52 protein-coding genes, 1 tRNA gene and 1 pseudogene (1 of these 54 running past the window's edge) are annotated in these 57,671 nt (G+C 52.8%); 27 read left to right on the top strand and 27 right to left on the bottom strand.

Annotated elements, in window-relative coordinates:
* The 5 genes from ACHUEV_RS04960 to ACHUEV_RS04980 all read left to right on the top strand — a co-directional run.
* On the top strand, window positions 1–1,444 hold the 3' portion of the coding sequence (locus tag ACHUEV_RS04960) for a sugar ABC transporter ATP-binding protein (protein WP_394177951.1). Its footprint begins 71 nt before the window's first position; the window shows 1,444 of its 1,515 coding nt (coding positions 72–1,515); its start codon lies beyond the left edge, outside the window; it ends in the stop codon at window positions 1,442–1,444.
* Window positions 1,444–2,478: an ABC transporter permease gene (locus ACHUEV_RS04965; RefSeq protein ID WP_394177952.1), complete on the top strand. Its 1,035-nt coding sequence runs from the start codon at window positions 1,444–1,446 to the stop codon at window positions 2,476–2,478. Before ACHUEV_RS04960 ends, ACHUEV_RS04965 begins: the two co-directional genes overlap by 1 nt.
* Window positions 2,475–3,467, top strand: coding sequence for a galactofuranose ABC transporter, permease protein YjfF (gene yjfF, locus ACHUEV_RS04970; protein ID WP_394177953.1), 993 nt, complete (start codon window positions 2,475–2,477; stop codon window positions 3,465–3,467). Before ACHUEV_RS04965 ends, yjfF begins: the two co-directional genes overlap by 4 nt.
* On the top strand, window positions 3,464–4,186 hold the full coding sequence (locus ACHUEV_RS04975) for a FadR/GntR family transcriptional regulator (RefSeq protein ID WP_394177954.1): 723 nt from the start codon (window positions 3,464–3,466) through the stop codon (window positions 4,184–4,186). The genes yjfF and ACHUEV_RS04975 overlap by 4 nt, the downstream gene beginning before the upstream one ends.
* A gap of 342 nt (window positions 4,187–4,528) precedes the next feature.
* Entirely contained in the window at window positions 4,529–5,230 is a 702-nt protein-coding gene (locus ACHUEV_RS04980; protein WP_394177955.1) for a hypothetical protein, read from the top strand.
* Between the two features lie 3 nt (window positions 5,231–5,233).
* Here ACHUEV_RS04980 and ACHUEV_RS04985 read toward each other — a convergent pair whose 3' ends face one another.
* The 6 genes from ACHUEV_RS04985 to ACHUEV_RS05010 all read right to left on the bottom strand — a co-directional run bounded on the left by ACHUEV_RS04985 (window position 5,234) and on the right by ACHUEV_RS05010 (window position 11,137).
* Window positions 5,234–6,847 (bottom strand): hypothetical protein, encoded by a 1,614-nt coding sequence (locus tag ACHUEV_RS04985; protein ID WP_394177956.1) that lies wholly within the window; start codon window positions 6,845–6,847, stop codon window positions 5,234–5,236.
* A 526-nt stretch (window positions 6,848–7,373) separates the two neighbouring features.
* Entirely contained in the window at window positions 7,374–7,760 is a 387-nt protein-coding gene (locus tag ACHUEV_RS04990) for a nuclear transport factor 2 family protein (RefSeq protein ID WP_394177957.1), read from the bottom strand.
* Between the two features lie 235 nt (window positions 7,761–7,995).
* Window positions 7,996–8,778 carry an SDR family NAD(P)-dependent oxidoreductase gene (locus ACHUEV_RS04995; protein WP_394177958.1) on the bottom strand — a complete coding sequence of 261 codons (783 nt, stop codon included), beginning with the start codon at window positions 8,776–8,778 and terminating at the stop codon, window positions 7,996–7,998.
* A gap of 10 nt (window positions 8,779–8,788) precedes the next feature.
* Entirely contained in the window at window positions 8,789–9,751 is a 963-nt protein-coding gene (locus tag ACHUEV_RS05000) for an LLM class oxidoreductase (RefSeq protein WP_394177959.1), read from the bottom strand.
* A gap of 50 nt (window positions 9,752–9,801) precedes the next feature.
* Window positions 9,802–10,104, bottom strand: a complete 303-nt coding sequence (locus ACHUEV_RS05005; RefSeq protein ID WP_394177960.1) for a DUF1330 domain-containing protein — start codon at window positions 10,102–10,104, stop codon at window positions 9,802–9,804.
* Window positions 10,105–10,126: 22 nt separating this feature from the next.
* Window positions 10,127–11,137: a zinc-binding alcohol dehydrogenase family protein gene (locus ACHUEV_RS05010; protein WP_394177961.1), complete on the bottom strand. Its 1,011-nt coding sequence runs from the start codon at window positions 11,135–11,137 to the stop codon at window positions 10,127–10,129.
* A 108-nt stretch (window positions 11,138–11,245) separates the two neighbouring features.
* Between ACHUEV_RS05010 and ACHUEV_RS05015 the strand changes: the two genes are divergently transcribed.
* Both ACHUEV_RS05015 and ACHUEV_RS05020 read left to right on the top strand, forming a co-directional pair.
* Window positions 11,246–12,160 (top strand): LysR family transcriptional regulator, encoded by a 915-nt coding sequence (locus tag ACHUEV_RS05015; protein ID WP_394177962.1) that lies wholly within the window; start codon window positions 11,246–11,248, stop codon window positions 12,158–12,160.
* A gap of 203 nt (window positions 12,161–12,363) precedes the next feature.
* Window positions 12,364–13,023 (top strand): annotated as a pseudogene (locus tag ACHUEV_RS05020) (IS30 family transposase); the annotation flags it as partial.
* Between the two features lie 160 nt (window positions 13,024–13,183).
* Here the strand turns inward: ACHUEV_RS05020 and ACHUEV_RS05025 are convergent.
* Entirely contained in the window at window positions 13,184–14,068 is an 885-nt protein-coding gene (locus ACHUEV_RS05025) for an AraC family transcriptional regulator (protein ID WP_394177963.1), read from the bottom strand.
* A 156-nt stretch (window positions 14,069–14,224) separates the two neighbouring features.
* Between ACHUEV_RS05025 and ACHUEV_RS05030 the strand changes: the two genes are divergently transcribed.
* Window positions 14,225–15,175, top strand: a complete 951-nt coding sequence (locus tag ACHUEV_RS05030; RefSeq protein ID WP_394177964.1) for an SDR family oxidoreductase — start codon at window positions 14,225–14,227, stop codon at window positions 15,173–15,175.
* Window positions 15,176–15,339: 164 nt separating this feature from the next.
* Here the strand turns inward: ACHUEV_RS05030 and ACHUEV_RS05035 are convergent, their stop codons facing one another.
* Window positions 15,340–17,775, bottom strand: coding sequence for a GcvT family protein (locus ACHUEV_RS05035; protein WP_394177965.1), 2,436 nt, complete (start codon window positions 17,773–17,775; stop codon window positions 15,340–15,342).
* A gap of 104 nt (window positions 17,776–17,879) precedes the next feature.
* Between ACHUEV_RS05035 and ACHUEV_RS05040 the strand changes: the two genes are divergently transcribed.
* Both ACHUEV_RS05040 and ACHUEV_RS05045 read left to right on the top strand, forming a co-directional pair.
* Window positions 17,880–18,809, top strand: coding sequence for a LysR family transcriptional regulator (locus ACHUEV_RS05040; protein WP_394177966.1), 930 nt, complete (start codon window positions 17,880–17,882; stop codon window positions 18,807–18,809).
* Window positions 18,810–19,547: 738 nt separating this feature from the next.
* Complete coding sequence (locus tag ACHUEV_RS05045; protein WP_394177967.1) at window positions 19,548–19,790, top strand: hypothetical protein; 243 nt, start codon at window positions 19,548–19,550, stop codon at window positions 19,788–19,790.
* A 219-nt stretch (window positions 19,791–20,009) separates the two neighbouring features.
* On the opposite strand, the gene ACHUEV_RS05050 is transcribed toward ACHUEV_RS05045, so the two are convergent.
* The 6 genes from ACHUEV_RS05050 to xylB form a co-directional block, all read right to left on the bottom strand.
* Entirely contained in the window at window positions 20,010–20,906 is an 897-nt protein-coding gene (locus ACHUEV_RS05050) for an endonuclease/exonuclease/phosphatase family protein (protein ID WP_394177968.1), read from the bottom strand.
* A gap of 65 nt (window positions 20,907–20,971) precedes the next feature.
* Window positions 20,972–22,159: a glycerate kinase type-2 family protein gene (locus ACHUEV_RS05055; RefSeq protein ID WP_394177969.1), complete on the bottom strand. Its 1,188-nt coding sequence runs from the start codon at window positions 22,157–22,159 to the stop codon at window positions 20,972–20,974.
* A gap of 4 nt (window positions 22,160–22,163) precedes the next feature.
* Complete coding sequence (locus ACHUEV_RS05060; RefSeq protein WP_394177970.1) at window positions 22,164–23,369, bottom strand: hypothetical protein; 1,206 nt, start codon at window positions 23,367–23,369, stop codon at window positions 22,164–22,166.
* Complete coding sequence (locus ACHUEV_RS05065; protein ID WP_394177971.1) at window positions 23,366–24,268, bottom strand: hypothetical protein; 903 nt, start codon at window positions 24,266–24,268, stop codon at window positions 23,366–23,368. Before ACHUEV_RS05065 ends, ACHUEV_RS05060 begins: the two co-directional genes overlap by 4 nt.
* 127 nt (window positions 24,269–24,395) lie before the next feature.
* The gene (gene xylA, locus ACHUEV_RS05070) at window positions 24,396–25,697 is read right to left on the bottom strand and encodes a xylose isomerase (RefSeq protein ID WP_394177972.1); all 1,302 of its coding nucleotides are present in this window, start codon (window positions 25,695–25,697) and stop codon (window positions 24,396–24,398) included.
* The gene (gene xylB, locus ACHUEV_RS05075) at window positions 25,694–27,133 is read right to left on the bottom strand and encodes a xylulokinase (RefSeq protein WP_394177973.1); all 1,440 of its coding nucleotides are present in this window, start codon (window positions 27,131–27,133) and stop codon (window positions 25,694–25,696) included. The genes xylA and xylB overlap by 4 nt, the downstream gene beginning before the upstream one ends.
* Window positions 27,134–27,335: 202 nt before the next feature.
* Here xylB and ACHUEV_RS05080 point away from each other — a divergent pair, with 202 nt between their 5' ends.
* On the top strand, window positions 27,336–28,595 hold the full coding sequence (locus ACHUEV_RS05080) for an ROK family transcriptional regulator (RefSeq protein WP_394177974.1): 1,260 nt from the start codon (window positions 27,336–27,338) through the stop codon (window positions 28,593–28,595).
* Here ACHUEV_RS05080 and ACHUEV_RS05085 read toward each other — a convergent pair.
* The 3 genes from ACHUEV_RS05085 to ACHUEV_RS05095 all read right to left on the bottom strand — a co-directional run bounded on the left by ACHUEV_RS05085 (window position 28,592) and on the right by ACHUEV_RS05095 (window position 32,532).
* On the bottom strand, window positions 28,592–29,899 hold the full coding sequence (locus tag ACHUEV_RS05085) for a cytochrome-c peroxidase (RefSeq protein ID WP_394177975.1): 1,308 nt from the start codon (window positions 29,897–29,899) through the stop codon (window positions 28,592–28,594). The two genes, ACHUEV_RS05080 and ACHUEV_RS05085, sit on opposite strands and share 4 nt — an antisense overlap.
* Before the next feature lie 58 nt (window positions 29,900–29,957).
* Window positions 29,958–31,238 carry a DUF3422 family protein gene (locus ACHUEV_RS05090; RefSeq protein ID WP_394177976.1) on the bottom strand — a complete coding sequence of 427 codons (1,281 nt, stop codon included), beginning with the start codon at window positions 31,236–31,238 and terminating at the stop codon, window positions 29,958–29,960.
* A gap of 121 nt (window positions 31,239–31,359) precedes the next feature.
* A complete protein-coding gene (locus ACHUEV_RS05095) occupies window positions 31,360–32,532 on the bottom strand; it encodes a type III PLP-dependent enzyme (protein WP_394177977.1) in 1,173 nt (390 codons plus the stop codon).
* Between the two features lie 245 nt (window positions 32,533–32,777).
* Here ACHUEV_RS05095 and ACHUEV_RS05100 point away from each other — a divergent pair, with 245 nt between their 5' ends.
* Window positions 32,778–33,323 carry a pseudouridine synthase gene (locus ACHUEV_RS05100; RefSeq protein ID WP_394177978.1) on the top strand — a complete coding sequence of 182 codons (546 nt, stop codon included), beginning with the start codon at window positions 32,778–32,780 and terminating at the stop codon, window positions 33,321–33,323.
* On the opposite strand, the gene ACHUEV_RS05105 is transcribed toward ACHUEV_RS05100, so the two are convergent.
* Window positions 33,320–34,276 carry a glycosyltransferase family 2 protein gene (locus ACHUEV_RS05105; protein ID WP_394177979.1) on the bottom strand — a complete coding sequence of 319 codons (957 nt, stop codon included), beginning with the start codon at window positions 34,274–34,276 and terminating at the stop codon, window positions 33,320–33,322. The genes ACHUEV_RS05100 and ACHUEV_RS05105 overlap by 4 nt on opposite strands.
* Before the next feature lie 327 nt (window positions 34,277–34,603).
* On the opposite strand from ACHUEV_RS05105, the gene ACHUEV_RS05110 reads away from it, so the two are divergent.
* From ACHUEV_RS05110 to ACHUEV_RS05150, 9 genes are all read left to right on the top strand, one after another.
* Window positions 34,604–35,446, top strand: coding sequence for a hypothetical protein (locus ACHUEV_RS05110; protein ID WP_394177980.1), 843 nt, complete (start codon window positions 34,604–34,606; stop codon window positions 35,444–35,446).
* A 138-nt stretch (window positions 35,447–35,584) separates the two neighbouring features.
* Window positions 35,585–37,669, top strand: a complete 2,085-nt coding sequence (locus tag ACHUEV_RS05115; RefSeq protein ID WP_394177981.1) for a dynamin family protein — start codon at window positions 35,585–35,587, stop codon at window positions 37,667–37,669.
* A 14-nt stretch (window positions 37,670–37,683) separates the two neighbouring features.
* Complete coding sequence (locus ACHUEV_RS05120; protein WP_394177982.1) at window positions 37,684–38,754, top strand: dynamin family protein; 1,071 nt, start codon at window positions 37,684–37,686, stop codon at window positions 38,752–38,754.
* Window positions 38,755–38,860: 106 nt separating this feature from the next.
* On the top strand, window positions 38,861–39,214 hold the full coding sequence (locus ACHUEV_RS05125) for a roadblock/LC7 domain-containing protein (RefSeq protein ID WP_394177983.1): 354 nt from the start codon (window positions 38,861–38,863) through the stop codon (window positions 39,212–39,214).
* A gap of 776 nt (window positions 39,215–39,990) precedes the next feature.
* Window positions 39,991–41,229 (top strand): tyrosine-type recombinase/integrase, encoded by a 1,239-nt coding sequence (locus ACHUEV_RS05130; RefSeq protein WP_394177984.1) that lies wholly within the window; start codon window positions 39,991–39,993, stop codon window positions 41,227–41,229.
* Between the two features lie 874 nt (window positions 41,230–42,103).
* On the top strand, window positions 42,104–42,262 hold the full coding sequence (locus ACHUEV_RS05135) for a hypothetical protein (protein WP_394177985.1): 159 nt from the start codon (window positions 42,104–42,106) through the stop codon (window positions 42,260–42,262).
* On the top strand, window positions 42,262–42,627 hold the full coding sequence (locus ACHUEV_RS05140) for a hypothetical protein (protein WP_394177986.1): 366 nt from the start codon (window positions 42,262–42,264) through the stop codon (window positions 42,625–42,627). Before ACHUEV_RS05135 ends, ACHUEV_RS05140 begins: the two co-directional genes overlap by 1 nt.
* The gene (locus ACHUEV_RS05145) at window positions 42,617–43,240 is read left to right on the top strand and encodes a hypothetical protein (protein WP_394177987.1); all 624 of its coding nucleotides are present in this window, start codon (window positions 42,617–42,619) and stop codon (window positions 43,238–43,240) included. The genes ACHUEV_RS05140 and ACHUEV_RS05145 overlap by 11 nt, the downstream gene beginning before the upstream one ends.
* A gap of 97 nt (window positions 43,241–43,337) precedes the next feature.
* Entirely contained in the window at window positions 43,338–43,787 is a 450-nt protein-coding gene (locus ACHUEV_RS05150) for a hypothetical protein (RefSeq protein ID WP_394177988.1), read from the top strand.
* 1,175 nt (window positions 43,788–44,962) lie between these two features.
* On the opposite strand, the gene ACHUEV_RS05155 is transcribed toward ACHUEV_RS05150, so the two are convergent.
* Together ACHUEV_RS05155 and ACHUEV_RS05160 are read right to left on the bottom strand one after the other, a co-directional pair.
* A tRNA-Thr gene (locus ACHUEV_RS05155) sits at window positions 44,963–45,038 on the bottom strand.
* Window positions 45,039–45,152: 114 nt separating this feature from the next.
* Complete coding sequence (locus ACHUEV_RS05160; RefSeq protein ID WP_394177989.1) at window positions 45,153–46,808, bottom strand: ABC transporter permease; 1,656 nt, start codon at window positions 46,806–46,808, stop codon at window positions 45,153–45,155.
* 80 nt (window positions 46,809–46,888) lie between these two features.
* Between ACHUEV_RS05160 and ACHUEV_RS05165 the strand changes: the two genes are divergently transcribed.
* Complete coding sequence (locus ACHUEV_RS05165; RefSeq protein ID WP_394177990.1) at window positions 46,889–47,770, top strand: hypothetical protein; 882 nt, start codon at window positions 46,889–46,891, stop codon at window positions 47,768–47,770.
* 3 nt (window positions 47,771–47,773) lie between these two features.
* On the opposite strand, the gene ACHUEV_RS05170 is transcribed toward ACHUEV_RS05165, so the two are convergent.
* Window positions 47,774–48,031, bottom strand: coding sequence for a DUF2312 domain-containing protein (locus tag ACHUEV_RS05170; protein WP_394177991.1), 258 nt, complete (start codon window positions 48,029–48,031; stop codon window positions 47,774–47,776).
* A gap of 110 nt (window positions 48,032–48,141) precedes the next feature.
* Here ACHUEV_RS05170 and ACHUEV_RS05175 point away from each other — a divergent pair, with 110 nt between their 5' ends.
* A complete protein-coding gene (locus ACHUEV_RS05175) occupies window positions 48,142–48,357 on the top strand; it encodes a hypothetical protein (RefSeq protein WP_394177992.1) in 216 nt (71 codons plus the stop codon).
* A 9-nt stretch (window positions 48,358–48,366) separates the two neighbouring features.
* Here the strand turns inward: ACHUEV_RS05175 and ACHUEV_RS05180 are convergent, their stop codons facing one another.
* A complete protein-coding gene (locus ACHUEV_RS05180) occupies window positions 48,367–48,705 on the bottom strand; it encodes an ArsR/SmtB family transcription factor (RefSeq protein ID WP_394177993.1) in 339 nt (112 codons plus the stop codon).
* Window positions 48,706–48,924: 219 nt separating this feature from the next.
* On the opposite strand from ACHUEV_RS05180, the gene ACHUEV_RS05185 reads away from it, so the two are divergent.
* Genes ACHUEV_RS05185 through ACHUEV_RS05195 form a run of 3 tightly spaced genes read left to right on the top strand, consistent with a single transcriptional unit; the run spans window position 48,925 to window position 50,217 of the window.
* On the top strand, window positions 48,925–49,350 hold the full coding sequence (locus ACHUEV_RS05185; RefSeq protein ID WP_394177994.1) for a YeeE/YedE family protein: 426 nt from the start codon (window positions 48,925–48,927) through the stop codon (window positions 49,348–49,350).
* Window positions 49,350–49,781, top strand: coding sequence for a DUF6691 family protein (locus ACHUEV_RS05190; RefSeq protein ID WP_394177995.1), 432 nt, complete (start codon window positions 49,350–49,352; stop codon window positions 49,779–49,781). Before ACHUEV_RS05185 ends, ACHUEV_RS05190 begins: the two co-directional genes overlap by 1 nt.
* A 10-nt stretch (window positions 49,782–49,791) precedes the next feature.
* A complete protein-coding gene (locus ACHUEV_RS05195; RefSeq protein WP_394177996.1) occupies window positions 49,792–50,217 on the top strand; it encodes a protein tyrosine phosphatase family protein in 426 nt (141 codons plus the stop codon).
* An 8-nt stretch (window positions 50,218–50,225) separates the two neighbouring features.
* Here the strand turns inward: ACHUEV_RS05195 and ACHUEV_RS05200 are convergent, their stop codons facing one another.
* From ACHUEV_RS05200 to ACHUEV_RS05220, 5 genes are all read right to left on the bottom strand, one after another.
* Complete coding sequence (locus tag ACHUEV_RS05200; RefSeq protein WP_394177997.1) at window positions 50,226–51,260, bottom strand: FliM/FliN family flagellar motor switch protein; 1,035 nt, start codon at window positions 51,258–51,260, stop codon at window positions 50,226–50,228.
* 44 nt (window positions 51,261–51,304) lie between these two features.
* Complete coding sequence (locus ACHUEV_RS05205) at window positions 51,305–54,001, bottom strand: ATP-binding protein (protein WP_394177998.1); 2,697 nt, start codon at window positions 53,999–54,001, stop codon at window positions 51,305–51,307.
* Window positions 54,001–54,276, bottom strand: a complete 276-nt coding sequence (locus ACHUEV_RS05210) for a hypothetical protein (RefSeq protein WP_394177999.1) — start codon at window positions 54,274–54,276, stop codon at window positions 54,001–54,003. The genes ACHUEV_RS05205 and ACHUEV_RS05210 overlap by 1 nt, the downstream gene beginning before the upstream one ends.
* Entirely contained in the window at window positions 54,273–54,641 is a 369-nt protein-coding gene (locus ACHUEV_RS05215; protein ID WP_394178000.1) for a response regulator transcription factor, read from the bottom strand. The genes ACHUEV_RS05210 and ACHUEV_RS05215 overlap by 4 nt, the downstream gene beginning before the upstream one ends.
* An 81-nt stretch (window positions 54,642–54,722) precedes the next feature.
* The gene (locus ACHUEV_RS05220) at window positions 54,723–56,027 is read right to left on the bottom strand and encodes a helix-turn-helix domain-containing protein (protein WP_394178001.1); all 1,305 of its coding nucleotides are present in this window, start codon (window positions 56,025–56,027) and stop codon (window positions 54,723–54,725) included.
* Window positions 56,028–56,247: 220 nt separating this feature from the next.
* On the opposite strand from ACHUEV_RS05220, the gene ACHUEV_RS05225 reads away from it, so the two are divergent.
* Window positions 56,248–57,612, top strand: coding sequence for a substrate-binding protein (locus ACHUEV_RS05225; RefSeq protein WP_394178002.1), 1,365 nt, complete (start codon window positions 56,248–56,250; stop codon window positions 57,610–57,612).
* The last annotated feature ends 59 nt before the right edge of the window (window positions 57,613–57,671 follow it).

Genomic DNA, 57,671 nt, shown 5'->3' on the forward strand with positions numbered 1-57,671 from the left:
GGATGATGTGAGCCTGACATTATTTGAAGGTGAGATTCACGCGCTGTTGGGCGAAAATGGTGCGGGCAAGTCTACTCTGATCAAGTGCCTCACAGGTGCGTATCGGCGCGATGCCGGAACGATTTCAATTGATGGAACTGATGTTAATCCGACCTCGACATTGGCCAGCCAGTCTTTGGGCATTGGCACGGTCTATCAAGAGGTCAATTTACTTCCCAATTTAACCGTTGCTGAGAACCTGTACCTTGGCAGGCAGCCTACGCGTGGCCCGTTTGTCGCGCGGTCGCGGATGAATAGAGACGCGCGCGCGTCGCTCAAGGAGTTTGGGATTGATATTGATCCGGCGCAGCCCCTGTCGTCATATTCGGTCGCTGTGCAGCAGGTCATTGCAATCGCACGGGCGGTAGAGTTGTCAGGCAAGGTGCTGATCCTTGATGAACCGACGGCAAGTCTGGATCGGGACGAAGTTCAGCTATTGTTTTCGGTCATTCATAAGCTCAAGGAACGCGGGCTGAGCATCGTGTTTATCACGCACTTCATGGACCAGGTGTTTGAACATGCAGATCGCGCCACTGTTTTGCGGAATGGGCAGGTCGTGGGAACACGGCTACTGCGTGACGTAAGCCAAACCGACATTGTGACGCTGATGCTCGGACGACAGTTAGAGGCGCGCAAGAAAGCGCCGAAACAAGTTGTCCAAGGGGATACGTTGTTGGAAATCAACGATCTGGCCAAGACGGGGACACTTGAACCGTTCTCGCTGAATATTCGCGAGGGCGAAGTCGTGGGGCTTGCTGGATTGCTGGGATCGGGGCGCACTGAGACGGCAAACCTCATCTTCGGGGTCGTAAAGTCAGACGATGGCAAACTGCGATTGCGTAAGCGAGATATTCGGGTGAACAACCCGCGCGATGCTGTTGCACACCGATTTGCGCTTTGTCCCGAAGACCGAAAGAACGACGGTATCGTGGGAGATCTGAGCGTCCGCGACAATATCATTCTGGCGTTGCAAGCACGTCAGGGTTGGACGCGCCCTATTCCGCGCAGCAAGGTCGATGAAATTGCCAATCATTACGTCAGGACGCTTGATATTCGGCTGGCGAATTTGGACATGCCAATTCGTTTGCTTTCTGGTGGCAACCAACAAAAGGCGTTGTTGGCACGTTGGCTGGCTACGGATCCAGATTTTCTGATCCTTGATGAACCAACGCGCGGTATCGACATTGGTGCCCATGCCGAAATTATTGCGCTAATCGAGCGCCTTCAGCAGGACGGGATGGCGCTGCTGGTTGCATCATCAGAAATGGAAGAATTGGTCGCATATTCGAGCCGCGTCATTGTTATGCGCGATCGCTGCCAAGTCGGCGAATTATCTGGCGACGACATCACGACAGATAACATCATCCAAGCCATTGCGGCTGAGCCCATGACAGGAGCAGCCTAATGTCTGGTCGTTTGTTTTTACGACGAATTATGCCCCAACTGATTATTCTTGCTATCGTACTGGGTCTGAATTTGATCGTCTTTCCCGACTTCTTTAAGATTGAATTTCAGAATGGTCGCCTGTTCGGCAACCTGATTGATGTGCTGAAGCGTGGTGCGCCTACCGCGTTGCTGTGTATCGGCATGACATTGGTCATAGCGACCAAAGGGATTGATCTGTCGGTCGGTGCAGTCATGGCCATTGCCGGGGCGACGGCAGCGTCATTGGTTGTTGATGGTCATCACTGGGTAACCGCGCTGGCAGGAGCGCTGGCAGTTGGGGCGCTATGCGGGTTGTGGAACGGATTTTTAGTGGCCGTTCTACGTATTCAGCCCATTGTCGCGACGCTTGTTCTGATGGTCGCGGGACGCGGGATTGCGCAGCTGATTACCGAAGGCACCATTCTGACCTTTTTGAACCCCGGTTTGATCCATCTTGGCGCGGGGACGGTCTTGGGCATGCCTACACCCATCCTGATCTGGGTTCTTCTTGGTGCTCTTGTGACGCTTGCTGTGCGTAAGACCGCACTCGGGATGCTGATCGAGGCGATAGGCGTGAACGAAACGTCGTCGCGGCTTGCTGGCATTAATTCGCGGGTTCTATTGCTATGTGTTTATGTCGTTTCCGGTATCGGGGCTGCGATCGCCGGGGTGATTGTTGCCGCTGATATCCAAGGCGCGGATGCAAATAATGCAGGGCTTTGGCTCGAGCTGGATGCGATCCTTGCCGTTGTGATCGGTGGGAATTCGTTGCTGGGAGGGCGGTTTTCGATTGTTGCATCGCTCTTGGGAGCGATGATTATACAGTCAGTCAATTCCGTCATTTTGCTGTCTGGAATGCCGCCGGAGTTCAATTTGGTCATCAAGGCCATTCTGATCCTTGCCATCCTTGTGATCCAGTCACCCAAGGTCGGCCATCTTATCTACATAATCCGTGCGTCTGCCCCACCACCAAAGGTGAATCCAGCAACGCAAGCAAAGGAAACGACACAATGATCCGATCCACTCATCTCCCCCTACTTGTTACACTCGCGACCTTTGTTCTGGCCTATGCGCTTTGCGCATCGCAATACCCTGCGATGCTATCCATGCGGGTCATTGCCAATCTGCTGACGGACAACGCGTTTTTGGGGATCGTCGCAGTTGGGATGACCTTTGTCATTCTGTCGGGCGGGATTGATTTGTCGGTGGGGTCGGTCATTGCCTTTACCGGTGTATTCTTGGCGGTGATTTTGCGGGATACGTCGATCCATCCTCTTGTGGCATTTGTCGTAGTTTTGATCATTACCACGGCGTTTGGCGCGGCGATGGGTGCGGCCATCCATTACCTGGAGATGCCCGCATTTATCGTGACGCTTGCAGGGATGTTTTTGGCACGTGGCGCGGCCTATGTGCTTTCGACAGATTCCGTGCCGATTACGCACGAGTTTTATGACACCTTGCAGTCCATGTACTGGAAGTCCGAAAGCGGTGGGCGATTTCGCTTAATTGGTGGGATCATGATCCTCACATTCCTTATCGGTATCATCACTGCCCATCGCACGCGATTTGGTCAAAACGTCTATGCATTGGGTGGCGGCGCTATGACGGCGCGGCTGATGGGGGTACCTGTTGCCTCGACAACGATAGGGATCTATGCGATTTCGGGGGGCCTTGCCGGGCTGTCGGGAATTGTTTTTTCGTTGTACACATCGGCCGGGTATTCACTGGCGACAGTTGGTGTCGAACTTGATGCAATCGCAGCGGTGGTCATTGGCGGCACGTTGCTAACCGGAGGATACGGGTTCGTCGCGGGCACGTTTTTTGGCATCCTCATCATGGGGTTGATCCAGACCTACATTGTCTTTGATGGGACATTATCAAGCTGGTGGACAAAGATCGTGATAGGCGGTCTGTTGTTTGCGTTTATTCTACTACAAAAGGGACTAACTTGGGTAACGACGGCACGCAAAAAAGCAGTGACTGGCTTCGCCACGCTATCATGAGCTTTGTCCATTCTGGTGCGAGAAGTGAGAAGGCTTCGAACCATACGAACTTTGTGGTCGAGCAATTAGGGCGTGCGATTGTCGCGGGTGAGTATCCGCCAAACACGATGATCCCCCTTGATCCTGACATTTGCGAAATGTTCGGTGTATCGCGCACAGTTGTCCGCGAGGCGAAAAAGACGCTGATCGCAAAGGGATTGATCCAGTCCAAGGCCAAGGTCGGCACACATGTTCGATCTTCAGATGACTGGAACATGTTCGATGAGGACGTCTTGCGCTGGCATGCAACACTGCGCAACCCTGCCAAGTTCTATGAGGATCTGTTCGAAATTCGTATGATCTTTGAGCCAGCTGCAGCAGCGCGTGCGGCGGAACAGGCGAATTCCATCGACAGTGCCCGCCTAACCGAACTGTGCGATGATATGGCGAACGCGACAGATCACGCATCCTTTGCGATTGCCGATTACGAATTCCACAAGCAAGTGCTGAAACTGTCTGACAACCGCTTCCTGCATTCGCTTGGCAATATGGTTCAAACAGCGCTCTACTCGATGTTTTTGGTCGAAGCCGATCAGGCATTTCCCGAGAGTAAGACAGATGTCGCCCACAAGCATCGCGTCATCGCTCTTGCCATCGCATCGGGCGAGGCAAGTAAAGCCAGCAAAGCAATGACAGACGTCATTCGCGAAAGCTACAACCGTACTCGTGTTACGCCCTGAAGCGGTATGGGCTAAGGGAACAATTGGAAACACTTCGACAACGCTTGTGGGGTATTCGCGATACGTGTCACGAAAACCCTATTTAGCTAATAAAACCTATTCGGGACTGACATTTTGTGCGCCGCAGCAAATTTTTAGGTTAGCATTCCCTACACCATGAGCACACTATGTTGCGAAGATTAAAGCCCGGATTGAGCCAAGTGCCTTCAATGCTGCATTTCGTACAATTGGCCGCCTATTAGACCGTATTGAGGACCGAAGACTTGATCATGAAAGATGGCGGGTTGTAGGTCTATGATTGTGACGCAGCTTTACCAACGCAACACAAACAAACGAGATATCATGCAGCGAATTTTCTTCCTCCTGTTATTAATACTTGCCCAAAGCGCTGCGGCCGGTCAGTCTTGCGGCCCCCACACAGTCGAAGATGATGCTAACGACTATGTCGCCCTAAATGCGCACGCATATCCTGCTGCTGAGCGGGTCCATGAACGTATCCAGGCGATTGAGGACCCATTTGAGGCGCTTGTTCCGCTCAAAGCATATGGCGACTTTACACAAATGGGCATTCTTGATCTTGTTCTACCGGCAATTGCGTTGAGCTGCAGTTATGAGATGTTTGATGCTAATGGCTGCAAGGGCAGCTTCTTTCTTCCAAGTAACGTCACAAGCGCGTCATTGACTGGGGACAGCCTAAACTTCTCCGTGACCAACCCTGATACGAATGAAATCATGGATGTAATGCATAAGAACCGGTCATATGATCGGTCGGTTGTAAGCATTCCGGCGGCCGAGACGACTTGGAACAGGGCTGCAGATGGAACAGAAACATTCCTGAGTATCGCCGACAATGGCGATGAAACGCATTATACGGAACACCCCGATTGCTCTGGCAGTGGGCATGTCATCCGTCACAATGAAAGTGGTTTGCTCACAACCAACCACTTTTCATGGTCTGCGGCAACAGAGCAGACCATGACGTTCCAATACAAAATCTGCCGTCACCAAGAGCCCAACGCAGGCTGTCATGAGGGCCAGATTTGATGCCTATGCAAATGCCGTGCAGGTTAGATCCGGGAACTGATCTCTCAGGAACGCTTTAAAGGCATCTGGCTGTGATAAGACGACGGCGCATGGATCATCCCAACCCGCATCGACGTATGCTAATGAAAGCCCAAAGCATTTTAGGTGCGCGGCATATAACTCGAACTGCTCACCTACCGCGGCGTCGTATTTGCTTTCGTCAGTATAAAGATCCTCTTCGGCTGGTAGCCCCAGAAAATGCCGCGATGCATCGATGACGTCGGATGCAGTCGCACGATCTTCACGATCAAGCGTCAGGATAGGAGATTGCCCGCCTGGCGGTGCCCCCATATCAATGAAGGCCTGCAAGATATTGGGGCCATCAAACGTCTCAACGTCTTTTGCGGCCTTTATGACGGGCGCCAGTAATGTCTGAAGATCGTATGTAAATCCAAATGGCACCACAAAACTGGCAAACTGAAGGACGATATCGCCGCGTCGTTTTTGCTCAATCAATTTTTGTCGCGCCAATTCTCTCTCTGCCAAAGCATCGTGGTTTGGGTTGAGCATAGTATGAATACTCTTTGCAACGGCACCATCACCGTCATTTGCAAAAGGTTTAAGTAGATCTGCAATTTCGCCCTCTGACATACCTTGGTCCCTACACGAGCCCACGTAGTAGGGAACCGCAAAGCCGCGCTCCCGTTCCAAAATGCTTTCGTTGCTGATCAGCTTAAATAACAATTCGGTTGCGAGTGGGCGTTGCGCGTCAGAGCGTCCCAACAAATCGCGAACACTTCGCAATAGATGCCAACCATTTGGATCGTGCTTTTCGGCAAAATGCACCATTGGGCCTATTGCCAATGCGAAAACGTATTTGATGAAATCGGGTGCGCACGTGCCATGAGCGCAAAACTTATAAAGTAGATCATACAGCGCCTTGGCTTGGTCAGAGTCGATGCCCGGATCGTTTTGCAGTTCAGCACCATATGCGTCTTGGCACAGAGATCGGATTTTTTGATCATACGGCACGCCTGACGCGTACATGATACGAAGCACCTGACCGGTGGAGCGCGCGTTTGTCGGCGTCAACATTGATAAAACGTCATCGAAATAGGTAATCTGCTGGGGCGATTGACCCAGTCTGGCCATCGCGTCCCATATAATGCTGCGCTCCACTTCGCGCAGACCGTCTTCATCCTCCAAAAACTTCTGCGCCATCGTCAGCAATGACAGGTCATCTGACCCCGTATTCTTTGCCAACAGAACATAAAGCGCACGTCGCCGGACGGACTGATCTTTGTCGTTTTGAATGACGCCTTCCAAAAACGCACGGGTATCTCCACCGTACTCCTCTTCAACAGAAAGCGCGTCGTAACGTTCATCGGCTTTCTTGCATTTCTGCAGCCGTAAAGTGCGGATCTCGTGCCAATTCAAACGCGGGCCAGCAGCGTGGTCGAGCGCTTTGACTTGATTATAAACGCGGCCATTCGTCTCAACGGAAAGCTGCTGCGTTAGGGCTGCAACGACTCCATCTTCTTCCGCATACCCAATCAGCAAGCGCCGATATGCCTCTATCTTACCCGGAGCAGGTCCCTTCTTGATATTGTTCAGCATATCCTTGCACGTATCGTCCATCGTGTCGTCCGTCAGTCCTAATGATGTTTATCCGTCATCATCTCTACTGATCGGAAGGACGCAACGTTAATTTCGGAAGACGATTACTTACGACACTCCTGACGGCGAATTGCTGCTTAGTTTGGCGTAATAGTGGTTGGCTGGAATACCAAATTATCCGAATGCGTGAGGGTTGTGAGTAGGCAGCGGCACCAATGCCCCTGCCCTTTCAATCTAATTCCCTTTTTCGACACTGGCCCGGCCGTTCGATCGCCGCATACCAGATGGGTTCCCTGTCGTGCTCAGCCAAGGGGAAACAATCGGGCATTTCCCTTCTTCTCGACTTTGTCTACGAGCAGAGGGTAGGTTTTCGCGAAACTAATTTTCAAAAATTTAGACCAGATGTGACTATCGTCCTTCTTCATAAATTTAGGGGGTGTCCGTATTTCGTGTTGGTCCGCTAAGCGGGAAAAGGGCGAAGCGGCCGCCCGCCCCTTGCGTCAGAATGGCAGCTTTTCCGTGGTCTGACGGTTCCTATACGGTCAGCTCACTTGTATTTGTCACCAACGTCTTCGCGAACGGGATGCGTATCATAGAAGATCGACATGGACGCAAACCGGCCGTCTTCCCCGAACTTGAAGTAGTCTACGCCCTGAAAGACGATTTGGTCTCCGCTGTTGAGCGTCCAGTCATACTCGAAATATGCGGCGGCACTGTCCCCATGTTCGCCAAGGAGAACGTCAAATACGGTGAGCTTACTTGCGGAAGACACGCTACCCAGCTTTGCAAAGAAGTCCGTGGCTTTCATCTTGCCAAGGAACGGCGACACTACGTGCGCTTCTGGACTGAAAAGCGAAATAATCCCGTCGATATCAGAAGCTGTCAGTCGTTCGAAATAGGTCCGCACATAGGTGATCTTTTCGGTAGGTGTCATTCGGTTTCCATTCTTTTGCTTTTGTGACGACCAACGCTGCGCGTCTGCCGAGTGGTTCAGGTGCCAGCTATGCAGTGCCACATGAACATCGCGATGCAATCCTCCATGATCTCACTGGGCGTCGGGTTACCGAATGCTGCGCAGCGGGCGAACGTCGACAGTGCTGGGATCCATGCGCGACGCGCCACGCTTCACTTTTGCCAGTTGCCTGAAGGAAGCACCGCGCAAGCCCTGTCTAATCTGTTGTGTGCGCATCAATGATAGCAACAACTTTCGCAACCTTGGCGGCATTGGCGGCGTCTGGGTGGGGAGCCACAAATTGCCCGCTGTCATTGTCGAAGTACTGCCCCGATGCCGTTCCGAATTCATCAGACAGGGCCGCGCGGGTTAGGATGTCGACGCCGATATTTATATCATTGCCGGCTGTTCCAAACCCTTCGCGCACCATCTTGGTCGCCAAAAGAGAGCCTGGATTGACAGCGACCGAGACCGGCCCATCGGGATGTTTCGATGCAAAGTCTTGGCTCCACATCGTCAGGGCCAGCTTGCTTTGGGCATAGGCCTCCATGTCTTGGAGCTGTCGCTTGCCTACCATGGCGTCATCATCGACTGGCGCTTGTGCGGCAGAGGACAGATGCACCAAACGTCCGTCCTTTGGCATGTTGTGGAGTAGGAGTTTTGACAAAAATGCGGGTGCAAAGGTATTGACGACAAAGCGCACGTCCATACCGTCGTTCAAGCGTGGCTGCGACGTTTTGAAGACACCTGCGTTGTTGATCAGCACGTCAATGCTTTCATATGCGTGCAAGAGATCACGCCCCAGCTGGGCGACTTCCGACAGGTCTGACATATCGGCCTGCGCAGTCGACACGTTTGCGCCAATCTCGGCCTTCAGTTTGTCCAGCTTCTGGGCGTTTCGACCATGAGCAATAACGTTGTGCCCTTGGGCCGCCAATGCGAGTGCGGTTGCTCGGCCAAGGCCGTCGGTGGCACCGGTGATGAGGATTGTCTTTGTCATGGTCTTTTCCTTAATTGAAAGCAGGCAGCACATGTTCGGCCAACCTATCGAGCGTTGGTTCAACAGGCGAGGAATTAAAGCGCAAATTCAGTGCGACATGGTTGACGCCACTGTCTTCAAGCTGTTGCAAATACTGAACAATGGCGCGATGGCCGGACCGGAAGCCAAGATGGATCGGGCTTGGTGGCTCATCCGGATCATCAGCGAGGTCAACATAGAGTGGTTGCAGGACAGGTTTTGGAGGCTGTCCCAAATTGGTCAACCGCGCACGCCAATCCTGCAATACACGATCTTGCACCACACCGGGGCGTGGATAAGTCATCCATCCATCGCCATGTTGCGCAATCCAGTCCGGAGATTGGCGGCTTGATCCTGTGATCAATAGCGGCAACTTCGACCCGGACGGCTTGGGCAGCATATCGATTGGTAAATCCACCGTGCCGAAACGATTGTCTATCTGCGGTACGGGCGTCCCCATTGCCCGAATATAGTCGAAGCTTTCACGGAAGGCGTCGCCGCGTGCGTCAAAATCGCGGTTCATGGCCGGGTACTCTTCGGGGCGGTCGCCAGAGGCCACACCAAGGATCAGCCGGCCATTTGACAGAACATCAGCTGTCGCAGCCGCCTTGGCGACATGGGCGGAGTGGCGCAGCGGCAGGACGATACTGGCAACGCCCAAAGCGATATCGGTTGTTTTCGCGGCCAGATAACCAAGATAGACGAAGGGATCAAAAAGCTGGCCCGCATCGCCAAAGCTGGGGACATTGAAGGGTACATCGCGCAGCCAGACAGCTTTGAAACCAAGCTGCTCAGCCTGTTGAACGCGGCTCAAATGGCCTGTCATGTCCGGCACGGGGCTGTGCCCGTATTGCGCAATCGGCACCACCAGCCCGACACTCACACGACCGTTCTGAAACGTCGTATTGTAGCCGCGATTGATCTGTTCGAATGGCGTGTGGGTCTCGTCGCGCATGGGTTCTCTCCGGCAAGTCGCGCCGCCCCTTTTGGGGCAGCGTAGATTTCTTAGGCGAGGTCGTCTTTGCCCTCGATGAGATAGTGATGGCTGACCGAGCCAGCGGTTCGTGCCGCAAGGTGCGGTGCGTATGCTTCATCGGCCATGAATGCCTGTGCGGCCTCTTTGGATGGCCATTCGATGATGATACGAAGACCAGCTTCCTGCATTTCGCCTTCCACCTGTTCGTGGCTGGTCGTACGAGCGATATATTTGCCACCATGTGCAGCAACACGCTCATTGGCGGTAGGCAGATAGTCGGGGATCCACTCGTCGTTGGTTGGGGTTACGTCGAGAACAGAATAGTAGGCCATTTTCGTTTTCCTTTTAGATTGGTTAAAAAGGTAGTCCGGGAAGAACCTGTTTACCGATGACACGGCCGCTTTCTTGGCGCTTATGCGCCGCGGTCAGCGTTTCCACCGTCAGCGCGTCCGCGCGTTCGGTGACCGTGGACTGAAGTGTTCCTGCATCAATTAGCTGAGACACGCGGTTCAGCAGATCGCGTTGCGCGGTGATATCGTCGGCGCCGAACATCGAGCGGGTGAACATGAACTCCCAAGAGATCGTGAGCGCCTTTGGTTTGGCAATCGAGATATCAAGATTTTCAGGGTCATCGATTAGAGTGATGTGGCCGCGCGGGGCAATAAGGTCGACAATCGCGGGCCAGTGTTGGTCTGTCGCGGTCAACGCAGCGACGTATGTCGGCACGAGGCCCAAAGCATTCACCTGCGCTGCCAAATCATCACGGTGGTTGACGACGTAATCAGCACCCATTTTGCGCACCCAATCTTCGGTCTCGGGGCGAGAGGCTGTCGCAATGACCGTCAGGTTTGTCAGAGTTTTGGCAAGCTGGATTAAGATCGAACCCACACCACCCGCGCCACCAATCACCAAGAGCGTCTCGCCATCCCCGCCACCTTCAATCAAACGGAAGCTATCAAACAGCATTTCCCAAGCAGTGATGGACGTCAGGGGCAGGCCCGCGCTTTCAACAAAATCGAGCGTTGCGGGTTTCTTGCCGACGATACGTTCGTCAACAATATGGAACGCTGCGTTTGTTCCATCGCGGGTGACGTCTCCTGCATAGAACACGTCATCACCCACCGCATATCCGGTTACCTCGGACCCAATTTCTATAACCGTGCCAGCCGCATCATAACCCAGAATGCCGACAGCAGATTCCGGTGCGCGGGCCATGCGCAATTTGACGTCAACCGGATTTACCGAGATGCCTTTGACAGCAACCATAACGTCGCGCGCACTAAGCGGTTTCTTGTCAACATCGATCAGTTTTAGTGCGCCTGCGCCCTCAATAGGCCCGTTTTGAGTGTAACCGAGTGCTTTCATGTTCAATGCTCCTAATTGGCGTGTTGAACAACACTTATCACTCTCAATTTTCAGTAAAACCGATCTTATTTTGTTTCAGAATTCCGATTTTTAATATAATGGAAATCAATGGATACGGATACCCTTCGCCTTTTCGTCGCTGCCGCTGAACGGCTGAACATCACTGCTGCGGGCCGTGATCTTGGCCTTGCGCCAGCCATGGCCAGCAATCGCCTTGCAAAACTAGAGCGGCATCTCGGCGCGGAACTGTTGCACCGCACCACACGCAAAATCTCGATCAGTCAAGAAGGTGCAGCGTTCCTCCCCTACGCCCGAGAGATCCTTGCACAAGTAGACGCAGGCCGCGCGGCGTTGGGAGAAGGCACACTACGACCAAGCGGAACGCTTCGTTTCGCGGCCCCCAGTAGTTTTGCGCAACTTCATATCATCCCACTCCTGCCAGAATTCCAGTCGCTCTTTCCCGACATTACTCTCGACCTAAGGCTTTCCGACACGCGTCAAGACATCATCGAAGGTAGTTTCGATCTGGCCTTGCGTAGCGCCCCCCTCGAAGACAGCAGCCTGTTGGGGCGCAAACTTGCGGACGATACGCGGGTCCTGTGCGCGTCACCATCCTACATCGAGGCATACGGCCAGCCTTTGACACTTGAAGACCTCACAACGCACCGTTTCCTATCATGGTCCACCCTTGCCGCTCGCAAGATCATTCATGTGGATGGCAACACCGCGTCGCTTGATCCTGCGAAGATGATTTGCCGCACAATCCTTGACGACGGAACATCGCAGCGCCTGGCGACACTGGCGGGGATGGGTATCTCGATAAATTCGCTTTGGAGTGTCGCACAAGATATCGACGACGAGCGTTTGGTTCGCGTACTGCCCGATTGGCGCTTACATGACCAATCCGTCCTTTGGTTGATCTATCCGAAGTCGAATGTGCTAACCCCGAAAGTCAGATGCTTTATGGATTTTCTGATTGGACGATTGGACGATGCAAAGCTGGCGGGTAAGCGCGTTCCGTAATTCATAGGTGCCTTCTTTTTCCGATGAAGCAGCTTGGAAGACAGCACGACCCGTTTTAGAGATTTTTGATAAATAGCATCTCGGCCGTGGTCCTAACCCAGTCGTTAATAATCGCTTGGCAAATGGGTGCTTTATCCCACAAAGCAGACATCAACTTTGTCAAATGCTGCGCGTCATTGCAATTGTCGACTTAGGCTAAGCAGGTGTCACACGAAACTATTTACAGAAGCCTTTACATCCAGGCACGTGGTGTCCTGAAGAAGGAACTTCTGGAGCACTTGCGCGCCAAACGTACAGTTAGGCGATCCAAGTACGCGAGCCAGAAGCGCAAGGGAAATGGCCAGATTAAGGATGCGGTGTCCATTAGCGAAAGACCTGCATCGGTCGAGGATCGCGCTGTTCCCAGGCATTGGGAGGGCGACTTGATTGGGGGCTCAAAGAACAGCTATGTCGCGACCCTCGTGGAACGGCATTCCAGATATGTCATGCTGGTAAAAGTCGCCAACAAGGACACTGAAAGCGTGGTCACAGCGCTGATCAAGTCGGCTCACAAGTTGCCGCGTTAGCTCTACAAATCTCTGACATGGGATCGCGGCAAAGAGCTGGCGGATCATCCGCGCTTTACGCTGGCCACGGATGTTGATGTCTACTTCTGCGATCCCCAGTCACCATGGCAGCGCGGATCGAACGAAAATACCAACCGGCTTGTAAGACAATATTTGCCTCGCGGAACCGACCTATCCGTCCATTGCCAAGCAAAACTCAGCGCTATCGCAAGGCAACTCAACGAACGGCCTCGCAAGACCTTGCAGTATCAAACGCCAGCAGAGAAGTTCGCACAGTATGTTGCATCGATCGGTTGAGACCACCGCTCAATCCGGTCATTCGCTGCGGTTGAGAACGTTGTATGGTTCAGTTTTGCACGCCGATGTCTGCCGTGCGGGACGAAGTTGCCATTCAAATCGCTTGGACCAAAGTCCGCGTTTGACAAAGCTTAACCAACTTATACGGTCTAAGCAGTCCCTACACCGAGACGGGTTGGGACTCCCCCCATTGTCGCGGCGATTGTCCGTACATGCGTTTGAACTCCCGGCTGAACTGAGACGCACTTACGTAACCCACATCCAATGCCGCTTCGTTCACAGTCGTGCCGCCGGCAATCTTCATCGCGGCGTTGTTGAGGCGCATCGATTTTACGAACTGGATTGGGGACATCGTCGTCGCCTGTTTGAACTTGCGGTGAAACACGGCCCGGCTCATGCCCGCGCGAGAGGCCATATCGTCGATCGATATCGGCGCGTCCAGATTGGAAGACACATGCGTGATGGACCGCGCGATGGCATTGCCCGCGCCAAAGGCTTGGCGCGCGAAAATCCCTGCCTCGCCTTTCAGAATGGCGTAGTAAAGCTCGCGCAGCCGCGTGGCCCCAAGGACGGCTGTATCCGTTTGGCTGTCGCCCAATTGCAGTAATCTCAGCAAGGCATCGGTGAACGCCACGTCCCAGCGGGCCAGCCTGATGCCTTGCAGTCCTGTGCTTCCTTTGTTCGATTGGAGAACACCACCGGCGTTGTCCATATCCATGGCGAGTTCGGCCATCACGCGCGGGTCCAGTGCAATGTAGACGCCAAAAAGTGGGGTGTCCGGAGACGCTGTGGACGTTCCTGCCTTCACCGGCATCGACATGGGACAGCACATATACTCGCTGCTGTCGTAGACGTAACGCGTGCCTTCCAGCACGGCCTCTTTGGATCCGCTCACAATGGCAACGACACTGGGTTCATAGACTGCAGGGGCGCATGGGACCGGATTGATGGCCCGGAAAAGCTGCACACCTTTGACACCGGTTTCCATCAGGCCATCTTCGTGGATCCTGCCCTCGATGAGTTGCTTGATCTGTTCTTTGCTCATACAGCATATTTAGCATGTAAAAATCACCCACCACAAGAATAATGATACAATCAGGCAAGTATTTGCTATAATCTGATCTATTTTTCGGCACATATGAGATTTAATGTCATTTCAACACGAATATGCAAATCGCTCGGCGCCGGAAGGAATATGAAAATGGCAGACACAACATTTGGACCCAAAGGTTGGACTCCAGAGCGGCTCGGTAACTTGAATGGCAAAACCTACCTCATCACGGGCGCCAACGCTGGTGCTGGATTTCAGGCAGCGCGAACGCTCCTGAATAAGGGCGCCAAGGTGGTGATGCTGAACCGCTCGGCCCAGAAATCGCAAGCCGCCGTCGCGGAGCTGAAAAACGAATTCGGAGCCAGCGCCGATGTTAGTTTCGTCCGCATGGACCTCGCCTCGCTCTCCAGCGTACGCGAAGCCGCGGCGGAAGTTCTGAAAACTGTCCCCCAGATCGACGCGCTCATTTGCAACGCTGCCATCGCACAAGTGCCGACGCAAAAACTCACCGAGGATGGCTTTGAGAGCATGCTCGGCACCAATCACTACGGACACTTCCTGCTTTGCGGGTTGCTGTTTGAGCGGATCGAGGCGTCAAAAGGCAGGATCGTGGTCGTCAGTAGCCTTGGCTACAACATGGGGATCAAGACGATTCAGTTCGACGACATGAACTGGGACAAAAACTACCACCAGAACAAAACCTATTCTCAGAGCAAGCTGGCGCAGATGATGTTTGCCTATGAGTTGCAAGATCGGCTGGCCGCAGCGAGCAAAAGCGATGTCGAGGTCTACGTCTGCCACCCCGGATCGTCGCGGACATCGCTCATCACAACGAGCGGCAACCTGGCGACGCGGATCATGTTCAGGCTCATGTCCCTGTCGCCCCTGGTACAGTCAGCCGAGAAAGGCTCCTGGCCAGAAGTCATGTGTGCCACTGAACAAGGGCTGGAGCAAAGGGCGCTCTACGGTCCAACCAGTCGCATGGAGTTCGTCGGACCGGTTGGTAAGGGCACGCTGCATCCGCATGCCTATGACAAAGCGATCATGACAAAATTGTGGGACATATCTGAAAAGGCAACGGGATTTAACTGGAGGGTGTGACCAAACACGAGCGAGGTGTTCTCGGACTAATGCTATCGTTTACTGTGTGTACATCCTGAAGTATCCATCGCCCGAAGCCACATATGTCTGCATCGCGGGACAAAGTTATTTTCGCTGCGGCTGCGACGATAGCTGCTTTTGAAATACCTAAATGTGTAAACTGGTCAACTCCGCATACGTTCGAATTTAGGGTCATAAGGCGATGGTTCGATGACCTGAGCGCGAATTCGGTCCCCACATAGGTCTAATTCCATCGCTGAACCTGGGTTGCCGAATTCAGGTAAAACGAAAGCATAAGCGAGGTTCATGCCGACGCGGTGTCCGTACTCTCCCGATGTGACTGTGCCGACCACTTTGTCGCCTTGCATCAACGATGCGCCAGGGTGTGCAGGCGCGTGTGTTGTATCGATTTTGAGTGTAACAAGCTGGTTTCGTGGACCGGCTGCTTGGCGGTCGAGCAGTGCCTCTTTGCCAATGAAGTCGCCCTTACCCATCTTCACAAACCGCGACAGTCCCGTTTCGAACGGATCAAATTCTGTGATCAGGTCTGCCTTCCAATGTAAAAAACCCTTTTCCATGCGCATCGAGTCGACAGCACGTGCACCAAAGAGTCTAAGGTTATACGCTTTACCTGCCTCGCGCAGTGCCAGATAGACAGCATAGAGCGAGGCATTCGGCACATGAATTTCATAAGCCAGTTCGCCCGAAAAGCTGACAACCATTATTGTGGCGGGTGCAAATCCTATGCAGCACTCGCGTACGGATAACCATGGAAATACGTCGGCAGACCAATCGCCGCGCGCGCAGGCTGAAAGCACCGTACGTGCCTTCGGCCCAGCCAAAACAAGAATTGTTTGATCATTCGTCAGGCTGCGCAATTGCACGTCCTCGTCTGGCCTAAGATGCGCAGTGAGCCAATCCATGTCGTGGTATTCTGATGCCGCGGCTGAACCATACCAGATACGCTGCCCTCCTCTGTCCGAGGCGGGCAAGTTGGCAACTGTCGCCTCGGCCTTGATACAGCCGTGGTGATTTAGCAAATAGCCTAAACCTATGCGGCCGTCGCGCTTTGTAACGGTGCCGCACATCATCCGATCAAGGAAACTGTGTCGATCCTTGCCGGTAATTTCGATCCGGTTAAAACCGTTTACCTCTGCTAATCCCACATTTGTCGCCACATTGGCGACCTCTGCTGCGACAACGTCAAATACCGCGTCGAAATTAAAGCTCGGTGTGGGGCGAAACTCTGGCGATGGTCTAATATAATCCACACGTTCCCAACCATTTACGACGGTGAATTCTGCACCCTCTGCAGCCATGACAGGTGTCAGTGGCGTGGTCTTAGCATTGCGACCCGCAGGGCGGTGTTCATGTGGAAAGTGAAAACGGAACTCGTTTTGATAGTCCTCGATCGCCTTGACCGCAGTAAACTCAACGGTTGCATGGCCGGTGAACCGACGCGGATCAATCACCCACGTATCATAGCATGCCTCACCATGGACGATCTGCTGCGCAAGAAGCCAGCCATGGCCGCCGCCTTCGCCCAACCCCGCGCGCAGCCCGATGATACAGAACGCGTTCCGTTTGCCCGGGATCGGCCCAACCAAGGGCGCGCCATCAATTGTGTAGGTGATTGGCCCGTTCACAACGCGTTTAATGCCGACCTCCGTGAGCGCCGGCATACGCTCAAATGCACCTTCGAGAACGTCCATAACACGATCCAGATCATCAGGACAAAGATCGTTGGAAAAGTCTGGGCTGATCCCATCCATCCCCCATGTTTTGCAATCCTGTTCGTAAAAGCCGACAAGCAGACCACCCTTTTCTTGCCGAGAATAGTAATCCGATATCGGGCATCGTAGCAGCGGCATACGGTGCCTGGCCTCTGCGATGGCGGGGATGTCTTCGGTGATGAAATACTGGTGTTCCATCGATGCGACGGGATGCTGGACTCCCATCATTGCGGCGACTTCGTTCACCCGGTAGCCACCAGCGTTCACGACAATATCGCAATCGATATCCCCATGTTCGGTGTGAACAGTCCACGTATCGTCCTTGAGCTGGCTTAGGCCTGTCACCGGCGTATTGCGATACACTTCTGCCCCTGCCTTGCGCGCATGGAAAGCCAGCGCCTGACAAAGCTGTGCTGGGTCAATATCACCATCCTCGCCATCCCAAAGCCCGCCAAGCAAATTTTCGGTCGAAATGAGTGGGTGGCGGCGGGCGCATTCCGCAGCGTCGATGATTTCGTAATCCACTCCCATCCCGCGCGCCATTGACGCAAAATGGCGATAGCCCTGCATCTGCGCCTCCGTGTTGGCCAACCGGATACCCCCGTCGCCATGATGATAACCCACGGGATATTCAGGATCGTCACGCAGTTTTTTATAAAGCGCGATGGAATGCGATTTAAGGCCGACCATCGTCTGGGTCATGCCGAAATTGGTAACTTGTGCGGCCGAATGCCAAGTCGTCCCCGAGGTGAGCTCATCACGTTCGACCAACACGACATCTGACCAGCCTTCTTGCGTAAGGTGATACAGCGTTGAACAACCCGCGATGCCGCCCCCAATAACAACGACTTTGGTTCTGGATTTCATGACAGGTTCCCATATTGCGCGACCATGGGAACTCTCGCAAATACACTATCCTTTGAAAAATAGTTTTATATGAGGTAATATCTCGTAATTTCCGAGGTTGTTTGATGTCTCTTTCTCTTCGCGCGATGCGCTACGTTCAGGCAGCACTACGCACTGGCAGTATCACGGGCGCAGCCGGTGCAATGCATGTGACCCCCTCCGCCATTGCCTCAGCATTGGACCAAGCTGAGACCACTTTTGGGATGGCCCTCGTTACCCGAGCGCGGGCAAAGGGCATATTCCCCACAAAGGCAGGCCGCGATGTCGGGCGACGTATCGACGATCTGTTGGAACGATATGATACGTTGCTGACCGGGGTATCTGACCTGCAATCCAACCTGTCAGGTAATCTATCAGTTGGCTACAACGCGCCAGTTGCACCAAGCTTTCTGCCAAGGCTCGCTGCCCAAATGCTTGCGGTCCATCCTGACATCACTTTCACATTTAACGAAGGTGACAATATCTCTGTGCAAAAGGGACTGCTTGACGGAGAGTTCGATGTGATCTTGTTTGTCGAAGAATTTCCCAACCCCCAAATCGAGGTGCAACCGCTGATCTTTGCGCCAACCTACTGCTTGTGTTCTTCCAATCATACCCTTGCACAGCTTGAGGGTCTGACCGTTTCACAAATTGTGCGCGAACCACTCATCCTTTTGGACCGCCCCGCCGCGCGGGGGTATTATCTGGAAGTGCTTGAACAAGGCGGAGAAGACCTGCGTATCGTCGCAACCGCCAATTCAACTGAAATGGTCCGCTCACTCGTTGCTTCCGATATCGGAATTTCCCTTCTGAACATGAAACCTCCCGACATGCTAACCTACGCAGGTGGTAACATTCGCTGCGTGCCAATCACCGACAGCTTGAGCGGCATTACCCTCTCACTCGGGTTTGCACCCGGCCCAAGACGAAAACTTGTGCAGATGTTTATCGAAAGCTGCGTTGAGTTCTTCGCGGGGCCGTTGGGTGCACATTTGCTAGTCCCCGACTTACAATAGCGCCCAAAACGAATGAGCAGCAGACATTCGGTTACTGCGCAGCAAATGGAGAACGGGCTCAAACTGAACGTTGGATTTTGGCATGTTTCACACTAGGTGGACAAATGCTGGTTTGGCGACACCCGTAGCGCGTAACTCAAGTGCAAGTGGCCGATCCTGGCGCCTTCACGTCTTACGATCGCGCAGGCCAGACAAGGAAGCAGTTTCCCCAGATTCAGAATTTGGTTTTGCTTCCGTAGAGTTCATAACCAAAGATCGTTTTCTATCGCAAGAACGGATCGCAGAGAATATATTCGCAGAGCAACCCAGAAATTTGCAACCGACGCCAGAGATGACATGCGCTTCGAAATCCATCGTTGCTGCAGGCTAAATCAAAGAATACAGTCCTACCGACGGGCTAATCCAGACCTCGCGGTGCTACAATTTTGCTACAACCCTTTTGGAATACAAAGAATGGCCAAGGAGATCAGTATGTCCAATCCATCATCGGCGCTACAGACAAGCGACCAGCACGTCGTACCTGAGCGGCGGTCATTCTTTCGCTTTTTTCCATATTCATTCCAACAACGGTCTATCTCGGGTTCGCAGCATCTAGCATTTTACTAAGTAAAAACGCCAGTACCACCCTGCCCGGGCACCTTGAAAAAATCGACGGCCTGTACTTTCAGACAGTTGATTGAAAGCAGGTTTACCCTTAAGTAAAGCGCCGTAGTAGTTTAACAAGTTTACAGGTAAATCATGACGAACATCTCAAAAGGTCTATGCGCAGCCGTTGCTTTGGCATTGCCTTCAATCGCCTCTGCTGGCGAAATTGCCCTTACATTTGAATCACATGGCGTAACAATCAGCGGCGAATTTGCCGGTTTTCAAGACGACGCATATATCCTGATCACAACAGCTGGTCCGCTGCACGTGCCTGCAAATCTTGCGACATGCGAAGGCGAAGACTGCGTTGTACTATTCACAGCGAACAACGACTAATCAGTCGATGGTGCCTTAGCTGAAGCATCATCTAACAGAAATATTCCAAACACCCGCTGCCATCGTCGGGCGGGTGTTTTTCGTTGCCGTGGTTAGTACCGTACTCCTGCAGACCTAGAGCATTTCAGAATCTCATCGCCAATGGTGATTCACCTCGAACGACTGTGGAGATGGCAACCAACACGCCGATCGCCAAAAATACCATTTTAGAACAAATGCTTACTTCACCACTGTGATATCCACGACAATAGGATAGTGGTCACTCGGCCATTCCCCGAGAAATCTTTGTCGCAAAACGCTGGGTGGCCCGTTGGGAGCAAACCCTTGCGTCACCCCGATATGATCAATCGCGCCGAACAAGTTCAGACCGCGGTTAAAGTGATATGTGGCCCCGACAACGGGCGTAAAGGTAATCCCCGCTTGCGACAGTATCTCTTGGGTTCGATTGCCATGACGCGCATTCAAATCCCCCAACAACACAACGTTTTCACCGGCATCCACCCAAGGTTTGATACGTTCAGCGACCAATGCCGCTGACAGCAGGCGGTTACTGCGGCTTTTGTATTCGAAATGCACATTGACGACCCGAAAAGCTTCCCCGTCCTTGGTCGCGAATTCGGCCCATGACGCGAATGCGGGATATGACCCGTTGAACGTTCGGGAATAGATGACATCAGGCGTATCTGAGAAAAAGAACCACCCTTGATCGCGCAAGGTCAGCTTATCGGACCGGTACAAAATTGGTTGGGTCGATGGAAAGCTGCGCCAGTCACCAACAGCCGCAGCTTTGTAAGACGGGTTCTGCGACAACAGCCAATCAAGCCCCAGATTGGTATCGCCATTGTTGCCACCCGCAAAGCTCTCCATCTCTTGAAAACCCATGACATCTGGTGCGATCGTTTTGAATGCCAGATCAAGTGCGGCCTTGCGCCGCTCCCAGTCACCCAACGACCACGCACCGGTTTCTCGACGCAACACGATGTAATGCACGTTTAGTGTCGCAAAACGGATGCTATCGCTCGCACGCGACGCCAGACTGTCTGCGCCGGAATTGCGCACAATTTGAACGCAGGCAGTGGCAAGCAAAGCCAACAGTCCAATCAGAAGATATTTCAATACCCTTCTCACAGCCGCTCCAACCCTAAGTCTCAGTCAAGCATGTAGCGCAGAAACAAATCTGACTAACCTCTCCGGATCATCACCCCAAGGTCGGCGACATTGGTACCGGTGGCACCCGTCATCAGCAAATCACCAGCCTGTGACAAGGCAGCGTAGCTATCGTTATTTGCCAATAGAGCGGTCAGATCGTCGATCTTACCCAATGTATCTTGGTCTACGATGCCACCTGCGGCATTGGTCGGCCCATCCCGACCATCACTGCCCCCTTGTAGGCACACAAAGTCTTTCCAGCCTCGGCGCTCAGCCTCTTGGGCGATCCGCAGTGCCAATTCTTGGTTACGCCCACCGTGACCGTTCCCTTTTAGCACGACGGTTGTTTCGCCGCCCCATACGGTCACACCCATCGCTACATTGTCGCATATAAAGGCGGCGGCGTCTGCTACATCGCCTTCGACAGCGGTTTCGATCACATGTACGTCTGTTGCTGCTTTGGCCATTGCTGCCACACTTTGCGTGTTTGACCCGACCAATATATTGCGTGCCTTGGGTAACGGTTCAGCACTTCCCTTGTTTTCCAAGTGGTGACGCACTGTCGCAGGCACATCGTCCCAAATACCAGCACCTTTTAACAATTCGATTGCCTCTGATGCCATGCCGATGGGGCCGACCGTTGGGCCGCTTGCAATAGCTGCCAGATCGTCACCAATTACGTCGGATAGGATCAACGCGGTCACTGAATGCGGGCTGGCATGACGCAAGAAACCACCACCCTTTAGGTCTGACAATTGCTGACGGATCAGGTTCATCGCGGTGATCTCTAACCCAGCACCAAGCAACAGCTCATTGACCCGCGCCTTGTCCGTAAGGGTTATTCCCCCTGCTGGCGCAGGCAATAATGCCGAACCGCCCCCGGAAATAAGTGCAAGCACCGGCCCCTTGGCCGCATTCAATGCCTTGATCACGACCTGTGCAGCGTCAGCACCGTTTTGGTCTGGCACAGGATGACCAGCCGCATAGACCTGCGCCCCATCGAGCGGCTTTGCGTTTTCATAGTTCGTCACAACGATGCACGGGACATCTTTGAAACGACACAAAGCAGCCTTAGCCATTAATCGTGCGGCTTTGCCAACTGCAATGATTTGCGCGGGTTCTGTCACCTCGGCCAATGCATTTTGAACCGCGGCAAACGGATCGGCAGCTTTTACGCCTGCCATAAAGATATCAACGGCCTGTTGGCGTAATTTATTCAATGTCTTATTCCTTATCTGCGCGGCGTTGGGCCATGAGCGCGGCCATACGCTGCACGACTTTTAGTTCCAGTTCAGCCATCGGCGACGCGCTTAGCGACGGCATCGACAGCGCGATCAAAACTCGTGGTGTGCTGGATGCAAGGATCACATGGGTCGCGCTATAGCTGTCGAACAGATGTGCGATATGGTCATCTGCCAATGCCCCCAGTTGCGGCGGATCAGATCGGCGCAAAACGGGGCTGGCGTCAAATATCTGCTTAAGCGTCGGCTCCTGCAGCTCGGCCAAGCTCGCACGGCTGATCATTGCAGCCCCTTCAACAAGTGGATGCCCGCGTAGATCTCGCAAGAATACGACCGGATCGTCGGTGTTCGTTTCGGCCAAGTATTGAAGCAGACCAAGGCTTTGTTCTTCGGATCTTAACCCCCGTGCGTCGTTCAAGATGGACACAAGGAACAATGCGGTCATCACCGCCGCTGTGCTTAGCAGTACGCCATCCCGATTAAGGTCTGCGATTGTGCCTACCAGCAACCCAACCAATACGGCGGCAAACACCATCACCGCGAAATTCACGATCACAACGCGGTGCCCTATCTGCGCGCGCCCCAGCCCGATCGCCAGCCAGCATAGGATCAGCACGCCAAGCGCAGAAAATTGGATTGGAAGATCCAGAACCGCCATCAAAAAATCACCCAGCGCCAGTGGGATGAACAACCAAAGCGACAGGCCGATCCGAGTAACAGTGGTGTTTTCACTTGCAGATAACGAAGTGCGGTCTCTGCTTAGGATCAACCAGCCGCCGATAAAGAATCCAAACAACTGGAACGCCAGCAGAGCAAAAAGCCGAAAAGGATCAATACTTCCCAGATACCAAAACGCGCTTAGGACGAAAACGGCGGTCCCCCACCCAATAATTTGCTTTGCAATGGGTGGAGCATGCCTGCGCAGCAACCCTTCGGTCAGCAACAGCGCCGCAAGCGGAATAAGAGCAGCCCCCAGCAGCACCAGTATCCGAAATATCTGCAAGCCAGTGAGTGTCACCAGCACGCGCCCTAAGAAAAGCAACATGGTGATGCGGACGCAAAACAAGAAACGCCGATTGATCGGGTCACGCCCGTCTCTGCGCTGAAGCACCATTTGCAGTGTCAGCAGCCCCAAAAGTGCGGCCAACGACATGCAAAGCTGTGTCAATTCGGCAGAAGCACTGTTCATTTCTTCGCCTCATCATAGGGACGTAGTGTTTCCCAATGCTGTCTGCTGTCCGCCCAGTATACCGCCGGCAGAATAACCCGACGCAAAGCGACCAACCCACCCGTTAGCAATAGACCAAGAACCGCTGATCTCGGCACTTCGCGCCGCAGATAGCTACGCATCGCAGCCAAATCCATTTGACCTAACTGGATCACGTCATCGCCACGGTCATAGTCTAATTGCTCTGCGCAAAAGTCATTGTATCGCACATCACGATGCTTTGGCGCGTTCTCCCACGTCTTTTTCAGGTCGTCTGATCCACCAGTGTAGGCGTCGGTGATCACGAATCGGTCTTCGTCAAATCCGGCCTCTGGTCCAACGCCGAACACATCACGATGCCGCGCCATGATTTGCCGCCCTAAAAGCAGATGGTTTAACGTCCGCCGCCCACCATCAGGGCGCGGCCAGACACCGGAAAACATCTGTGACACCATACCAACGACGGCTGGTACTTGGGTGACATTTGAAATCCAAACCGGTCGAAACTGACGGCGAAAGAAGATGAGGAAGCAGGTCAGCCCATATAAAACCCACGACAGGTTCTTTGACCGCTCATCCGGATCGACCATAACAAGCCCAAGGTGCAACACTTCTGTCGTGTTGGGTTTTGTATCAAGTTCCATGATCGCAAGCGCGTTAAACGCAATTGGCGTGCCGTCAGTACGACTGACAAGCGTAATGATGACCTGTTTCATCCGCTTGGCGTCACCTGCAAAGACACCATAGGTCAGACTGCCCGCATCAAGCGTACGCGACGCAACGGCCCGCAAATCCGCCGATAGATGTTCTAGCTGCGCGTCATCCATCCAGACGCCGGGACGTTCAATAATTCGGACGTTAAGGTCAGGACCGGACCGCATGGTCACGTCCAAATATTTGCGTCCAAGCGTTTTAAATAAGGCGCTGATCAAGAAAAGAAACCTGTCGTTATTTCACGCAGGTTAGGCAGCCTGCCCCAAAGGGGCAAGCGCCAGTTTTTAAGATGGCTTACAGGTAACGGTTTACCAGATTTTCCAGGCGTTCCTGACGGCCTGAACGTGGTTCTGGGTTCGTGTTATCCGCCAGAACCTTGGCAGTGATGCTATCAAGATCGCTATTCAACAGGCCTTTGCCCGCGTCAGTATCCCATCCAGCGTAACGCTCATTGCGTGCAGCCTCTAGTTTACCATCTTCAAGCATCGCAGCGGCGGCTTTTAGGCCGGCAGCACAGGCATCCATACCGCCAACGTGCGCAAGGATCAGATCCTCGGCATCCAAAGACTGACGACGCAGCTTTGCATCAAAGTTTGTACCGCCAGTTGTGAAGCCACCAGCACGCAGAACCTCGTAATAAGCGAGCGCCATTTCAGGGACGTTATTCGGGAATTGGTCAGTATCCCAACCAGACTGGTAATCGTTGCGGTTCATATCGATGGAACCAAAGATGCCCAGCTCGCGTGCAACAGCCAATTCGTGCTCAAACGAATGCCCAGCCAAGATCGCGTGACCTTGCTCGATGTTCATCTTCACTTCACCTTCAAGGCCGAATTCCTTGAGGAAACCATAGACCGTAGCGACATCATAGTCGTACTGGTGCTTGGTCGGCTCTTGCGGCTTAGGTTCGATTAAGATCGCGCCCTTAAAGCCCATCTTGTGTTTGTAATCGACGACCATCTGCAACATGCGCCCAGCCTGCTGGCGTTCACGGCCCATGTCTGTGTTCAGCAGTGTTTCATAGCCTTCACGACCGCCCCACAGCACATAATTTTCTCCACCCAGTTTCATGGTCGCATCCATGCAGGTTTTGATTGTTGCAGCAGAGAACGCGAATACATCGGGATCAGGGTTTGTTGCAGCGCCTGACATAAAGCGACGGTGCGAGAACAGGTTCGCAGTACCCCAAAGCAACTTAACGCCAGTGTCGTCCATTTTTTCCGCAAAGTAATCAACGATTTCTTCGAGGTTCTTCGTGTTCTCAGCAAAGCTGTTTCCTTCGGGACGAACGTCCGCGTCGTGGAAACAAAAGTATGGAACGTTCAAGATTTGGAACATCTCAAATGCGACGTCAGCTTTTAGCTTTGCCGCTTCCATTGTGTCGCCAAACCACGGGCGCTCAAATGTTTCGCCACCGAACGGGTCACCACCCGGCCAAGCAAATGAATGCCAATAGGCCGCCGCAAACCGCAGGTGATCCTTCATTGGTTTGCCCATTACAACCTCATCGGGGTTGTAGTGACGGAAAGCATAATCGTTGTCCGTGTTTGGACCTTCGTACTTGATGGCGGGGATGTTTTTAAAGAAGTCGGTCATTTCAGTCCTTTCAATGCGTCATAACTAGCGCGATATCTTGTGTGGGCCTCGGCAAAGCTGTCGGTCAGCGCGAGGTCAGGTTCAATTGTGCGGGCGATCTGCGGGATCGTGGCGACTTCGACGCCTGCCCCTGTCGCGGCCATCAGGCCAAGACGTGCGGCGCCGAACGCACCGCCAAAGTCACCAGCAACGGGTAGCTCAACTGGGATCCCCAATGAGGTCGCAATAGCCTGTACCCAGTAGTCAGACTTTGATCCGCCGCCGACGGCGATCAGCCGGTTGATCTGGGTTCCAGTCGATGTCAGTGCGTCATAGTTGTCGCGCAGCGCAAAGGTCACGCCTTCCAAAACCGCCCGCGTCATGGCCGCCTGATCTGTCGCATGATCCAAATGCAGGAACGCGCCGCGGATGTTTGCGTCATTATGCGGTGTACGTTCTCCGCCCAGATACGGCAGGAATAATGTTTGGCTTGGTGCCTGAAGCGCACCTAAACCTTCGGTCAGCTTTGCCGCAGGTTGGCCAACAGATTTCGCATACCAATTCAGCGCATCAGCAGCGGCCAAAATGACCCCCATCTGGTGCCACGTTCCCGGCAGCGCGTGACAGAACGTGTGCACAGCCGTAGCCGCATCGGGCTGATATGCATCAGAGGCCGCAAAAAGAACGCCGGATGTACCAAGCGAAACAAAGGCATCGCCTGCTTTAACCACACCGACACCAACAGCGCTGGCAGCATTGTCACCACCGCCGCCGGCCACGACGACGCCACTCGGTAGCCCCCAGCGGCTAGCAAGTTCGCCACGCAAAACCCCCGACACTTCGGACCCTTCAACCAAACGCGGCATGTTTTCGCGACTTAGACCCGTCGCGGCGAGCAATTCATCAGACCAATCACGCTTAGCCACGTCCAGCCAGCTGGTGCCCGCAGCATCTGACATTTCGGCCACGGCCTCGCCCGTTAGCCAAAGCCGTAGGTAATCTTTAGGCAGAAGAACACGTTTTACTTTGGCGAAAATCTCGGGCTCATGACGTGCAACCCAAACCAGCTTTGGTGCGGTAAATCCTGGAAACACGATATTTCCAGTAAGTGCGCGAAACTTTGGGTCCGCATCCAATTCGGCGGCCTCGACCGCTGAACGGGTGTCATTCCATAGAATGCAGGGGCGTAGGACTTCATCGTTTGCATCAAGCAATGTTGCGCCATGCATCTGACCCGACAGGCCAATCCCATGCACCGCATCCAATGAAGTCTGATTTTTCAACGCTCGCATCGCGGCATCTGCGGCATCAAGCCAAGTTGCAGGAGCCTGCTCTGACCAACCGGGCTCTGGGCGAACGGCCTCTAGCGGCGCAGTTGCCTCGGCCAGAATTGTCTGGGTGTCATCAATCAACACTGCCTTAAGACCAGAAGTCCCAAGATCTAACCCAATATACATACGGCTACCCCCTCCGTTTGATTTCCCTCGTGGCATGTTCTGACCATCGGATTGCGAGTTGTCAAATTAAATTCATCGTTCGAATTAAAAAACGCATTCCAAACCTCAAATTTAGGCTAAAAGCATGGAAAAACGCGAACGCACTTGATAAAATATCGAAAACGAGGTCTAACTGCCCAAAATATAATTCAGGCATCGAACTATGTTAAATGAACTCACAGCAAGTGACGACTCGGGCGCTCCGGTCGGTTGTGGCCCGCTTTTACCTTCGGGAGCCGCGAACGCTAAATCAATGCGCCAGCAGATATTTGAACATGTCCGTGCCGCCGGCCGTGCAACCCGAACCGATGTGATCCGTGCCCTTGGTATTAGCGCAGGGTCAGCCACCGCCCTAACCGCCGATTTGATTAACGCGGGCCTTTTGCGCGAGGTCGAAAGCATCCCACGCGAAACCGGACGTGGGCGCCCTGCCGTCGCCCTTGAAGTCATTCCAGATACACATTTTGCCATCGGTATCAAACTGTCGGATGAATTTCATTCCGCTGTACTTACCGATTTCGCGGGTAACACGCTTGCGACGGCGTCGCTAAAAACGCCGCCACACCCGAAATCTTTGGATGAAATACTAACCGAAGTCGGCATTCTTATGCAGGACGTCTTGTCCGCGGCGAACAAAACCCAACAGGACATCGCCGCCGTTGGGATTGGCATGTCGGGCATTGTCGACCATCAGGCAGGAACGGTGCCGTGGTCACCCCTGCTAGCCACCCGCAACAGTGATTTCGCCTCTCACTTTGAAACCCGCTTTGCGATCCCGCTTCATTTAGACAATGATGCCAACATGCTAACCCTTGCGGAGCTGTGGTTCGGCGCAGGCCGTGCCAAGTCTGACTTTGCCGTTGTTACAATCGAACATGGTGTCGGTATGGGATTGGTGATCGACAACCGGCTTTACCGGGGCGCGCGTGGGATGGGGCTAGAGCTAGGTCATACCAAAGTGCAATTAGACGGCGCGCTATGCCGTTGCGGGCAACGTGGTTGCCTAGAAGCATATCTTGCTGACTATGCGCTCGCCCGCGAAGCCGCGACCGCCCTGCACCACCAGCCAAGCGAACGCCAAAGCCCGAACGCGTTGCTGGACGCATTGTTCAGCCAAGCCAAGGCCGGGAACGAGGCGGCGCAGACCATCTTTCGTCGTGCGGGAAGATATCTATCGGTAGGCCTAGCAAATGTTGTGCAGCTGTTTGACCCGGCGCTAATCATCATTTCAGGCGAACGCATGCAGTATGACTATCTTTATGCCGACGAAGTCCTTGCTGAAATGCATCGCCTTACGCTGAACGATGGCCGATCCGCCTGTGCCGTTGAAACCCATGCTTGGGGCGATTTAGTCTGGGCGCGTGGCGCAACAGCCCTCGCGCTTTCTGCGGTAACAGATCAGGCGGTTGCGGCGATTTCTTAACGTGGGTTCGGTATGCTTAGCCCGCTTGGCACGGCTTCGGGCACACCCAAGCGACCGGCCTGTGCTGCAGGGTCCGTCAGACTGTCCAAGAATGCAAGCAATGCTGTGACCTGATCTTCTGACATCTTGGGGCCTGCGGACTGCGCGACAGCGGCAATTGCATCGGGGCTTTCACGTAGATCGTCAACAGGAAGTTCGGGCAAACGCGCCAAGGTCAGGTCATAGTTGTTCAGCGCCGCAACCGGATCTAAATGCGCGATAACAAAGGCACGCAAATCTGCGTATGCGCCTGCATGCCCGTATGGACCTGTCAGCGCCACGTTGCGCAGGCTGGGTGTGCGGAACGCATACAGATCGGTAGGATCGCCAGTCACCCTGAACCGCCCTTCATCGCGCGCGTGGCTTTCGAAACGCGCCGCTTTTCCAGGGCCGATTTGTGGGCTGCCCATCGGATGGAACCCGTGGTCGGTCAGGAATGGCCCTGCGTGACAGCTGGCACAGCCTGCTTCACCATAAAATAGGGCCATACCTGTCGCGGCGGGTTCCGGCAAAGTGCCGCCCCCCCGCAAGACCGCATCAAAGGGAGAAGTGTCAGATCGCCATTCGAACTCCATGAACGCAGCGACAGCATTTGAAATGTCGGTGAAACCAATCTGATCCGGCGTATCGATATGATCATAGGTCGCAACGAAAGCATCGGCATATTCCGGGAAACCCGCGACGCGACGCGATATGATATCCCAAGCACCACCTGGCCCCGTCAGAACACCTCGCCGCACGGCCTTGGCCACTTCGTTTTCACTATAGTGCCCAGCCATCTCATCGCCGCTAAGCACGGGAAACATAGTTTGTGCGGATAGAAGCGATGCAAACCCTGCGGCCATATCAGCATCTAGCGGGGTCCGGATTCCACCCGGGCGATCCAAGTCGACTTCGATCCGACCATCATGGAACAGGCGCGTGAATTCGTTGGCACCAAGATTAAACAGCGCAGGCGCATTCCGTGGAATGCGTTGTTCGGGCATATTTTCTGGGTCTGCGACGCGCTGGGTCCCTAGCCCAATTCCGCCATCCCCAATACCCAGTGAGAGCCCATCACTCGTTCCGAATGCAGGATGGTGACAGGTCGCGCAGGCGACCTCTTGGTTGCCTGATAGAATTGGATCGTAAAACAAAAGCTGCCCAAGCCGGGCCTCGTCCATGTTTATGGGGGCGAAATCAGCATCGGTAATTGGGCGTGGCAATTCTTGGGCTACTGCCACCTGCCCGCACAACATGACTGCAATCATTACTGCATAGTTCATTCGATCCCCTCCCAAGGATCGCATGGTTATCACGTCGCCAAGCCCGCGCAAGAGGGTGTCAGTCCATATGTTTACGAATACGCCGCAACAGCGCCCAAACACACAGCACGACAACCGGGGTCGCGATGGCAGCCATAATGGTTTTACTGATGCCCAAACTATACTGCAGCGGCCCCAAAACATAGAGAGCAAGGTTCAGAGCGTAATAGCTGATCGCGACAATCGACAGCCCTTCGACAGTGTGCTGCAATCGCAGTTGAAGATCAGCACGCTTATCCATGCTTGTCAGCAAGGCTTGGTTCTGGGCGGAGCGTTCAACATCAACGCGCGTGCGCAGCAGATCACCCGCTCGTAGCGCCCGATCGGACATCGCATGCAGCCTTTCTTGCGTAGATTTCACCGTGCGCATCGCCGGATCATACCGCCGCATCATGAATTCACCGAATGTCTGACGCCCGCCAAATCGCTCTTCGCGCAAGACAGTGATCCGCTGGTTCACAATCGTTTCATATGCGCCTGTGGCACCAAAGCGGAAAGACGATTGCGCTGCAATACTTTCTAATTCGGCGGAGACCTCTAACAGTGAATGCAGCTGTGCTGCCGGATCAGGCATTGGACCGCGCATGTCATCGATCAGTTTTGACAGTGTCGTATCAATCATGCCCATTTGCGGACCAAGTCCCCTTGCACGCGTCAGCCCCAGCATCGACATCGCCTTGTAAGTTTCGATCTCGCACAGGCGCTGCACCACACGACCAATCCGTCGCATCCCAACCTGAGGACGTGCGAAAACCGCAAAACGCATGTGACCAGCCGGATCGATCCGAAAATCACCTGCAATGACCAGTTCGTCATCTAGGACGCGACTAATGGCAAGGCTTTCAGGGACAAACCATTCTTGCACCTTGCTCGCGATGGTGTCGTCATCATCACCCACTTCAACACGGATCAATGCCGATGTAATCCGAGTTCCGGGGGCTGAGGACAGCCAGTCATTGGGAAACACGCTAAAAGTCGCCGCGTCAAAGGGGCGCTCCGCGACGCCCTCGCCCAAGATCGTATAGGTCACGAACTCGGTGTGGCTTTCCCACTTAAGCTGATGTTTCCCAATCTGGCCAAAGTAATGGGTTGCATCAGGTTCCGGATGTGGTGCTGCAAAACGATCAAGCAAATCAGTAAGATGCGCCATATCCGCAGCTCGATCACGGCCTGCTGCATTTTTGCTGGGCTTTAAGGCAAGGAACGCAGCCCGCCCCGGCGCGCGCATCGACGGAAAAGGACGCGCATGCAATTCATTGGCCAATGCAAATCGCAACGGATGGTCTGTAATAGGTGTCATGCAATGCCTTTACGGTAAACTCATCACCGCAGGTTAGCGCATTTTTATGACCTGTAAAGAAATTCTGTTATCTTACAAAAGCTTAGCGGCACACGATGGTATACCGTGCGCCGCCAATCGTTTAGATCACAACCACCGCCAGTGGAGGGAAGCCGTTGAAACAAACCGACGAATAAGTCGATGTATAGGCGCCTGTGTTGCGGATCAGGACGCGATCACCAGCACGCAATGTCATAGGCAGTTGCATCGGACGCTTCTCATATAGCACGTCAGCGCTGTCACAGCTTGGCCCAGCAACAATACATGGCCCCATCACGTCGCCATCGCGCGCAGTTTCAAACTGATAGCGAATTGCCTCGCCTTCAGTTTCCGCCAAACCCGAGAAACGACCGATATCCAGATAGACCCAACGATGCATATCACGCTCAGACTTACGGCTGACCAACATGATTTCAGCAACGATCACGCCAGCTTCTGCGACCATACCGCGGCCCGGCTCTGCCATGATTTTAGCAACGCCTGGAAAACGTGCTTCGACCATGTCGATGACTTTTGCTGCATATGCCTTTGGCGCGTCAATCTCTTCGCCATAGAACGCAGGGAAACCACCACCGATGTTGATCAACGATAGATCGTGACCCGCATCTTTGGCTGCTTGCCAAATGCCACCCATAACGTCCAAGTTTGGTGCCCACATTTCCGCGCGACGGGTTTGTGACCCGACGTGGAACGAGAAACCGACTGGGTTCAGGCCCAATGTCTTTGCAGCATCCAGCAATTGCAGCGCCATATCGCGGTCGCAGCCGAACTTGCGCGACAGCGGCCAGTCCGCTTGGGAAACCTCAACAATAAGACGGATGTAGACGGACACGCCCGGTGCGTGCGCAGCGATCTTTTCCAACTCTTCTTCTGAATCGGCAGCAAATAGACGAATGCCTTGGTTAAATGCCCATGCGATGTCAGATGCGCGTTTGATTGTGTTGCCAAACGACACGTCACGTGGCTCTGCACCCTGCTCAAGGCAAAGCGCGATCTCAGCACGTGACGCAGCATCGAAATGCGAACCCAGATCAACCAGACGCGCAATGATTTGCGGCGCTGGGTTTGCTTTGACAGCATAGTGAATGTCAGCCCGGCCCAAACCAGCTTTCAATGCACGGTATTGGCGTGACACCAAATCAAGGTCCATCACCAGTGTTGGCTTGTCAAAGCTATGCGCAGCGACAAAGCTATCCAACCGTGAAGGTGCAACAACAGGGAATGACGCCGCAGCGTCAGCGAAGTGTACAGTCATGGGTCATCTCCAAAAGACCCGGCCATGACGGTTATTCCGCCTAAGACCGCTCAGTTCCAAGGGAGACGTTACCGTCGCTACGTAAACACGTGTGCGTTGACTATCACCGGCCAGAGGCGCGTGCGTTGGCGTCTATAAATCGCCATTTGCGGCAAGTTGGGATTCGTTGCAAGTAGGAAAATGCACACGATGCATTTTTTCATAACAGCATGGACGCCAAGGCATAACTCAGGCTAGGCAGGCGCATGGCAAAAGTTATCCTATTCAACAAACCCTTTGGCGTCCTGTCGCAGTTCACAGACGTGCGCAGTCCCTCACCCCGACCAACGTTGTCGGCCTATATCGACGTCCCGGGCGTTTATCCGGCGGGGCGCTTAGATCGCGATAGTGAAGGGCTGTTGGTGCTAACGGACGACGGAAAACTGCAGGCCAAGATTGCGGATCCCAAGCATAAGCTGACTAAAACCTATCTGGTCCAAGTCGAAGGCGCACCGACAGACAAAGACCTGCAAGCGCTGCGCGATGGGGTAACGCTCAAAGACGGGCCAACACGCCCTGCGAAAGTGCGCCTCATAGATCCCCCCACCCTGTGGGAACGCGATCCACCCGTACGTTTCCGAAAATCGGTGCCGGACACATGGCTTGAGATCACGATCAGCGAAGGCCGCAATCGGCAAGTCCGACGGATGACAGCCCACATCGGCTTCCCCACACTACGCCTCGTGCGATGGCGCGTCGGAAGTTGGTCGTTGGATGGGCTAGATAGTGGAGTGTGGCAAGAAGGGTCTTAGGCTGTCCAAGCCTTGATCTGCGCTGGCGTCAGAATGCGTTCACGTGCTTCACAGAAATTTGCGAATGCGGTTTGCTCCAATTCAGCCACACAGTCGATTTCTCGAAATCGATCAATTTGAGATAGGGTCTTCGCCAGATGCCGGCGTGCATTTGGTACTTCGACGCGGTTCTTGTTATTTCGCTTCCAAAAGTTCGAATTCAAAAAGTATCGCCCTTGCTGACGCCCCATGCCGTCACCGCGTAAATTCTTCATTAGAAATAGATCCTGTGAACGCGTCGCATAATGGTGGATACATGCATTATCCCACGTCATATGGTCGTCGGTCAGTGGGCGAAAGCGTGCTTGCGCCGTCTCAAACAGCGACACATTTGGCATTTCATCGCCGCGCGAATTGACGACCGTAATCTCATCAGAAATTGGTTCTTTTGGCATATGGTCCGTCGCCGCACCAAACATACTGGGTCGAAACATGCACTTATGCATTGTCGCGCCATATCTAAGACGTGGCACGGATCGCGTAAATTGCGCGACCACAGAGCCACCTTGCCATTCCTTGATTCCGGAATCCCCAAATGGACGCCATGCCAGAGCGATACAGTCTGCACGGCCGGTAACACCAATGAGATCAATGACCAGCCCTTCCCCGACATCTATCTGCAAGAACTCGTCTGCATCACAATGCAACAGATAATCTGAAGCCATCAAACGTTGGTTCGCAAATGCCATCCTCATACCGGCAACCTGAGGGGCTTCGCCCGGTTGGATGTCATTGCGAATGTGAATAACACGATCATCTGAAGCCACTAGCGCGTCAAGAATGAGGTCAGTTCCATCTGTGCAGTCGTTTGTGACCACCGCCACAGTATCGAAACCACAGGAAAACTTGTGCGCCACCCACTCAAGAACAAAAAGCGCCTCATTACGCATACACGATACTGCGGCAAATTTCATTCTCGGTTCCTCTAGCGTCAGGTGAATACGGTCGAATTGCATTCTTGTGACAAAGCGACAGGTCCACCGCAACCTCTGAGTCGCTGCAGATAGACGGCACTTCAGTTCTGTTACTCACAATGTGCTGTGATGATGAGCATTACGCCAATCCCAGCCGGCCAAAATCACCTTCCCTATTCGCCAGCTTTCAAATGCAGATTCACAAGTTTTTCGCTCATGTTATGTTAGCAGAAAATCACACCGCATATCAGCAATTTGCCCTGAATGACTTTATATACCGCGAATAGTTGCGTATGTGCTGAGTCGTGTAAAAAGGTGACTACGGTAATGAAGATCGAAGACTGGCCAATTTTGAACAGCCGAGGCTTCTTGGCTTTGTACAGCTTTGAGGAAAACGGCGTGTTCCCTGTGAACGTGTCAGGCTCTGCGGATGTTGCGTTACTTGGTCAGCGTGCAGAGCAAAGCATTGACCTCTTGCGGGCGGCTTCATTTTTGCCTGGTGCTTCAACCATTATTGCACGCACTGACAGCCGGACATCGGTTGCGACGCTGAAAGGCGGCCTTGTGTGTGAAGGCAACCAATCTTTGAACGTCGGTCTATTCTTGCCAAAAGTGCGTGATCTTGAGATCGTGACTGCGCCAACGGATATTGAACATCCGGCCTTTGATGATGTGGCAGAACAAGCCATTTGGCATATTTGTGCGCGCATCGCACGTTGCGAGGTTCCACGTGTTTTCGTGCTGCGTATAGGCAATAACGAAGTCAGCATACTGGCTAAACGCGGCTGGTTTGACGTGTTGAATGGTGCTGAAACGGCCACCGAAATCGGGCAGATGATCCGGGATGCCGTCGCAGCGGGCAATGAAATTGCCTATTCCATTGGCGAGTCTGATGAAGACGAACCACGTGGCGATTACGCAATTAGTAACCTTCTTGTTGTAAACGATATCGATGAACCAAGTGAATGGAACATCGCCCCAGATGGAAAAATCGCTGCTTGCCCACAAGAAGGCTCGATCGATGTGATCGCTGGAATGCTAAATCTGCGGAACGCCGCCCTGAAGCTTGGCAATGGGGAGCCAAATACATCACTTGAGGTGCGTGCAAAAGACAACGCCATCGTTGCAAAACTGCGTGTCGATGATGCGGGTCACGTCAATATCGTTTAATGGAGAGTATCTCTTTGTTTTTCCCCCTATAGAAACCTGCGTTAAGCCATAAAACGGTCGCATTCCGATGGCTTATTGACGCTTAGGTCAAGCGACCTTCTGTATGTTTATGATTACCTATCTGTGCTGGATACCCAAATGTCTTCATCCTCAATGGTGCCTTCGCACCGCCAAGCTTCCAATGATTACCTGTTTTCCAAGTCAAAAGACGCAAAGCTAGCAATCGATCAACTGACCTCGGTTGCTAACCAAATGGAAAAATTGGTCGTTCCGGGTGCGCTGGATCGTACGCTTGAAATGCAAAAGCGGTTATCCAAGTTTAAGACACGGATTTCACTGGTAGGTCAGGTGAAAGCTGGCAAGACTGCACTTGCCAATGCGGTCATTGGTCGTCCCGGCCTGCTGCCATCGGATGTGAACCCATGGACGTCGGTGATCACTTCGTTGCACGTGAACGCTGTTCACCCTGCTGGTAAAGCTGCCGTCTTCAAATTCTTCGACAAAGACGAATGGACCGACATGACCACAATGGGTGGTCGTCTTGGTGAAATGGCTGATCGTGCCAACTTTGAAGATGAAGCTGAAGAAATGCGCGAGCAGGTTCGCGAACTGCAAGCCCGCGCCAAACAACGGCTAGGCGTGAACTTTAAACTACTTTTGGGTAATACACACAGCTTTGGTGAATTCGACGACGCGCTGGTTAAGCGCTACGTTTGTCTGGGCGATGAAGAAGAAACAGGTGCTGGTTCTGGCGGGCGTTTTGCCGATTTGACAAAGTCCGCAGATCTATACTTTGACAATCCGACTTTTCCGCTGCCGCTCGTCGTGCGCGACACCCCCGGCGTGAACGACCCCTTCCTTGTGCGCGAAGCTGTTACACTCAATAACCTCGCGGATTCAGACATTTGCGTCATCGTCCTTAGCGCACATCAGGCGCTTAGCACGGTTGATATCGGCCTGATCAACATCATCATGGGCCTACAGCACGAACAGATCGTTCTGTTTGTGAACCGCATTGATGAACTTGAAGATCCACATCGTCAGGTCGGCGAAATCGAAGGCTATATTCGTCAGACGCTTAAGGCGCAGAACTTGCCACAAGATATCCCAATTGTTTTCGGCAGCGCACAGTGGGGCGAAGCCGCGATCGCGGGTGATCTAAGCGTACTATCTGCCAGAAGCCGCGTCGCGTATGAAGGTTTGCAGCAGGCGCGCGCAGACGAAAGCAACGTGACCCCGCTTAATGGTGAAATTGGCATCGTCGATAGTGACCTGTCTGGTATTTCTCAGCTGCTCAAGGTGATCGACGACAAAGTCGCGAACGATGTGAGCTGGCCATTCCTCGAAAGCCTGCGCGACGATTGCCTAGATCTGGTAAACCAATCGACGGTCCTGTTGCGCGATGCAGTGAGCGGCCACTCGGCTGCTCAATCTTCAATGTCGGCCTCTGAAGTTTCCGCGCGGATTGCGGAAATCGTTAGCACACTGAACGATGACTTTGATTCACTAAACCAAAGCTCACTCAAGATGACGACCTACGCGATGTCTGACGTCTATCGTTCGTTCATTTTGAACGGCAAGCGCGACCTAGAAAAGACGATCGATAAAGGTAAGGGGCTTAAGCAGTGGTCGCCAGACACAGAAACACTGCGCCGCGAACTCATCAGCGCTTACAATGATTTCTCGAACAAATGCACAGTCCGTTTGAGCGAAATCATGCAAGAGGCGGCGGACAATATCGCTGCACTTTACGCTGACGTCCTTGATAGCGAAGCAAGCCTGTTCCCTGTTGTCGGGCCGACGATTGGTCGCCCAAAGACACCGGTCTTCCTGATGAAAACCATGACGATTGATGTAAGTGCTGGCTGGCTTAGCCGACTACTTTCCAAGCAACGGAAAAAGGCGACCTGCATCGCGAATTTTGAAACGCTTGCGACCGAAGAAATGTCGAGCACGATCAATGATCTGCAACAAGACTATATCCAAGAATTCGCTACACAAACGCGCATTCAGCTTCAGGGCTTTGTGAACGAGCACATCAAAACATTGCGCAATCTGGCACTACCAGTTGATGCACCAGAAGTAACGCAAATGCGTCAGTCATTCGGCTTGGAAAACGAAGTGAACCACCGTATTGCTGCCCTCGATCAGATCCGTGACGCTCTTCACGAAATAGTCCGGCATGATCAGACCGATGGACCAGTTGCAGTAAGTGCTAGCTAACTATGAATAATTCCGTGTCAAAAAAAGCAACCGCGGTACTGTCACAATGGTCGGCGAATAAGCCGGGCTTTGCATTGATGGGCGAATATAGCGCGGGCAAATCTTCGCTTCTGAATATGCTATTGGGCCAGCCGTTGTTGCCAACTAAGGTGACGGCCACCCATCTGCCGACAGTGTGGATCACACATGGCGACACGCGAAAGCTCGAAGTCTTGGATGACGACGGAACACTTACCGAAGTTTCCGAAGATGGGCTCGACTTTGCGACATTGCATTCCCATTTGGCACTGCGCTTCACGCTTCCTGCTGAAATTTTGCGCGATGCTGATATCATCGATACGCCCGGCATTTCTGATCCCAATCTAGCAATCGATATTGTTGGCTTGATCAGTGGACACGTTGATTTTGTAATCTGGTGTTCTGCGGCCAATCAGGCATGGCGCCAAACTGAAAAGGCTGCTTGGAAAAGCGTGTCTTACGAACTGCAGGATCAGAGCCTGCTGGTCGTTACGCGTGTGGATCAAATTGCCAACCCAAAAGATGTCCAGCGGGTCATTGCACGATGCGAACGTGAAGCCCGCAAATCATTCCATTCCGTACTGCCAATTTCAGCAAAAATGGCTCGTAGTGGTGAAGAAGGCAGCTGGGAAAACAGCGGCGCACAAACACTGCTTAGCGCGATATCTGATCGTATTGACGCCGCACGCGAACATCGCGCCGAACGCGCGGCTCGTGAAGGTGATGAAGCACACGAGAATATGTTCATCGACGACCCAGAAGTGTTTGAAGATGAACAGAATAGTGTCGATAGCGCGCCTCAGATTACTTTGCTGCAAGAGGCCCTCTCCGATGCTAAAAATGTAACGTCAAATGACCAACTTTTTGCCTTATTCGACCATCTAAAAACCACCTTTGGGGGCGATCCACAGGCATCCGACTCGCACGCTGGCGTTATAGAAAAACTGCTGTCAGTACGCGCTTCAAACGACACAAATATCTCCGCGGTAATCGAACAGGTCCGAAATGAAATTAAAGACTTTTCTGAAGGACCTTGGTGCCGGTTGGACGGGGTCAAACAAAGCTGAAACAACACCTGTTTCAGACAACGAATTGGGAGCCGAGGAGAGCTCGGAACCTCCCAAAACAGGCGGGAATATCCCCCCACAAACTGTAACTAGTAAGGAAAAAAATATGTCTACAGATATCTCAGGTCTTTCATCCATCGGTGGCTTCATTGGCGCATGTCTTGTTGATAGTGAAACAGGCCTGATGATGGCTTCTGAAGGTGGCGGCAAGCTTGACCTAGAAGCTGCTGGCGCTGCGAACACTGAAGTTGTTAAAGCAAAGCTCTCTGCAATCGAAATGCTGGGCCTTGACGATGCGATCGATGATATCCTGATCACATTGGGCAAGCAGTTCCACCTGATCCGCCCACTTGAAAAGACTCCAACGGTCTTCTTGTACGTTGCTCTGGACAAAAAAGCTGCCAACCTTGGTATGGCACGCGTTCAGGTTAAGAAAGTTGAGCAAACGCTCTCTATCTAAGCCAAAACAGTTTACTGCGGCGCAATTTTGCGTCGCAGTACAAGCTAGGTTCAGTACGTTTTGACGTTTGCTAACCGCGCGCGCATTGCGTGAATGCAGATTACCTGTGGTTTACACATAGCACGATCTAGCCATCCGAATCCGTCCTCTACATCCCCACATCGATTTTACACTGTGAACTAGCGCCGTGAAGCAACCCGGCCCTGCAAACACCATCAAACTGATTGTCACCTATTTGCCAGTTTTGGACGCAATATACTTCTTGATTAAGCGCTTCGACCGCCCACAATCAGAGAGACCACTGGCTCCATTCTTTGCGAGGCTAACGAGATACTCAATACGTTCATGCTCACGGCCATAGTGGAGGATCGCTTCACTCTGCGTCTTACCGAGAACCTCTAGGAATTCGCGCACATCAACCATGTCCTCAAGCACCTTTGGGACCCTTCGGCGATATTCGAAGCTACCAGTTCTTTCGTTCTGCCTAAGGTATTTCACTGTCACATTCCGCATCCGCTTGGCCCACTCTGTGTAGCCAAACGTGTAATTGGAGAGAATGCAACAAGAGCATAAGCCCTTAAACATCAGTGCATTATGTGTGATAAAATGGTGCCCCCACACGGACTCGAACCGCGGACCTACTGATTACAAATCAGTTGCTCTAACGACAATAAGGAAAAATTTCCTACATATTTTAGTAACTAGTACGCAAAACTGGGCATAATGTCTACTATACGTCTACTTTACATTGTCTACAAATTGTCTACAAGTAGAGCATGACACGCATTAATGAACGTTTTATTCGCAGCCTCAAAGCCGCCGACAAGGAGCAGTTCCACAGGGACAGCACACTCAAAGGCTTTGGGGTTAGAGTTTCCCCTTCTGGGCGGATTTCCTTCATTGCAGAAGGCAGAATTAGAGGCGGAAAAACAAAACGCATGACCTTAGGTCAACACCCCGCCCTTTCCGTTTCAATGGCGCAGGGCTTAGCAAGAGAACATATCGCCACAATGCAAAGAGGCGAAGACCCGAAAGCCGCTAAGGACGCCGCCAAGATCAGATCTGAAATGCTGGGCAAAACCTTGGGTGATATGTTTGAAGACTACCTCAAGGCACGCGACCTTAAACCCAAAACACAAAAGGATTATGAGAACACATTCCACCTCATATTCAATGACTGGTCTTCTAGGCCAATTAGATCGATCTCCCGTAAAGAATGCGAGTCACGTTACATTGAAACAGCAGACAATCGAGGCAGGGCAACGGCAGTAAAGGCGTTCAGAATTGTTTCTGCTGTCTTCACCTTTGCTAAGGCCGATGACATCGGGGGCGAACGACTGATCACTGAAAATCCTATGGATGTAATCAGTCAGAAGAAATACGACAGGAGCATAAAGCCCCGACAAGAATTCCTTTCCCAAGATGAAATAGCGAAGCTTGTACACTATTGGCATACGGAACTTCATTGGCCCGAGACACCGTACCACGGCGTAACCGATCAAGGGATAAATTACGTCATGCTGCTAATGTGTTCCGGCTTACGTAAAAGTGAAGCCCTCAAGTTGAGGTGGGAAAACATCGACGACCACGCAAAGCATATGGCAATTTATGAAACCAAGAATGGAACCAATCACTACGTCCCCCTGTCGAAGGTGATCACTCAAATCCTGACCAGACAGAAGGCATATCTAGCAACCAAAAATAGAGCCGATAGCCCGTGGGTCTTTCCAGCCAGAAGAGGGGAAGGACATATGACAGAGCCAAAGTCTCAGCTACAAAAAATATGTGCTTACACCGGGGTCAAATTCAGACTTCATGACTTGCGCCGAACCTTTGCAACCCACGCAGAAATCAATGGCTCTAGCTACGAATTGATAAGGAAGGCACTGAACCACAAGGCCAGCACAGTGACAGCGACATACATCGTCACGCAGGTTGACACGCTCCGTCCTGTCTTTGATGCTGTAGCAGACGGTTACCATAACTACTTTGATCCGGATCGGTCAGACGCCTAGCTTTCAACGCAGGCTCCATTCAGCTTTGCAGGACAACACAATGTCATTCACAAAGGCGGTCACACGCTACCTCTTCTGCCTAGCGCCGCTACACGCAAATGCAAATACATGCTCATTACCCCCCAACCATCCACACTGGAATGACAGCACCTATTTTCCACTAAACGACAAAGCAATTATACTCACAAACTTCAGCATATTAGCAGAGAACAGATCGGATTCTGAGATACGCTTACAGGGCTTCACTGCATCCAACGAGGCTATCTCTATGGAATGCAGCAAGTGGCAACGCACGACCCTAACCTGCACCTTAAATGAAGTGACCGCAGGGAAACTAGAGGTAGGAAATCTTAGCAATAGCGGATACTATGAAACGCTCAATTACTCTGGTCGGACCTGCACTCTAACTAAGAGTGACACAGGCGCTGATGGCACATTCACTCTCGAATGCACGCAAATCTCCACGAGCGCCATTCAAACGGATGCCAATTGGCTAGCCGGAACAAGTCGCGTTGATGAACGGTCAACAGAAGTGCATTGCTTAGGTCAAATCTTCCAACAAGAATAGAGAAACTCCCTCTTGGCCACCTCCGCCGAAAGGCTACTTTAGTTTTATTTGAGCAAGCACCCTTAGCAGCACAAGCAATGGATATAGATTCCACCTGTGACACACTTGAAATTACCAAATTGAAACTGTCAGGTACCAACTTATAGTTGCAATTCGTTCATATATGCGCTATACTAAAGTTGAGATGGAACGGTTTTCCGTGTCCGCCTCTACAGTCTTTTTCGGCGGGACCTAGGCTCTCTCGCATCCCATTCAGATCAATCAATCAGCATCCCCCACTCAGGGGTACGAAAGGATTCCGTCACTATGATTGACAAAAAACCAAAGACATTCGCGGAGTGGCAGCAACTTCGTAAGAGCAACCCACGCCTCTACTATCGATCCGACACTCAGAACCAAATCCTCCAAGACGCAACAGCGCTGGGGAAAGACGCTTTCTATATTCGCAAATCGGAGGATGAATAATGATCAACGCCCACGATCTATTAGAGAAATGCAAAACCCCTAGCTATCACAATTGGCTTGTCGAAGGCTTGCTGCTGTCTCTCTACACAGACGGCATCTTGAAAGGTAACAAACGTCAGGCTGAAAACGAAGTCCTACACAAATCTTTTGTCCGGTTCTTAATTGCCTTGCCAGACGAAGGAGCAAGACTGATCCGTGATCGTAAACTTCTGGGATCAAACCTTCGCTACATAGATGCAGCAGAAAAAGCTGGATACCTCCTCATTCAAGACAAACAGATTTATCCGACACAACAACTTGAGTTGGAACTAAAACAAATAATTTCAACATATTACCAAGAGCGAGACAATTTGGATGCAGCCTAATGACTTCTTAAAAGCTGAGGAAACCTTCAACCAGCTACAGCGCCTCAAAAGCACAACCCAGATTGCCAGTGGCATGTACCTCACGACCAAGCCTGATGGCTCAACAACACTAACAGCATCATGGCTACCGAACTCAGTTGAAATTCTAAAAGACTCAACCTCTAACTGTTATCACATCGTAGCAGATTTCCTTCTGCCGTCACAACTCCAAGACGCACGATGGACGACGAAAGCCCAGACGGTTGATAAGATTAAGGATCATTTATCTGAGGCAAGCTGGAAGGCATGGGATACAAATATGCCAGCGCCAGCCCCCATACAGCGAGATAAGAGCACGATAGCCTCCAGACCTCCGTCCTATGAGGTGGTCAACGACTGCCTAGACAAGAAATCTGGAATTGAATGGACTGAATACTATGACCGATTCGGCATTAGATTTGTATACTCGTGTGATGACTGGCCAGAAGGCACAACAGTTGAGGCAAGGAAAGGTAAGCAAGATCATTTTTTTACTGCCACTTCTAACGCCTTTGAGCTGTCAGGGCAGTACGTGAAAGCAACCGATATTGTTGAGATCATTACTGAACAGATGCGCCGTAAAAAGCTTGCCTAAACATTAGCAAAGACCAGACCTCTTGGCTTCGCGTTAACACACTAGCTGCGTGTGTCCTCTAATTTTGAAAGAACCAATACCAGAAAGGATTCAAGACTTGCTCAAGACAAAACAAATTCCAACGGCAAAGGATCAACAAAAAAAACAAGCCACATATGAAACAGATACAGCGCCACTGTTCGGCGATCTGGAACTTCTCGTAAATGAACTACTTCAAGGCGACCCCGATATTAAACGGGCCATTAGCAAAGCCGATACTGGCACAAGAGGCGGATACAGGTCACTGCAATACCACATGACAAAAGCTGGTGTGACTAACGTATCGCCCGAGCATCAGAGAATTTTGGACACGCTGAAGCTAGACGACGATTTTCACCAATCCAAAGCATCCGACCTAAAGAACATCGAACACCGCAGTCCATCCTACCGGGTGAAACTAGTCTTCGAGGGTAACACGTTCAGAAAGAGCTTCAGTGATTTGTCGTCAGCACAACAATGGCGTGACCACATGCTTATTATGTTCTCAGAGACGACTAATTTGGAGTGATTAGTCTGATGGACAGAATAATTACCGAGCAAGCCAAAATGTAGATTCCTTAAGTCTATGTTTTTAAATACTTAATCTGAAAGTTAATGGGACAGATTAGCCCGTTCAGGTACCCTAGGCAGCAAACCCCGTAATTTGTCCCATTAATAGCTAATTACCAAGGTCTGAAATTATGTAAATTTTGGTTAGAAATTCTCGGGGTGTAATTCTCTAGAACAGAGGCACCCCCTGATCCCCCTGCCCCGGGGTGGAAAGATGAGACTTCAATTAATTTCTATTGTCTCATGCGGCTGAGCAACCTCTCGTGGCAAATGTTTGAGATACCAAGTTCCAACCATTTACACAAACAGCCTGAAGACGCGAGCCGAAATAAGAGCCACCCACAGCACCACCCACCAAATGGCGCTAAAGGACTACCTATTGGTTAAGCTGGACCCCTAGGCCGCACTACAGAGCCTCTCAACCACAAAAGAAAACGGAAGGAAGGGGGTGAGCGGAACTGGGGGATGGATGGCTACGCCATGACTAGGACAAATCAAACGATCAGAGGACATCAATTGTAATTCAACTTTGATGGAAGCTCTCGACACATAATGTACACTTAGATTTCTTACTTCTCTAAGAGAAGATAAGAAGTACTAAAGTCTCCTAATGTATAACATTATGTCTTTAGGGTACCAAGAAAATCTGATTTGTCAAGCCCAACTATCAACAGCAACCCACAACAGTGGCGTAATGCCTTGACCTAAAACATAACTTTTATGGAGCCGCCTGATTAGTCCTGATGCACCCAACACCAACCAAATCACACTAAGCTACTGAATTAAAACAATTAACCTAAATTAAACCTCTTTATCCGACTTACCCACGGACACGACAGTTGACGTGAGGTAATGACATCCCTCAACATTCATTGCACCTGCACTCCCCCAACGATGATCAGCATCAAAAGTTCCAGCAAAGTAATCATGAGTTACTTGAACGCGGCTTACTAATCACCGCAAAGAACCCGTTGAGCATAAGACAACTACATTTCTCTTGTCTTTAATGCGCACCAACCATCAGGACGAATTGCAACCAACGACCCGCGGCACCAACCAAGGTCAAGTGTCTACTATATGTCTACAAGCAACATAGAGACATTCTGAAAATTTTATCTAAGTCATTGATTTAAATGGTGCCCCCACACGGACTCGAACCGCGGACCTACTGATTACAAATCAGTTGCTCTACCAGCTGAGCTATAGGGGCACTGGTGTGCAGTTTCCTGCGTTGTCTTATCGACTGAGCGGCGTATAGCAGGGGAAAACTTGGCAATGCAATGGGCTTTTTGCATGAAATGCAGAAAAAATTTCATAAGCCCATTTAGCGGTTCGCGCGGGCCAAGAAAGCAACGGCTGCGAGCCCTACAACGGTTATCATTAACGCCGCTGGAGCGGCCTCTGCGATGTTCTCGAGCGATGCTTTGGCATGGACCCTTGTTGCAAGCGTATCATAGTTAAATGGCCGCAAAAGAAGGGTTGCGGGCAGTTCCTTCACGCAATCGACGAAGACCAGCAAGAGCGCTGACCCAATGGACGCTTTGACAAGCGGGAGGTGCACCGCACGCAGCGTGCCGCCCGCGGTGCGCCCTAGAGAACGCGCAGCCATTGGCAAGCTCGGAGATACACGCCCAAGTGCCGCGTCCGCAGTCCCCTGCCCGATTGCAAAGAATCGCACCACATATGCCAGTGTAAGTGCGGCGGCGCTGCCCGTGAAAATCAGGCCCGGATCACTAAAGCCGAATCCGACAACGGTATCTGCCAGCACGTTGTCGAACTTCGCCAATGGCACCAAGATACCAAGACCCAGCACGGCGCCCGGCGCAGCGTAGCCAATGGCTGTCACTGGCATAAGCAAGGCTGGGAGCCGTTTCCGCGTGAGGCGCACTCCGTAGACCATGAACACACCGCCAAGGACTGTCAGAACAGCCGCGATACCCCCAACGGTAATTGTATGAACGATTGCCTTGCGCAAACCCGGTGCAACCCACTGGCTCGCATCAAAGGCATGTGTCAGCAGAACGGCAACTGGTAACAGGAACCCACCGATGACGGGCAACAGGCAAAGCGTTGTTGCAGCGGCCGCAGTCCAGCCTGTCAGTTGCGTCGGCGAAACGGGGCGTTGTCCGCGTGCCGATCCGAAAAATTTGCTTTTGCGGCGGCTAATCTTTTCCAAAGCGACCAATATGATCACAAGGCCGAGTACACAGGTCGCGAGTTGCGCTGCCCCGCCGAGGTTTCCTGCCTGCAACCAGACAGAAAAGATGCCGGTCGTTAGCGTTTGCACCGCAAAGTAATCAACTGTCCCGAAATCGTTGACAGTCTCCATCATAACGACGGCCACGCCAGCTGCGATTGCCGGGCGCGCGAGCGGTAGCCCCACGCGCCAGAAACGGCCAAACGCCCCTGCCCCTAATGCTTGGGCGACCTCATAGGCGGCGCCCGATTGCTCACGAAATGCGGCACGGGCTAATAGGTAAACGTAAGGGTAAAGTGCCGCACTTAGCACAAGGATTGCGGCGCCTCTGGTTCTGATATCTGGGAACCAATAGTCGCGCGCATTTGCCCAGCCCATGGTTTCACGCAATGCAGTCTGCACTGGCCCCGCATATTCCAGAAAATCCACAAGTGCGTAGGCCCCGACATAGGCTGGTACAGCTAGGGGCATCAAAAGAGCCCACTGCAGTATTCTCCGCCCCGGAAACTGATACATGACGACCAACCACGCCGCCCCTGTTCCGATCATTGCGGTTAACGCACCAACACTGAACATCAGCACGGCAGTATTCGCCAAATACCGGGGAAGCGTCGTCCGCAACATATGCGGCCAGATGTTTTCTGTGGGCGTCAGGGCAAACCAAATAACAGCAACGATCGGCACAAGCACCATCGTCGCGATCAAGATTGCGCCCACCGACCAAGGAGAAATGCGTGACCGCGTGGCGGGATTGATTGTTATCGGATCTGAATACTGGGACATAAAATTCGAGTACCGGAAAGCAGTTTAACTGTCCAGAAATCCAACTATGATGCAATGACTTGGACGAAAGGGTTCACCCTATGCAAATTGCCTATCATATTGGCGCACATGGCAACGACGAAGACCGGTTGCTGAAATCGACGCTAAGAAATGCAGATTTGCTGGTCCAGAACCGGATCGCCGCACCGGGCCCGGGAAACTACCGTTCCTTGATTCGTACTACGATTCAGGGGCTGGACGGCGCGCCGCCCGCCGCCGGCACACGCGACATTCTATTGGACAGCATTATAGACGACGACGATGTGCAGCGCCTTTTGTTGGCGAATGGCAACTTTATCAGTGTAGCCAATCGGATTTTTGAACATGGTGTGTTTTACCCGCAGGCAGAATCAAAAACACGTGCGCTCAGAAGGTTGTTCCCCGACGATGAGCTAAGCCTGTACTTCAGCATTAGCCATCCCGCCACCTTTCTACAGGATGCCCTCAGCAGACCTAAATCCAAACCAATCGGAGAATTCCTCGGGATATCGCAGCCAGAGGATATCAACTGGGCTGATGCTGTCCGGCGCATCCATGCCGGCGCCCCTGATTCTGAGCTGGTCATCTGGTGTACTGAAGACGCGCCACTGATTTGGCCGCAGCTAATCCGGCATTTCATGGGACTACCTGAGAACACACCGATTGCGGACGAACTTGCACCGCTGACTGGCTTGATGGATCAGGGTGGGATTGAACAGCTACGCAAAGAGCTTGATCGCGATCCGACACGCGACACGATTGCCCGCCAAACGATTATCGCCGATTTTTGGGCGGAGCACGCGATAGAAGGTGCTGATGAAGAAGAAATCAGTCTTTTTGAAACCGACGAAGAAAGCGTCGCCCATATGACCGAAGATTATGACGCCGACATCGCCGAGATAGCGGCGATGGAGGGCGTCACATTAATTTTGCCGTTCTCGTAAGGCTTACATGCCCATTGCGGACATATACATGTCCATCACGGCCTCTTCTTCGGCCAGGTCATTTGCGTCACGCTTACGGATAGCCACTATTTTCCGCAGAACCTTAGTGTCGTACCCACGCCCCTTAGCTTCGGCCATCACTTCTTTCTGACCTTCAGCGATATCTTTCTTTTCGGCCTCAAGACGCTCATAACGCTCGATAAATTGGCGCAGCTCTTCGCCGGCAACATTGGACACTGTGTCTGTGACTGAATCGTTCATAAATGCTCTCCTGACAGGCTTATCTTTCCCTAGCCTTAGACCCGGATCGCTGCAACCCTTGCATGGAACGCATCGTCGGGTTAGGCGGTCACAACTTTAGGAGACCCGCTATGGATATCGTCGTTTGGATCGGTGCAGTACTTTCAGTGATCGGGCTGGCAGGCATTGCATATAGCATTGTCACAGTGACCAAAGCGAAACGCGCCAACCTGCCCGACGAAGAAATGCGCGCACGTTTGGCTAAAGTGCTACCAATCAATTTGGGCGCGCTGCTTGTTTCAATGATTGGATTGATGGCCGTCGTTGTTGGCGTAATGCTGGGCTAAGCCAAACACTTACTGCTCTGGGCAGAAAATCTCGTAGATGCGCTCAAGGATTGGGCGCACGCGCGGGTCTGAAAGACGATAGCGCATGCTGCGCCCGTCACGTTCACACGCAACCAGCCCTTCGTTACGCAAACGAAGCAATTGACCAGACACATAAGACTGGCTTGCGCCCAACATCGTCTCTAGTTCTCCGACGGTCACCTCTCCTGGGACCAGCGCACATAGAATGCGCAGTCGACCTGGGTTTGACAGCGCCTTCAGCAACTCCGCAGCATCTGCAGCAGCGGCATCCATTGGGTCAGCCAATGTTTCAACAGTTTCGGTCATAATTTTCACAGTCTCAGTCATACCAAAAACTCTATCATCAACTTTTATACATTCCAATATTGAAATGTTTTTATTAGCCTCTATCTTGAGCGGCGGAAAAGAATCGTATTGGTGCCCGATGTAAAGGCCTTTTTTCGCGATCGCACTTTTATAGTGTTTTTTGATCGGCGTCACCCGTACGGAACTAAGAAACAATATCATGGGGCTGGTTCACACAGCTTTAGAAAGTGCAGGAAGACCATGCAAACAGACTGGATTTACGGCCTTATCGGAGGCGGAATTATCGGATTGGCAGCAGCCATATTCCTTTTATTCAACGCGCGGATCATGGGTGCGTCTGGAATCATCGGCGGATTAATTGATGGCAGCGGCCGCAGCGATTGGGCAGAGCGCGCATTATTGATCGCTGGCCTATTCTTGGCCCCTGCGATTGGCGCTTTGGTTATGGGCGGTTCAGAAACGAACCTAACAGGTAACTACGCCGTTATCATCGCTGCGGGTCTATTGGTTGGTGTCGGCACGCGGCTAGCAAACGGGTGTACATCTGGGCACGGCGTCTGCGGTATTTCACGACTGTCATTACGCGGCATCGTTGCAACCGGTTTTTACATTGTTGCTGGCGGTCTGACTGTCGTCATCTTTAAGCACGTATTGGGGGTAATCTAATGCGCAATGTAGTATCATTCGTTGTCGGGTCTCTTTTTGGGATCGGCCTGCTAATCTCCGGTATGACGAACACCAACAAGGTACAAGGCTGGTTGGATATCTTCGGGGCTTGGGATCCGACACTTGCCTTCGTTATGGGCGGGGCGATCATTCCGATGGCCATCGCTTGGCAACTGACCAAAGTGCGCAAGCCTGTGTTTGCAGATAGCTTTCCAACACCCCCTGCGCCACAGATTGGCCGGAACCTCGTGATCGGCTCAACACTGTTTGGCATGGGTTGGGGCTTGGCAGGTTTGTGCCCGGGTCCAGCGATTGCTTCGCTTAGCTTTGGTGGCAGTGGCGGCATCGTCTTTGTGCTCGCTATGTTTGCCGGGATGCTGGGCGCACCTTGGGTGCGGACACGTCTAGACCAAATGGCTAGCTCCAGCTAAAAGGGCCACCATGGATATTAGACAAATCAGCCCGACCTACTCGGTCACGCCTCAAATCGATGTCGAAGATATCCCGGCCATTGCTGCGGCCGGGTTCAAGACCATCATCTGCAACCGTCCCGATGCCGAAGTGCCACCCAGCCATAGCGCTGCCGCAATCGAAGCGGCAGCCACGGCGGCAGGCATTGAGTTCATTCTTAACCCGGTGACACATCAGGGTTTAAACATGGAAATGGTTAAGGTGCAGAATGACGCTATCGATGCGTCTGCGGGCCCTACACTAGCTTACTGTGCCTCTGGAACCAGATCATCCATCGTTTGGTCTTTGGGACAAGCCGGCGATTTGCCTACAGACGAGATCATCGCAGCAACAGCCGCGGCAGGTTATGATCTGGCCGGAATGCGCGGGCAACTAGACGCGCTGGCAGGCAACTGAGCACAGTTCTATATTGACGGGCATTCGGTCGTTAATTCGGCTGGCTGAAGATCATTTTCAGCAGCGGGCAAATTGCCCGCTGCTTTTGTATTCAGGGCGTCCTGATCTACGCGCACTCCAAGCGCGACAGTAGTCGCATTTGCCTTGCCGCCGAGGTCCGACAGCTGTGGCGCGGCATCATCTTCAATCCGAAGCGCACGCATCCCGCCCGCCTGCCCCAACTTTGCACTGGCCACAGCACGACCACCGGGCGCGGTTAAGCGTACAGAGTTAACCGTACATCCCGGAAGCGGAATGAGCTGCCCGACCTTAAGCGACTGCGCCCGCCCGATTGATATCTTAAAGCGATGCAAGACCGCATCGAGCGTCGCAGGCGCGGCGCTAACGGTGCCGTGTAATGCCGTAGCCCAATCAACTGGTTGCTTCGGCTCGGGTAACACATCTTCTTCGGCGGTTACGACAGGCAGAGCCATCACCAAATATGCCTCACGATCAGCAACGCCCAAATCGACTGTCATGCGAAGTGTGCGATAACTGCAGTCATCCAAGGTAAGTCCTGCCGCCCGCGTGCTTTCGATCATGCCACCAAGCGAAAGGCCATCAACCCATCCGTCAAAGTCAGTACCGGTAACCGCCGCAGGCAGCGCGCCCAACAATGCAGAAAGAACTGGTTCGCACATCGCTTTGTCGGTGGCTGTTGGCGGTCGGTCTGCCGCCTGCCGCGCGACCAGCCGCCCCATGGTTTGGATTTCAACAACTGCAGAACGCATTTGAATATCAAGCGCGACTAGCCCAACCACCTTGCCCGCACGCTTTAATCCAACCAGCATCAGCCCCTCGTCCAGCTGATCCAGCAAATCATCAATCGAAACGATGTCTTCGATGACGCTGTTAACAGTCAGGCTTAACCCCACTGAATCACTGGCAGATTTAGCAAGCACCAAACGCACCGCGCGTGACGAAGTCAGCGGGCTATCCGCCGCTGTCTGATCATTTTGTCCCGCCTTGCGACGCAGAATCGATGAATGTTTGCTGTTCGTCATGCGCCCGCCACAGGTAGTCCGACGCATAGTTAATCGCAGATTGGTTACGGTTGTCCTAACGCGGACGGCAGTTTCTTCTTAGGCAACCGCAAACGAAACGCTGTGCCATATTGCCCCGGCAGATAGGTGATATCGCCCCCAAGGCGGCGCATGATTTCACGACAAATAGCAAGCCCAAGCCCTGCCCCTCCCGCTTTGGAACCATCGGCAACTCGTGAGAATTTCTCAAAGATTAGCTGCTGATTGTCTGCAGCAATCCCGCTGCCATTGTCCACAAAATCGATGTAGTAGTGAGAACCCCGGTCATGCACCGAGATTTTCAAACGTGGATGGCGTGCGTCGCAATACTTGCGTGCATTCGCTATCAGGTTGATGAAAACCTGCACCAGACGATCCAAATCGGTAGTGATCGTCACTTGGGAAACTTCGGGCGTACGCACAATTTTCAACTCACTGTTTAGCAGCCCCGCGGCCCCAATCGCGCGATCCAATAGCGCGGATAGACTGCCACTTTGTTCATTCAGCATGACTTGACCGTTCTCAAGAACTGACAAATCCAAAAGGTCATCTAGCAGGCGGGTCAGGCGAATAGCCTCGTCATGGATAATGCCTGAATAGCGTTTTTGGTCATCATCCGTCATTTCGCCATCGCGCAGAATGTCAGAAAACGACCGGATCGACGTCATTGGCGTACGCAATTCGTGGCTGATTTGGCTAAGAAACGCGTCTTTCTGGATCGAAAGCGCCGTTAGCTTCGCGTTTGCCTCGCGCAAAGCACGGGCGGTTTGTTCTTGCTCTGCCGATTTTGCTTCTAGTCGGTTGGAGTATTCCAAGATTTGCGCCGCTTCATCAGCCACCGCGATCAGGTCTTCGACCGACACGCCGCTACCACCAATCAGCTGGCCGACCATGGCGTGGGCCGTCGCAGCCCCCACAGACCCTGCCAATTCTCGCTCTAGCAGCTCTAAGAACGCCGGGGTCACTTCGGGCAGATAGCCTTTCTTGCCCTGCCGCGTCGCTTCGCGTTCAAAAATAGCCTGCGCATCGGTGCTCCCCATGATGCGCTGCGCCATAATCAATAGGTCTTCGGCGCCTGCAGCTGCATTTGTCCAAGCTGGGGCTGCTGCCGAATGTTCGAATACATTAACAAACTGGGCACCTTGCAACCGTTCAAGTGGGGTCGGAAAGCTGACGAGCGACCCAACAAGAAATGTCGCTGTGTTCAGCAGCATCGACCACAAAATACCGTGCACCAAAGGATCCAAGCCTGTGATCCCGAACAGGGCCTGCGGTCGCAGCCACGCAAGCCCAAATGGCCCGTTATCCAAAACCGACTGACCAATCAGCGCATCAGTTCCGAAGCTTGGAAAGAACAGCGTCCAAAGCCAGACTATCAAGCCGACAGTCAGACCAGCCGCTGCACCGATCCGTGTTGATCCGCGCCAAAATATCCCGCCCAGCATCGCTGGCAGGATCTGTACAGCGCCAGAGAAAGACACAAGGCCAATCGCCGCCAGCGCAGTCCCCCCGCCAGACAAGCGATAATAGATAAAGCCTAGGAATAGCACGCCTGCTATGGAAAGCCGGCGCGCCAAAAGGATGACATGACGAATATCGCCAGACATGACGGCCTGCTGATTTGGCCGCAAAGAAAGCCAGATTGGCACGACAATGTGGTTGGATACCATTGTGGCCAGAGCAATCGTCGCGACCATCACCATTGAAGTCGCAGAAGAAAACCCGCCAAGGAATGAAAGCATCGCTAGGCCATCCCTACCCTGATGCAGCGGTACGGTCAGCACGAACAAATCGGGGTTGCTGCCCGTCGGCAGCAAATCAAGCCCGATCACTGCGATCGGCACCACAAACAGGCTCATGAGCAAGAGATACGCGGGGAACGCCCAGCTCGCGATGGCGAGGTGACGTTCGTCCGCATTTTCGACGACCAGCACCTGAAACATGCGCGGCAGACAAATGAATGCGGCGGCTGACAAGAATAACAGACTAATCCATCGGCCACCGTTGTGATCCCAAAGCGTGATCGGCGATTCATCAATCCGGGTCAGCATTTCAGTTGGGCCGCCTGCGATCCCCCAAACAACAAAGACCCCAACCGCCAAAAGCGCGACAAGTTTCACGACAGCTTCGACTGCAATCGCCATTACGATGCCATGGTGACGTTCGTTCGCATCTAGGTTCCGGGTGCCAAAAAGTACGGTAAAGACCACCAGCCCCATCGCCACCCACATCGCCGTCGCGTTCAGGTCTGCACGATGCCAGACCTGGCCATTACTTTGCGCAAACACCGCAAATGATAAGGTCACGGACTGCAACTGCAACGCAATGTAAGGAGTTGCGGCAACAACAGAAATCAGTGTGACGATCATACCCAATGCAGTTGATTTACCGAACCGCGACGAAACAAGATCGGCGATAGACGTAATACGCTGCGCCCGACCAATGCGGACCAGTTTTCGCAAAATCCACCACCAGCCGATCATCACCAATGTCGGCCCAAGATAGATTGTCGCGAACTCCAGCCCCGACCGCGCGGCATAGCCGACGGCACCGTAAAACGTCCAAGCGGTACAATAGATACTAAGTGACAGCGTATAGATAACCGGCGAATACAGCCATGTCGCATTCCCCATCGTCGCGCGACGCTCTGCCATGAAGGCGACCATGAAAAGGAAGGCGACGTAGCAAAGCGAAATTGTAATGACGAGGTTAAAGCTAAGCATCAGGACGGCGGACCACCGGCACCCGGTTCATCACTGTCGGCCCGCATCATCCGCGACATGAATGCCGAAAGCAAAATTAGCAGCACCCACACCGCAAAGATATAGACCAGCGCGCCCGAACTATAAGTCATCTCGGGATCTTCGTCCGGCCATAGTAGCGGTATCGAAAGTAAAACTATCCCAAGAACTGGCAGCAACCTGACGGCATCACGCAATCGGCGCTGACGATAGCCCGCCTGTTCAAGAAAAATCTTGGACTTCGGGCCGAGACTCATGCCTCCATCAGGGTACGCACGTGGTCGCGCACTTCCGCGTTCGAGAACGGTTTTGTCATGAAATGATTCGCCCCAAGGCGCAGCGCCAGTTCGCGGTCTTTCTCTTGGCCACGCGCGGTTAGCATCATCACAGGTATGTCTTTGGTCGTGTCGGTTCCACGCAGATCACGCAGGATATCAAAACCGCTTCGTCCCGGAAGCATGACATCCAAAATGATCATATCTGGTGGGAACCCAACCACCTTTTGCATTGCTGTTTCCCCATCTTCATGGGTGTGAACTGTCCAGCCATCGCGGGACAAAATAAAACTGATCGCCTCAAGAATGTTCGGCTCATCTTCGATCAGAAGGACACGTTTGCCCATCTCATCGCCTCCCCAATTGTCTTACTGCCCCCGCAAGGGCAGCCTCCCTGGCGCGGACTATCGTGGCAATTGGGTCCGAAGTCAAAGACCCGATGCGGCTGCTAAACCGATAATTGCAGGCTCGCGGCGGCTTGTACAATCAGAACGTGGGCAAATGCGGCATGAGCCCCCCACAGGGATAGCAGCCCCCGCCCCTTCTGGCGGATCGGCAACCACTAACATTGTACTTTGCAGCACTGGCACAACGTCAAACTGATGTGCCCCGACGGGCATCGCCATCGCGTAACACAAAAACCGTGTATGCGTCGCGTCTGGCAGCGCCACCTCGGCGCGGATTGGTTGGGTCGGCCTACTTAGCGCACTAAATATTGGCCAAAGTGGACATGCCCCGTTTGTGCGCGAATAGGTGAACCCCGGAACAGGTTTTAGAAATGTTAGCGCCCCTGATACGTCACACGTCGCTAGCCCCATACGCGGATGACCTGCGTTTGCTGGCAAACTGGCAAGGCGGCGCAAGACTGTTGGGAAATCTGCATTGAATTGACGCGCCAATTGCGAAGGATCGTAATCCACCGCAGCACATGCTTCGGTAAACTCCTTTAGCGGAAGAACGGCTACGTCTTTTTGGTACTGCTGTGCGTAATTGACAAATAGCTGAACTGCCGGTCCAGAAAGCCCAAGTTCCTCTGCCAAAGCAGCTGGATCTGCCTGCCCCGCCTCTAGCGAAGCAAGATGATAGTCACTTTGCGCAAGTGCATTTTCGAACTGCTCAAACGGGGATTGCGCCACTTCAACCTTGGTTTCAGGCGCTTCAAGATAGGCAATCAGGGCTTCGCTACTGTCCGCTAGGCGTAAGCTGTCCTTGTGAATGTTTTGGTGAAAACGACGCTGCCAATCGGCGTCCAGCTGTTCTTGGGTGACCAAGATAGACGCGGACGATCGAATAGATGTCACCGCAGAAATCACCTCATGCAGAGAATTAGCAAGCTGTGGATCATGTGCGATGCGGTCGGTCAGCGCTGAGACATGTTCGTTCAGGGCGGCAATACGCCGCGCCTGCGCGACGATCAAAGCGCTCCAACCGGGGTAGCGGGCGGCGAATTCCTCTGCCCGTGCGATTTCAGCCTCGGTGTTCAAAGCGGCAGCTGCACTGCGCATTTTATCAAGAAGATCGCTATCCGCGCCCTCTGTCAGCATTGTTGGATCAACATCAAGAACACGCGCGAGATCAGTCAACAATTTACCGCCGATTCTGCGACGATTGTGTTCGATCAAGTTTAGATAGGAAGGAGAGATACCAACAGCCTCTGCCACTGCGGCTTGCCGCAAACCTTGATCTAATCGTTTTTCGCGGATCCGCGAACCTGTCAGTCTTCGAACGGGCATTCAGAATTACCTTAATGCTTTCAAGCGCTTTCTGCGCTTGCGGGAAAAGTGGTTTACAGTCCCAGCATTAAGTTTGTACAGTTTTTTACAAATTAAGCAAGCTGTCCCAATGGGTTGTTGCTGAAACGCCTCCTCACACTCAACAATAGACAGGTACGTACACGTACAAGCTGTGAAATCCCCCGGGATCAAGCGGCACAAACCTTTAGGGAGGAAAATAATGTCAAAATCGAATTTCTCACGTCGCGGCGTGTTGAAGACCGGCGCAATTGCCGGTGCCGGCCTTGCGCTTCCGACATATCTACGTGCGGATGCCCATACTGGTTTCACCAACGCTCCAGGCGACAGTGAGGTCACACTTGGCTTCAACGTTCCACAGACAGGCCCATATGCGGACGAGGGCGCAGACGAACTGCGTGCATATGAACTAGCTGTTGAGCACCTGAACGGTGGTGGTGACGGCGGTATGCTGAACACCTTCTCTTCAAAAGTGCTAGACGGTACAGGCATCCTGGGCCGCCAAGTTAAATACGTAACTGGTGACACGCAGACAAAGTCTGACGCGGCACGTGCATCTGCGCGTTCGATGATCGAAAAAGATGGCGCAATCATGATCACAGGCGGTTCATCGTCTGGTGTGGCTGTGGCTGTGCAAGCGCTTTGCCAAGAGGCTGGCGTGATCTTCATGGCGGGTCTGACCCACTCGAACGACACAACAGGCAAAGATAAGCGGGCCAACGGTTTCCGCCACTTCTTTAACTCTTACATGTCCGGCGCGGCGCTCGCTCCTGTTCTGGCTGCACAATACGGTACAGACCGTAAGGCTTACCACCTGACTGCAGACTACAACTGGGGTTACACAACCGAAGAAGCTGTACGTTCTTCAACCGAAGCAATGGGTTGGGAAACTGTGAACGCTGTGAAAACACCGCTGACACAGACTGACTTCTCATCTTACATCGCTCCAGTTCTGAACTCTGGTGCCGACGTTCTGGTTCTGAACCACTACGGCGGGAACATGGTGAACTCTTTGACAAACGCCGTCCAGTTCGGCCTGCGTCAAGCACAAGCCAATGGCAAGCAGTTCGAAATCGTTGTTCCTCTGTACTCAGAGCTGATGGCTCGCGGTGCGGGCGAAAACATCGCCGGTATTCTTGGTTCACAGAACTGGGACTGGAAACTCGAAAACGAACTGGGCGCGCGTTACAGCGGTACCAACGCTTTCGTTAAGTCCTTCGGTGAGAAATACGGCTTCCCACCAAGCCAAGCTGCACACACAACATACGTACAAACACTTCTGTACGCTGATGCTGTTACACGCGCTGGCTCGTTCAACCCATGTGCTGTTGTTGAAGCTCTTGAAGGCTTTGAGTTTGACGGTCTGGGCAACGGCCCAACACTGTACCGTGCAGACGACCACCAGTGCTTTAAAGACGTTGTGGTTGTGCGTGGTAAAGAGAACCCAGAAAACGAATTCGACCTCGTTGAAATCGTTGAAGTTACACCTGCTGAGCAGGTTACTTACGCACCAGATCACCCACAGTTCGCTGGTGGTGCTTTGGGTACCTGTAACCCAGGCGCATAATCTACCAACAATTCAGGTCACCACATCACGTGGTGGCCTGTCACGTCGACAGTAAACTG

It is taken from the genome of Yoonia maritima (assembly GCF_043641945.1).
GTDB classification, from domain to species: domain Bacteria; phylum Pseudomonadota; class Alphaproteobacteria; order Rhodobacterales; family Rhodobacteraceae; genus Yoonia; species Yoonia maritima_B.

What these genes read in the sequence shown, in the direction of transcription:
- ACHUEV_RS04990 (WP_394177957.1), bottom strand. Translation starts at nt 7,760, where the DNA reads ATGACACCTACCGAAAAGATCACCTATGTGCGGACCTATTTCGAACGA.
- ACHUEV_RS05005 (WP_394177960.1), bottom strand. Translation starts at nt 10,104, where the DNA reads ATGGCCTACTATTCTGTTCTCGACGTAACCCCAACCAACGACGAGTGG.
- ACHUEV_RS05175 (WP_394177992.1), top strand. Translation starts at nt 48,142, where the DNA reads ATGGATATCGTCGTTTGGATCGGTGCAGTACTTTCAGTGATCGGGCTG.
- ACHUEV_RS05135 (WP_394177985.1), top strand. Translation starts at nt 42,104, where the DNA reads ATGATTGACAAAAAACCAAAGACATTCGCGGAGTGGCAGCAACTTCGT.
- ACHUEV_RS05115 (WP_394177981.1), top strand. Translation starts at nt 35,585, where the DNA reads ATGTCTTCATCCTCAATGGTGCCTTCGCACCGCCAAGCTTCCAATGAT.
- ACHUEV_RS05060 (WP_394177970.1), bottom strand. Translation starts at nt 23,369, where the DNA reads ATGAACAGTGCTTCTGCCGAATTGACACAGCTTTGCATGTCGTTGGCC.
- ACHUEV_RS05065 (WP_394177971.1), bottom strand. Translation starts at nt 24,268, where the DNA reads ATGCGGTCCGGTCCTGACCTTAACGTCCGAATTATTGAACGTCCCGGC.
- ACHUEV_RS05165 (WP_394177990.1), top strand. Translation starts at nt 46,889, where the DNA reads ATGCAAATTGCCTATCATATTGGCGCACATGGCAACGACGAAGACCGG.
- ACHUEV_RS05040 (WP_394177966.1), top strand. Translation starts at nt 17,880, where the DNA reads ATGTCTCTTTCTCTTCGCGCGATGCGCTACGTTCAGGCAGCACTACGC.
- ACHUEV_RS05085 (WP_394177975.1), bottom strand. Translation starts at nt 29,899, where the DNA reads ATGAACTATGCAGTAATGATTGCAGTCATGTTGTGCGGGCAGGTGGCA.
- ACHUEV_RS05045 (WP_394177967.1), top strand. Translation starts at nt 19,548, where the DNA reads ATGACGAACATCTCAAAAGGTCTATGCGCAGCCGTTGCTTTGGCATTG.
- ACHUEV_RS05210 (WP_394177999.1), bottom strand. Translation starts at nt 54,276, where the DNA reads ATGAGTCTCGGCCCGAAGTCCAAGATTTTTCTTGAACAGGCGGGCTAT.
- ACHUEV_RS04985 (WP_394177956.1), bottom strand. Translation starts at nt 6,847, where the DNA reads ATGGACGATACGTGCAAGGATATGCTGAACAATATCAAGAAGGGACCT.
- ACHUEV_RS05180 (WP_394177993.1), bottom strand. Translation starts at nt 48,705, where the DNA reads ATGACTGAGACTGTGAAAATTATGACCGAAACTGTTGAAACATTGGCT.
- ACHUEV_RS05225 (WP_394178002.1), top strand. Translation starts at nt 56,248, where the DNA reads ATGTCAAAATCGAATTTCTCACGTCGCGGCGTGTTGAAGACCGGCGCA.
- ACHUEV_RS05220 (WP_394178001.1), bottom strand. Translation starts at nt 56,027, where the DNA reads ATGCCCGTTCGAAGACTGACAGGTTCGCGGATCCGCGAAAAACGATTA.
- ACHUEV_RS05130 (WP_394177984.1), top strand. Translation starts at nt 39,991, where the DNA reads ATGACACGCATTAATGAACGTTTTATTCGCAGCCTCAAAGCCGCCGAC.
- ACHUEV_RS05080 (WP_394177974.1), top strand. Translation starts at nt 27,336, where the DNA reads ATGTTAAATGAACTCACAGCAAGTGACGACTCGGGCGCTCCGGTCGGT.
- yjfF (WP_394177953.1), top strand. Translation starts at nt 2,475, where the DNA reads ATGATCCGATCCACTCATCTCCCCCTACTTGTTACACTCGCGACCTTT.
- ACHUEV_RS05145 (WP_394177987.1), top strand. Translation starts at nt 42,617, where the DNA reads ATGCAGCCTAATGACTTCTTAAAAGCTGAGGAAACCTTCAACCAGCTA.
- ACHUEV_RS04975 (WP_394177954.1), top strand. Translation starts at nt 3,464, where the DNA reads ATGAGCTTTGTCCATTCTGGTGCGAGAAGTGAGAAGGCTTCGAACCAT.
- ACHUEV_RS05035 (WP_394177965.1), bottom strand. Translation starts at nt 17,775, where the DNA reads ATGAAATCCAGAACCAAAGTCGTTGTTATTGGGGGCGGCATCGCGGGT.
- ACHUEV_RS05170 (WP_394177991.1), bottom strand. Translation starts at nt 48,031, where the DNA reads ATGAACGATTCAGTCACAGACACAGTGTCCAATGTTGCCGGCGAAGAG.
- ACHUEV_RS04995 (WP_394177958.1), bottom strand. Translation starts at nt 8,778, where the DNA reads ATGACAAAGACAATCCTCATCACCGGTGCCACCGACGGCCTTGGCCGA.
- ACHUEV_RS05160 (WP_394177989.1), bottom strand. Translation starts at nt 46,808, where the DNA reads ATGTCCCAGTATTCAGATCCGATAACAATCAATCCCGCCACGCGGTCA.
- ACHUEV_RS05090 (WP_394177976.1), bottom strand. Translation starts at nt 31,238, where the DNA reads ATGACACCTATTACAGACCATCCGTTGCGATTTGCATTGGCCAATGAA.
- ACHUEV_RS05200 (WP_394177997.1), bottom strand. Translation starts at nt 51,260, where the DNA reads ATGACGAACAGCAAACATTCATCGATTCTGCGTCGCAAGGCGGGACAA.
- ACHUEV_RS05095 (WP_394177977.1), bottom strand. Translation starts at nt 32,532, where the DNA reads ATGACTGTACACTTCGCTGACGCTGCGGCGTCATTCCCTGTTGTTGCA.
- ACHUEV_RS05190 (WP_394177995.1), top strand. Translation starts at nt 49,350, where the DNA reads ATGCGCAATGTAGTATCATTCGTTGTCGGGTCTCTTTTTGGGATCGGC.
- ACHUEV_RS05025 (WP_394177963.1), bottom strand. Translation starts at nt 14,068, where the DNA reads ATGAGCAAAGAACAGATCAAGCAACTCATCGAGGGCAGGATCCACGAA.
- ACHUEV_RS04965 (WP_394177952.1), top strand. Translation starts at nt 1,444, where the DNA reads ATGTCTGGTCGTTTGTTTTTACGACGAATTATGCCCCAACTGATTATT.
- ACHUEV_RS05015 (WP_394177962.1), top strand. Translation starts at nt 11,246, where the DNA reads ATGGATACGGATACCCTTCGCCTTTTCGTCGCTGCCGCTGAACGGCTG.
- ACHUEV_RS05030 (WP_394177964.1), top strand. Translation starts at nt 14,225, where the DNA reads ATGGCAGACACAACATTTGGACCCAAAGGTTGGACTCCAGAGCGGCTC.
- ACHUEV_RS05215 (WP_394178000.1), bottom strand. Translation starts at nt 54,641, where the DNA reads ATGGGCAAACGTGTCCTTCTGATCGAAGATGAGCCGAACATTCTTGAG.
- ACHUEV_RS05195 (WP_394177996.1), top strand. Translation starts at nt 49,792, where the DNA reads ATGGATATTAGACAAATCAGCCCGACCTACTCGGTCACGCCTCAAATC.
- ACHUEV_RS05110 (WP_394177980.1), top strand. Translation starts at nt 34,604, where the DNA reads ATGAAGATCGAAGACTGGCCAATTTTGAACAGCCGAGGCTTCTTGGCT.
- ACHUEV_RS04980 (WP_394177955.1), top strand. Translation starts at nt 4,529, where the DNA reads ATGCAGCGAATTTTCTTCCTCCTGTTATTAATACTTGCCCAAAGCGCT.
- ACHUEV_RS05140 (WP_394177986.1), top strand. Translation starts at nt 42,262, where the DNA reads ATGATCAACGCCCACGATCTATTAGAGAAATGCAAAACCCCTAGCTAT.
- ACHUEV_RS05010 (WP_394177961.1), bottom strand. Translation starts at nt 11,137, where the DNA reads ATGAAAGCACTCGGTTACACTCAAAACGGGCCTATTGAGGGCGCAGGC.
- xylB (WP_394177973.1), bottom strand. Translation starts at nt 27,133, where the DNA reads ATGTATATTGGGTTAGATCTTGGGACTTCTGGTCTTAAGGCAGTGTTG.
- xylA (WP_394177972.1), bottom strand. Translation starts at nt 25,697, where the DNA reads ATGACCGACTTCTTTAAAAACATCCCCGCCATCAAGTACGAAGGTCCA.
- ACHUEV_RS05125 (WP_394177983.1), top strand. Translation starts at nt 38,861, where the DNA reads ATGTCTACAGATATCTCAGGTCTTTCATCCATCGGTGGCTTCATTGGC.
- ACHUEV_RS05105 (WP_394177979.1), bottom strand. Translation starts at nt 34,276, where the DNA reads ATGAAATTTGCCGCAGTATCGTGTATGCGTAATGAGGCGCTTTTTGTT.
- ACHUEV_RS05205 (WP_394177998.1), bottom strand. Translation starts at nt 54,001, where the DNA reads ATGCTTAGCTTTAACCTCGTCATTACAATTTCGCTTTGCTACGTCGCC.
- ACHUEV_RS05000 (WP_394177959.1), bottom strand. Translation starts at nt 9,751, where the DNA reads ATGCGCGACGAGACCCACACGCCATTCGAACAGATCAATCGCGGCTAC.
- ACHUEV_RS05100 (WP_394177978.1), top strand. Translation starts at nt 32,778, where the DNA reads ATGGCAAAAGTTATCCTATTCAACAAACCCTTTGGCGTCCTGTCGCAG.
- ACHUEV_RS05185 (WP_394177994.1), top strand. Translation starts at nt 48,925, where the DNA reads ATGCAAACAGACTGGATTTACGGCCTTATCGGAGGCGGAATTATCGGA.